Source organism: Lachnospira hominis (ex Liu et al. 2021) (assembly GCF_014287955.1).
Taxonomy (GTDB): domain Bacteria; phylum Bacillota; class Clostridia; order Lachnospirales; family Lachnospiraceae; genus Lachnospira; species Lachnospira hominis.
Genome location: NZ_JACOPD010000002.1, coordinates 173015 through 230685, shown reverse-complemented (window position 1 = coordinate 230685; position 57671 = coordinate 173015). Strand labels below are relative to the sequence as shown.

The 57671-nt window shown below is 34.8% G+C and carries 59 protein-coding genes and 1 riboswitch (2 of these 60 running past the window's edge); of the genes, 46 read left to right on the top strand and 13 right to left on the bottom strand.

Annotated features, from left to right (window positions below; all coding sequences use genetic code 11):
- The 3 genes in view from H8S01_RS03660 to H8S01_RS03650 are tightly spaced (each overlapping or abutting the next) and all read left to right on the top strand, a layout consistent with a single transcriptional unit that may run on beyond the window.
- On the top strand, positions 1 to 69 hold the final stretch of the coding sequence (locus H8S01_RS03660; RefSeq protein ID WP_207723017.1) for a lysophospholipid acyltransferase family protein. It extends 708 nt beyond the left edge of the window; 69 of the gene's 777 nt are visible here — the last part of the coding sequence; its start codon lies beyond the left edge, outside the window; it ends in the stop codon at positions 67 to 69.
- The gene (locus H8S01_RS03655) at positions 69 to 917 is read left to right on the top strand and encodes a glycosyltransferase (RefSeq protein WP_186836210.1); all 849 of its coding nucleotides are present in this window, start codon (positions 69 to 71) and stop codon (positions 915 to 917) included. Before H8S01_RS03660 ends, H8S01_RS03655 begins: the two co-directional genes overlap by 1 nt.
- Positions 910 to 2745 (top strand): glycosyltransferase, encoded by a 1836-nt coding sequence (locus tag H8S01_RS03650; protein WP_021865435.1) that lies wholly within the window; start codon positions 910 to 912, stop codon positions 2743 to 2745. The genes H8S01_RS03655 and H8S01_RS03650 overlap by 8 nt, the downstream gene beginning before the upstream one ends.
- Before the next feature lie 54 nt (positions 2746 to 2799).
- Here H8S01_RS03650 and H8S01_RS03645 read toward each other — a convergent pair whose 3' ends face one another.
- Positions 2800 to 3225, bottom strand: coding sequence for an aspartate carbamoyltransferase regulatory subunit (locus H8S01_RS03645; protein ID WP_021865434.1), 426 nt, complete (start codon positions 3223 to 3225; stop codon positions 2800 to 2802).
- A gap of 79 nt (positions 3226 to 3304) precedes the next feature.
- A complete protein-coding gene (gene pyrB / locus H8S01_RS03640; protein WP_186836209.1) occupies positions 3305 to 4219 on the bottom strand; it encodes an aspartate carbamoyltransferase in 915 nt (304 codons plus the stop codon).
- A gap of 124 nt (positions 4220 to 4343) precedes the next feature.
- On the opposite strand from pyrB, the gene trpS reads away from it, so the two are divergent.
- From trpS to H8S01_RS14210, 31 genes are all read left to right on the top strand, one after another.
- A complete protein-coding gene (gene trpS, locus H8S01_RS03635) occupies positions 4344 to 5480 on the top strand; it encodes a tryptophan--tRNA ligase (RefSeq protein WP_243204191.1) in 1137 nt (378 codons plus the stop codon).
- Positions 5481 to 5691: 211 nt separating this feature from the next.
- Entirely contained in the window at positions 5692 to 6399 is a 708-nt protein-coding gene (locus tag H8S01_RS03630; protein WP_186836208.1) for a LytR/AlgR family response regulator transcription factor, read from the top strand.
- Positions 6381 to 7616 carry a sensor histidine kinase gene (locus tag H8S01_RS03625; protein ID WP_186836207.1) on the top strand — a complete coding sequence of 412 codons (1236 nt, stop codon included), beginning with the start codon at positions 6381 to 6383 and terminating at the stop codon, positions 7614 to 7616. The genes H8S01_RS03630 and H8S01_RS03625 overlap by 19 nt, the downstream gene beginning before the upstream one ends.
- A gap of 149 nt (positions 7617 to 7765) precedes the next feature.
- Positions 7766 to 8278 (top strand): hypothetical protein, encoded by a 513-nt coding sequence (locus tag H8S01_RS03620; protein WP_186836206.1) that lies wholly within the window; start codon positions 7766 to 7768, stop codon positions 8276 to 8278.
- A 29-nt stretch (positions 8279 to 8307) separates the two neighbouring features.
- Positions 8308 to 9117, top strand: coding sequence for a hypothetical protein (locus H8S01_RS03615; protein ID WP_186836205.1), 810 nt, complete (start codon positions 8308 to 8310; stop codon positions 9115 to 9117).
- 30 nt (positions 9118 to 9147) lie between these two features.
- Positions 9148 to 9999 (top strand): hypothetical protein, encoded by an 852-nt coding sequence (locus tag H8S01_RS03610; RefSeq protein WP_186836204.1) that lies wholly within the window; start codon positions 9148 to 9150, stop codon positions 9997 to 9999.
- Positions 10000 to 10593 carry a hypothetical protein gene (locus H8S01_RS03605; protein ID WP_186836203.1) on the top strand — a complete coding sequence of 198 codons (594 nt, stop codon included), beginning with the start codon at positions 10000 to 10002 and terminating at the stop codon, positions 10591 to 10593.
- A gap of 16 nt (positions 10594 to 10609) precedes the next feature.
- Positions 10610 to 11269 carry an ATP-binding cassette domain-containing protein gene (locus tag H8S01_RS03600; RefSeq protein WP_186836202.1) on the top strand — a complete coding sequence of 220 codons (660 nt, stop codon included), beginning with the start codon at positions 10610 to 10612 and terminating at the stop codon, positions 11267 to 11269.
- Positions 11238 to 12032 (top strand): hypothetical protein, encoded by a 795-nt coding sequence (locus tag H8S01_RS03595; protein ID WP_186836201.1) that lies wholly within the window; start codon positions 11238 to 11240, stop codon positions 12030 to 12032. Before H8S01_RS03600 ends, H8S01_RS03595 begins: the two co-directional genes overlap by 32 nt.
- 58 nt (positions 12033 to 12090) lie before the next feature.
- Positions 12091 to 12957 (top strand): aldose 1-epimerase family protein, encoded by an 867-nt coding sequence (locus tag H8S01_RS03590; RefSeq protein WP_186836200.1) that lies wholly within the window; start codon positions 12091 to 12093, stop codon positions 12955 to 12957.
- A gap of 275 nt (positions 12958 to 13232) precedes the next feature.
- Entirely contained in the window at positions 13233 to 13607 is a 375-nt protein-coding gene (locus H8S01_RS03585; RefSeq protein WP_021866434.1) for a GntR family transcriptional regulator, read from the top strand.
- A 2-nt stretch (positions 13608 to 13609) separates the two neighbouring features.
- Positions 13610 to 14518, top strand: a complete 909-nt coding sequence (locus H8S01_RS03580) for an ABC transporter ATP-binding protein (RefSeq protein ID WP_021866435.1) — start codon at positions 13610 to 13612, stop codon at positions 14516 to 14518.
- Positions 14518 to 16617 (top strand): hypothetical protein, encoded by a 2100-nt coding sequence (locus H8S01_RS03575; protein ID WP_186836199.1) that lies wholly within the window; start codon positions 14518 to 14520, stop codon positions 16615 to 16617. The genes H8S01_RS03580 and H8S01_RS03575 overlap by 1 nt, the downstream gene beginning before the upstream one ends.
- Positions 16618 to 16712: 95 nt before the next feature.
- Positions 16713 to 18125 carry a spore germination protein gene (locus H8S01_RS03570; RefSeq protein ID WP_186836198.1) on the top strand — a complete coding sequence of 471 codons (1413 nt, stop codon included), beginning with the start codon at positions 16713 to 16715 and terminating at the stop codon, positions 18123 to 18125.
- Between the two features lie 144 nt (positions 18126 to 18269).
- Positions 18270 to 20027 (top strand): molecular chaperone DnaK, encoded by a 1758-nt coding sequence (gene dnaK, locus H8S01_RS03565; RefSeq protein WP_186836197.1) that lies wholly within the window; start codon positions 18270 to 18272, stop codon positions 20025 to 20027.
- Between the two features lie 36 nt (positions 20028 to 20063).
- Entirely contained in the window at positions 20064 to 21164 is a 1101-nt protein-coding gene (aroC, locus tag H8S01_RS03560; protein WP_186836196.1) for a chorismate synthase, read from the top strand.
- Between the two features lie 11 nt (positions 21165 to 21175).
- On the top strand, positions 21176 to 22321 hold the full coding sequence (tgt, locus tag H8S01_RS03555; protein ID WP_186836195.1) for a tRNA guanosine(34) transglycosylase Tgt: 1146 nt from the start codon (positions 21176 to 21178) through the stop codon (positions 22319 to 22321).
- Between the two features lie 70 nt (positions 22322 to 22391).
- Complete coding sequence (yajC, locus tag H8S01_RS03550) at positions 22392 to 22676, top strand: preprotein translocase subunit YajC (RefSeq protein WP_021866441.1); 285 nt, start codon at positions 22392 to 22394, stop codon at positions 22674 to 22676.
- Between the two features lie 150 nt (positions 22677 to 22826).
- Positions 22827 to 23046, top strand: a riboswitch (cobalamin riboswitch).
- Between the two features lie 152 nt (positions 23047 to 23198).
- The gene (locus H8S01_RS03545; protein ID WP_021866442.1) at positions 23199 to 24377 is read left to right on the top strand and encodes an ABC transporter substrate-binding protein; all 1179 of its coding nucleotides are present in this window, start codon (positions 23199 to 23201) and stop codon (positions 24375 to 24377) included.
- Positions 24378 to 24393: 16 nt separating this feature from the next.
- On the top strand, positions 24394 to 25410 hold the full coding sequence (locus H8S01_RS03540) for a FecCD family ABC transporter permease (RefSeq protein ID WP_186836193.1): 1017 nt from the start codon (positions 24394 to 24396) through the stop codon (positions 25408 to 25410).
- On the top strand, positions 25410 to 26564 hold the full coding sequence (locus H8S01_RS03535; protein WP_186836192.1) for an ABC transporter ATP-binding protein: 1155 nt from the start codon (positions 25410 to 25412) through the stop codon (positions 26562 to 26564). Before H8S01_RS03540 ends, H8S01_RS03535 begins: the two co-directional genes overlap by 1 nt.
- A 13-nt stretch (positions 26565 to 26577) precedes the next feature.
- Positions 26578 to 27207, top strand: a complete 630-nt coding sequence (locus H8S01_RS03530; RefSeq protein ID WP_186836340.1) for a precorrin-8X methylmutase — start codon at positions 26578 to 26580, stop codon at positions 27205 to 27207.
- On the top strand, positions 27208 to 28332 hold the full coding sequence (gene cbiD / locus H8S01_RS03525) for a cobalt-precorrin-5B (C(1))-methyltransferase CbiD (protein WP_186836191.1): 1125 nt from the start codon (positions 27208 to 27210) through the stop codon (positions 28330 to 28332). It abuts the gene before it with no gap.
- 16 nt (positions 28333 to 28348) lie between these two features.
- The gene (gene cobM / locus H8S01_RS03520; RefSeq protein ID WP_021866447.1) at positions 28349 to 29095 is read left to right on the top strand and encodes a precorrin-4 C(11)-methyltransferase; all 747 of its coding nucleotides are present in this window, start codon (positions 28349 to 28351) and stop codon (positions 29093 to 29095) included.
- On the top strand, positions 29092 to 30150 hold the full coding sequence (locus H8S01_RS03515) for a cobalt-precorrin 5A hydrolase (protein WP_186836190.1): 1059 nt from the start codon (positions 29092 to 29094) through the stop codon (positions 30148 to 30150). The genes cobM and H8S01_RS03515 overlap by 4 nt, the downstream gene beginning before the upstream one ends.
- A 1-nt stretch (position 30151) precedes the next feature.
- Complete coding sequence (cobJ, locus tag H8S01_RS14270) at positions 30152 to 31678, top strand: precorrin-3B C(17)-methyltransferase (protein ID WP_330605481.1); 1527 nt, start codon at positions 30152 to 30154, stop codon at positions 31676 to 31678.
- 17 nt (positions 31679 to 31695) lie between these two features.
- The gene (gene cbiE, locus H8S01_RS03505; protein ID WP_186836188.1) at positions 31696 to 32877 is read left to right on the top strand and encodes a precorrin-6y C5,15-methyltransferase (decarboxylating) subunit CbiE; all 1182 of its coding nucleotides are present in this window, start codon (positions 31696 to 31698) and stop codon (positions 32875 to 32877) included.
- A 27-nt stretch (positions 32878 to 32904) separates the two neighbouring features.
- Positions 32905 to 35280 (top strand): cobyrinate a,c-diamide synthase, encoded by a 2376-nt coding sequence (locus H8S01_RS03500; protein ID WP_186836187.1) that lies wholly within the window; start codon positions 32905 to 32907, stop codon positions 35278 to 35280.
- Positions 35268 to 35801, top strand: coding sequence for a bifunctional adenosylcobinamide kinase/adenosylcobinamide-phosphate guanylyltransferase (locus tag H8S01_RS03495; RefSeq protein ID WP_021866452.1), 534 nt, complete (start codon positions 35268 to 35270; stop codon positions 35799 to 35801). The genes H8S01_RS03500 and H8S01_RS03495 overlap by 13 nt, the downstream gene beginning before the upstream one ends.
- Positions 35788 to 36210 carry a hypothetical protein gene (locus H8S01_RS03490; protein WP_186836186.1) on the top strand — a complete coding sequence of 141 codons (423 nt, stop codon included), beginning with the start codon at positions 35788 to 35790 and terminating at the stop codon, positions 36208 to 36210. The genes H8S01_RS03495 and H8S01_RS03490 overlap by 14 nt, the downstream gene beginning before the upstream one ends.
- Before the next feature lie 28 nt (positions 36211 to 36238).
- Positions 36239 to 36361: a hypothetical protein gene (locus tag H8S01_RS14210; RefSeq protein ID WP_279287863.1), complete on the top strand. Its 123-nt coding sequence runs from the start codon at positions 36239 to 36241 to the stop codon at positions 36359 to 36361.
- Positions 36362 to 36433: 72 nt separating this feature from the next.
- On the opposite strand, the gene H8S01_RS03485 is transcribed toward H8S01_RS14210, so the two are convergent.
- The 5 genes from H8S01_RS03485 to sigG all read right to left on the bottom strand — a co-directional run bounded on the left by H8S01_RS03485 (position 36434) and on the right by sigG (position 40793).
- A complete protein-coding gene (locus H8S01_RS03485; protein WP_186836185.1) occupies positions 36434 to 37471 on the bottom strand; it encodes a sensor histidine kinase in 1038 nt (345 codons plus the stop codon).
- Between the two features lie 304 nt (positions 37472 to 37775).
- Entirely contained in the window at positions 37776 to 38495 is a 720-nt protein-coding gene (locus H8S01_RS03480) for a LytR/AlgR family response regulator transcription factor (RefSeq protein WP_021865959.1), read from the bottom strand.
- An 83-nt stretch (positions 38496 to 38578) separates the two neighbouring features.
- Positions 38579 to 39628: a lactonase family protein gene (locus tag H8S01_RS03475; RefSeq protein WP_186836184.1), complete on the bottom strand. Its 1050-nt coding sequence runs from the start codon at positions 39626 to 39628 to the stop codon at positions 38579 to 38581.
- 70 nt (positions 39629 to 39698) lie between these two features.
- Positions 39699 to 39956, bottom strand: a complete 258-nt coding sequence (locus tag H8S01_RS03470; RefSeq protein WP_021865957.1) for a PRC-barrel domain-containing protein — start codon at positions 39954 to 39956, stop codon at positions 39699 to 39701.
- 60 nt (positions 39957 to 40016) lie between these two features.
- On the bottom strand, positions 40017 to 40793 hold the full coding sequence (gene sigG, locus H8S01_RS03465) for an RNA polymerase sporulation sigma factor SigG (protein WP_186836183.1): 777 nt from the start codon (positions 40791 to 40793) through the stop codon (positions 40017 to 40019).
- 184 nt (positions 40794 to 40977) lie between these two features.
- Here sigG and nrdR point away from each other — a divergent pair, with 184 nt between their 5' ends.
- The 12 genes from nrdR to H8S01_RS03405 all read left to right on the top strand — a co-directional run bounded on the left by nrdR (position 40978) and on the right by H8S01_RS03405 (position 52327).
- Positions 40978 to 41424: a transcriptional regulator NrdR gene (gene nrdR / locus H8S01_RS03460; protein WP_021865955.1), complete on the top strand. Its 447-nt coding sequence runs from the start codon at positions 40978 to 40980 to the stop codon at positions 41422 to 41424.
- Positions 41425 to 41452: 28 nt separating this feature from the next.
- Positions 41453 to 41986 (top strand): YqeG family HAD IIIA-type phosphatase, encoded by a 534-nt coding sequence (locus tag H8S01_RS03455; RefSeq protein ID WP_186836182.1) that lies wholly within the window; start codon positions 41453 to 41455, stop codon positions 41984 to 41986.
- A gap of 15 nt (positions 41987 to 42001) precedes the next feature.
- On the top strand, positions 42002 to 42874 hold the full coding sequence (gene aroE, locus H8S01_RS03450) for a shikimate dehydrogenase (RefSeq protein WP_021865953.1): 873 nt from the start codon (positions 42002 to 42004) through the stop codon (positions 42872 to 42874).
- On the top strand, positions 42867 to 43394 hold the full coding sequence (locus H8S01_RS03445; protein WP_021865952.1) for a shikimate kinase: 528 nt from the start codon (positions 42867 to 42869) through the stop codon (positions 43392 to 43394). Before aroE ends, H8S01_RS03445 begins: the two co-directional genes overlap by 8 nt.
- Before the next feature lie 44 nt (positions 43395 to 43438).
- A complete protein-coding gene (gene aroQ / locus H8S01_RS03440; protein ID WP_021865951.1) occupies positions 43439 to 43876 on the top strand; it encodes a type II 3-dehydroquinate dehydratase in 438 nt (145 codons plus the stop codon).
- Between the two features lie 131 nt (positions 43877 to 44007).
- Positions 44008 to 44565 (top strand): elongation factor P, encoded by a 558-nt coding sequence (gene efp / locus H8S01_RS03435; protein ID WP_021865950.1) that lies wholly within the window; start codon positions 44008 to 44010, stop codon positions 44563 to 44565.
- 184 nt (positions 44566 to 44749) lie between these two features.
- Positions 44750 to 45568: a DeoR/GlpR family DNA-binding transcription regulator gene (locus H8S01_RS03430; protein ID WP_330605479.1), complete on the top strand. Its 819-nt coding sequence runs from the start codon at positions 44750 to 44752 to the stop codon at positions 45566 to 45568.
- Complete coding sequence (gene pfkB, locus H8S01_RS03425; RefSeq protein WP_021865948.1) at positions 45565 to 46467, top strand: 1-phosphofructokinase; 903 nt, start codon at positions 45565 to 45567, stop codon at positions 46465 to 46467. Before H8S01_RS03430 ends, pfkB begins: the two co-directional genes overlap by 4 nt.
- A gap of 66 nt (positions 46468 to 46533) precedes the next feature.
- The gene (locus H8S01_RS03420; protein ID WP_186836181.1) at positions 46534 to 48483 is read left to right on the top strand and encodes a PTS fructose transporter subunit IIABC; all 1950 of its coding nucleotides are present in this window, start codon (positions 46534 to 46536) and stop codon (positions 48481 to 48483) included.
- 35 nt (positions 48484 to 48518) lie between these two features.
- On the top strand, positions 48519 to 48782 hold the full coding sequence (locus H8S01_RS03415; RefSeq protein ID WP_186836180.1) for an HPr family phosphocarrier protein: 264 nt from the start codon (positions 48519 to 48521) through the stop codon (positions 48780 to 48782).
- 76 nt (positions 48783 to 48858) lie between these two features.
- On the top strand, positions 48859 to 50562 hold the full coding sequence (gene ptsP / locus H8S01_RS03410; RefSeq protein WP_021865945.1) for a phosphoenolpyruvate--protein phosphotransferase: 1704 nt from the start codon (positions 48859 to 48861) through the stop codon (positions 50560 to 50562).
- Between the two features lie 58 nt (positions 50563 to 50620).
- Positions 50621 to 52327, top strand: a complete 1707-nt coding sequence (locus H8S01_RS03405; RefSeq protein ID WP_186836179.1) for a diguanylate cyclase domain-containing protein — start codon at positions 50621 to 50623, stop codon at positions 52325 to 52327.
- Positions 52328 to 52402: 75 nt separating this feature from the next.
- Here H8S01_RS03405 and H8S01_RS03400 read toward each other — a convergent pair whose 3' ends face one another.
- From H8S01_RS03400 to H8S01_RS03375, 6 genes are all read right to left on the bottom strand, one after another.
- The gene (locus H8S01_RS03400) at positions 52403 to 52717 is read right to left on the bottom strand and encodes a DUF1540 domain-containing protein (RefSeq protein WP_021865943.1); all 315 of its coding nucleotides are present in this window, start codon (positions 52715 to 52717) and stop codon (positions 52403 to 52405) included.
- A 117-nt stretch (positions 52718 to 52834) separates the two neighbouring features.
- Entirely contained in the window at positions 52835 to 53575 is a 741-nt protein-coding gene (lepB, locus tag H8S01_RS03395; RefSeq protein ID WP_021865942.1) for a signal peptidase I, read from the bottom strand.
- A gap of 88 nt (positions 53576 to 53663) precedes the next feature.
- A complete protein-coding gene (gene htpG, locus H8S01_RS03390; protein WP_021865941.1) occupies positions 53664 to 55658 on the bottom strand; it encodes a molecular chaperone HtpG in 1995 nt (664 codons plus the stop codon).
- Positions 55659 to 55870: 212 nt separating this feature from the next.
- Complete coding sequence (locus tag H8S01_RS03385; protein WP_021865940.1) at positions 55871 to 56365, bottom strand: DUF5721 family protein; 495 nt, start codon at positions 56363 to 56365, stop codon at positions 55871 to 55873.
- A 76-nt stretch (positions 56366 to 56441) separates the two neighbouring features.
- Positions 56442 to 57230 carry an ABC transporter permease gene (locus H8S01_RS03380; protein WP_021865939.1) on the bottom strand — a complete coding sequence of 263 codons (789 nt, stop codon included), beginning with the start codon at positions 57228 to 57230 and terminating at the stop codon, positions 56442 to 56444.
- Positions 57227 to 57671, bottom strand: partial view of an ABC transporter ATP-binding protein gene (locus H8S01_RS03375; protein WP_021865938.1) — the 3' portion only. 323 nt of this gene lie beyond the right edge of the window; 445 of the gene's 768 nt are visible here — the last part of the coding sequence; its start codon lies beyond the right edge, outside the window; it ends in the stop codon at positions 57227 to 57229. Before H8S01_RS03375 ends, H8S01_RS03380 begins: the two co-directional genes overlap by 4 nt.

Sequence of the window (57671 nt, the reverse complement as noted above, 5' to 3'; positions counted from 1 at the left end):
GCAATGACTGCAAGAAGCAAAAATAATAATGTTGAGATAATAAAGTATATCAGATTGGAGAACGAATAATGATTAATGTATTATTCGCCGGTAATGATGGGGTTTTTGATGGTATACTTACATGTATGCTTTCAATATTTTTAAGAACTACAACGAAAGAGCCATTTACATTTTACATATTTACAATGGATGTAAGCCATATAAAGAGCAGCTATATTGCAATTTCGGAGGAAAAGACAGAATATCTTGATTCGATTGCCAAAAGCTACAACAAAGATAGCAAAGTGGTACGTATGGATGTAATAGAAAATTATAACAGAGTATTTGCGAATTGCCCGAATGAGCTTACATATTGTTCTCCGTACACACTTTTAAGACTTCTCGCTGACGAGATGGACGAGATACCTGATAAATTATTATATCTTGATGCAGATATTTTATTTAACAGGGACATAACACTTTTGTATAATCATGATATAAGTGATTACGAGTATGCTGCAGCAAGAGACCACTATGGAAAATATCTGATTAATCCTAATTATATTAATGCAGGTGTGCTTTTGCTTAATATGAAAAAAATAAGGCAGACAGGACTTTTTTCAAAAGCAAGAAAGCTTCTTTCAGAAAAAAAACTGTTATTTGCTGACCAGTCTGCTATCTATAGGAGTACAACAAAAAAGCTTATGCTTCCTCAGAAGTTTAATGACCAGAAGTTTTTACATAAGCATACTGTTGTAAGGCATTTTTCAAAGAGATTGTTTTATACACCGTATCCTCATACAGAAAATATTAAACAATGGCAGATTAGTAAAGTTTATCGAATATTTAGATATGATGCATTTGATGACATATTCTTTGAGTATATATTTTTAAAAAAGAAATTTGAAAGGGATATAAAAGGTAATACAAATGAATAGCAACATAATACCGATTTTCTTTGCATGCGATAATGGATTTGTAAAGTACACTATGGTTTCATTAAAGTCTCTTATGATGAATGCAGACAGAGACAGACAGTACAATATCCATATTCTGAATACAGGAATAGATGATGACAAGAAACAGGTCGTACTTGATATGGCAGATGATGTATTTCATATATATTTCAATGATGTAACAGAATATTTAAAAGAACTCGAAAAAAGACTTCCTTTAAGAGATTATTATTCATATACAACATATTACAGATTATTTCTTGCAGAAATGTTTCCGGAATATGAAAAAGCATTGTATATTGACAGTGATACAGTAGTGCTTGGAGATATATCAGAACTTTTTGATTATGATATAGGTGATAATTACGTCGGAGCTTCATGTGATCCGGTTGTTTCCCAGGCTGATATATTCGGTAATTATGCTGAACAGGTTCTTGATATTGACAGAAATCATTATTTTAATGCCGGAGTTCTTGTACTCAATATAAATCAGTTCAGAGAGCAGGATATACTCGGACAGTTTGTTGAACTGCTTCATGCATATACATTTGTTGTTGCACAGGACCAGGATTATCTTAATATTATCTGTAAAAATCATGTTTATTGGATAGATCCTAAGTGGAATAGTGAGACATTTGGTAAGCTTGCATGTGATGAGGAAGATATTTGCCTTATTCACTATAATCTTGCAGCTAAGCCATGGCATTATGAGGATTGCAAGCTGGCTAAGTATTTCTGGCAGTATGCAAAAGAGACAACTGTATATGATGAAATAAAAGATGTTCTTAATAACTTTACAAGAGAAGATGAGGAACAGGATAAGAAATACGGTGAAAATCTTTATAAACTTGCACATGATGAGATTCATAACGAGAATAATTATAAAAATATCTGCGATAGAAGTCAGATACAGTCCAAGCAGAGAAGAGAAATAGTTGAGAAAATAGAGCAATATGAAAGAGAAGGACGTTTCGATGAAGATGTTGAGGACGATCCACCTTCAAGCGTATTACTTCCGGAAGAGATAGATTATACATCTAATAAATTTTTGAAAAAATTCCGAACAAGATATGCATTTAAGTTTGCAAGATGGTATCTGAATTCTATGATAAGAGAAAAAAAGGTAATAATAAAAGGCTATGAGGGAGTGGAAAATTTTAAAGCTCTTAACAGTGGTGCAGTTATTACATGTAATCATTTTAATGCATATGACAGCTTTGCAATGGAGCTCGTCTATGACAAAGCACAACAACAGTCAAGAAAATTGTATCGTATTATCAAAGAAGGTAATTATACAAGTTTTCCGGGATTTTATGGATTCCTTATGAGAAATTGTAATACTCTTCCATTGAGCAGTAATATGGATACTATGAAGAAATTTATTTCTGCCGTAAATAAACTTCTGTCAGAGGGCAATTTTATACTTATATATCCTGAACAGAGCATGTGGTGGAATTATAGGAAACCTAAGCCTTTAAAGACCGGTGCATATAAGTTTGCAGCAAGGAATAATGTTCCTGTACTGCCGGTATTTATGACTATGCAGGACAGTGATATAATAGATTCAGACGGTTTTCCTGTTCAGGAATATACAATTCATGTTGCATCGCCTATATATCCTGATGCTTCAAAGTCGGAGCATGAAAATGCTATGATTATGATGAAAGAAAATTATCGTGTATGGAAAGACATATATGAAAAAGTATATGGTGAAAAACTCACATATACATGTGGTATGAATTTTGAAAATTCAGAATTTTATAAAGAATTTTTTAATGATAATGAAGAATTATCAGAACAGGTTGGTTAATAAAAAGCTCCGTCCGGTTGGTTATATGCCGGGCGGAGCTTTTTTGTATTAAAATTATCTTGAATATTTTTCTTCACAATATTTGCAGCGGTAAACCTGTTTTTCTTCGTCAGTAAGAATGAAAACATGGTCTAATTCCTGTTCGATAGAAGTAATACATCTAGGATTTTTACACTTAATTACATTAGTAATCTGTGTCGGAAGAGAAAGAGCTTTCTTTTCAACAATCTGACCATCCTTAATTATGTTTACTGTGATATTGTGGTCGATAAAGCCTAATACATCGAGGTCTACAAGATCAAGACCACCTTCAATTTTAATGATGTCTTTTTTGCCCATTTTGTTGCTGCGTGCATTTTTGATGATGGCAACACAGCAGTCGAGTTTGTCAAGTCCAAGATTATTATAAATCATCATAGATTTGCCGGCTTCTATATGGTCAAGCACGAAACCTTCATTTAACTGTCCTACGTTTAACATAAAATCCTCCTTGTTTTTCCGAAGGAAAAATCCGAGCTCCTGTGAGGAGAGGATTTGTCCTCCTTGTTTTTCCTTTTTGTTATTTATTGAGACCGAGTAAAGTAAGTATAAGAGCCATTCTTACATATACGCCATACTGAACCTGCTTGAAGTATGCGGCACGAGGGTCGTCATCAACCTCTACAGAAATTTCATTTACACGAGGAAGTGGGTGGAGCACATACATATCTTCTTTTGCAAGAGCCATTTTTTCCTTATTAAGTATGTAGAAATTTTTCATTCTAAGATATTCATCCTCATTGAAGAAACGCTCACGCTGGACTCTTGTCATATAAAGAATATCAAGTTGAGGCATTACATCTTCAAGTTTTTCAACTTCTTCATATTCAACATTATTTTCTTTTAAAGTATCAATTATGTAGTCAGGTACACGAAGTTCTTTAGGTGAAATGAGTATGAACTTTACATTTTTGTATCTGATAAGTGAATTGATAAGTGAGTGAACAGTACGTCCAAATTTTAAGTCTCCACAAAGACCAATTGTAAAATTGTCAAGTGAGCCTCGAAGCTCACGTATTGTCATAAGGTCTGTAAGAGTCTGTGTTGGATGCTGATGACCACCATCACCGGCATTGATTACAGGAATACGTGATTTCTGGGCAGCTACCATTGGTGCACCCTCTTTTGGATGACGCATGGCACAGATATCTGCATAACATGAAATTACACGGATTGTGTCAGAGACACTTTCACCTTTTGATGCTGAACTTGAGTTGGCAGAAGAAAAACCAAGAACAGAACCGCCTAAATTCAACATAGCGGCCTCAAAACTGAGTCTGGTTCTGGTACTTGGTTCATAAAAAAGTGTTGCTAACTTTTTGCCATCACATGCGTGGCTGTATTTTTGTGGATTATTTGATATATCTCTTGCTAAATCAAGTAATTCATTAAGCTCTTCCACACTAAAGTCAAGTGGGTTAAGTAGATGCTTCATAGTATGCCTCCTAATTTTTTTTCTGTATGCTATTCTACATGTATTTGCAAGATTTATCAATTGTTATTTTGAAATAATTGTGTTAAAATATATTTAATACGAACATTAAGAAGGGAGAGACGTTATGTCTAACAGCAGTTCTATGGGCAATGATAAAAAAAATAATAATCCTAAGATAATACTTACAGGTGACAGACCAACAGGAAGACTTCATCTTGGTCACTATGTAGGTTCTTTAAAAAGAAGAGTAGAGTTACAGAATTCAGGTGAATTCGATAAAATATTTATTATGATAGCGGATGCACAGGCACTTACAGACAATGCTGATAATCCGGAAAAAGTAAGACAAAACATAATTGAAGTCGCACTTGATTATCTTTCATGTGGGCTTGATCCTTCAAAGACTAATATTTTTATCCAGTCACAGATTCCACAGCTTACAGAGCTTACATTTTATTATATGAATCTTGTTACTGTATCAAGACTCCAGCGAAATCCTACAGTTAAGAGTGAAATTCAGCTTCGTAATTTTGAGGCAAGTATACCTGTTGGATTCTTTACATATCCTATCAGCCAGACTGCAGATATCACTGCATTCAAGGCAACAACAGTACCTGTTGGTGAAGATCAGGAACCAATGCTCGAACAGGCAAGAGAGATTGTAAGAAAGTTTAATTCTATATATGGTGAAACACTTGTTGAGCCGGATATTCTTCTTCCTGATAATAAGGCTTGTCTCAGACTTCCGGGTACAGATGGAAAAGCTAAGATGAGCAAGTCTCTTGGCAATTGCATATATCTTTCAGATACACCTGAAGAAGTAAAACGTAAAGTTATGAGCATGTATACAGACCCAGACCATATCAGAGTTGAAGACCCAGGTAAGATTGAAGGTAACTGTGTATTTACTTATCTTGATGCTTTCAGTTCAGAAGAAGATTTCAAGGAATTCCTTCCTGATTATAATAATCTCGATGAGTTAAAAGACCACTACCGCAGGGGTGGACTTGGAGATGTAAAAGTTAAGAAGTTCTTAAATAATGTACTTCAGAAGCAGCTTGAACCAATCCGTAATAAACGTCATGAATATGAGAAAGATATTCCGGGTGTATATGAGATATTAAGAAAAGGTACAGAAGCAGCATATGAAGTTGCACAGCAGACGCTTAATGAAGTAAAAGCATCGATGAAGATAAATTATTTTGATGATGCACAGCTTATCAAAGTTCAGTCAGAAAAATATTCCGGTATTGAAGATTAATTAATAGAAACATACATTTTTGAATTTACCAATTGTGGCAGGGTTCAGAAATGTATGTTTTTTTATTGATTATATACATTACATGCAATTGCATACATTTTATAAAAAATCAGACCCTTGAGTGCAATATTTTTTGTTGTTAAGATAAAATAAAATATTTTGAAGTTTTAGGACTGAAATATCCTGAATTCGTAGGAGTTTGGTAACGAAAATGTTAAGAATTGGTATATGTGATGATGAAGAACTGATTACAAAAAGACTGATGAGAATTTTATATTCATTAGAGAAAAATCAAAGTGAAAATTATGATATTGAAGTTTATACGGATAGCGTAAAATTATCAGAGAAATTATCGGCGGGGAAAAGATATGATTTGATTTTTCTTGATATTATGATGCCGGTAAAGTCCGGCGTCGAAGTTGGTAAAATTATAAGAAATGATTTGAAAGATAATATCACACAGATTGTTTTTATATCATCTGAAAATAAATATGCAATGGATTTGTTTGAAATAAGGCCTATGAATTTTCTGATAAAACCATTTGATGAAAATGACATAGAAAAAATTATGAAAACAGCAGCAGAACTAATAAATACGAATAAACATATTCTTATACTTGAAGCCAGAAAGGAACTGCTACGAATTCCGGTGAGTGAAATCCGATATATTGAAAGCAGCGGAAGATATATTATTGTTCATGACAGTGGTGGCGAATATAAATTAAAAGGAAAATTAAATGATATATATGAGCGTGTAAAAGGATTTGGATTTTTATTTATTCATAAATCATATATTGTAAATAATCTTTATATAAGAAAATATTCATACGATAATGTCGAGCTTGATGATAATGTAATTTTGCCGGTCAGCAGGCAGAGAAGGGAAGAAATAAAAAAATCATGCAGTATAGGATTGTAATTAATTTGGCAGTATGTGCCTTCAGCTGTTTTGTTGCAAATGATCTGGCGACAGATATATATGGAGAAAGATGTAAGAGGGTGCTTCTTAATATATTGACAAATGCGGTATATGTATTTCTTCTTATGGACATGATGTTATTTCCATATGCAATGATATTGTTTCCTGTTATAGTATTTTTTGGATTTATGGCATTGTCGGTAAATTATAATGTTGATAAAAAGAAAATGTTTGGTACAAATTGTGCTGTGCTTGTAGCACTTGTTGTCTTGTATACATTTACATATATGTTTATGAAAGGCTGTGATGATGGATATGAAACGTATATAATGTTTACAGCCATAGAGTATATAGTATTTAAAGCGTATCTCAAAATGAAAGAAACAACAGTAACATTTACCGGAATTCTCATAATAATAATACCGGTACTGTATTTTTCATTTACAATTTACATGTTAAATAATGCATCATTTAATGATAAAGAAAAGCTTGTAATGTTTTTTGTAATTGTTGTAATTAATATTCTGATGATAGTATTTTATAATGAATTTATAAAACAATATAAGATAGCTTTAAATAAAAAGGCAATGGTTGAGCAATATAATTCAATTAAAAATCAGGTCAGCACAATGGCGGAGACGAACGAAAAAATGAGAAGAATACGCCATGACATGAGGAATCACATGATTGTCATGGAGCAGATGCTTGATGATAAAAATTATGACAGATTAAAATTATATATGCAAAAGCTGGCAGACATTGCACATGAAAATGAGCAGAAAATTGATACAGGAAACATAGAACTCGATGCGATTTTAAATAATAAAATTAATGAAGCCCAAGATAGTAATATAAAAACAGAAACAGATATTACAATTCCAGCAGGGATTATTAAGGATGGATATGATATTGCGGTTATACTTGGCAATATTCTGGATAACGCAATCAGGGCATCACTTGAATGTGATGAAAAAGAAAGAAGTATTAATATAAATATAAAATATAATCGCGGAGTTATGTCAATATTGGTTATGAACGCATATGCCAATAATATTAATGTAACAAAAAACGTATTGCCTGTCACAACAAAAGATGATTCGTTTGAACATGGAATAGGACTGGCAAATGTAAGAAATACGGTTGAGAAATATCATGGTGAACTGATTATTAAAACAGAAAATAAGAAGTTTATTGCAGATATTATTTTGTATATATAAAGCAGTACATGATTAATCAGCGTGATATATTACATGCTAATTTTGACCACTAGACTGCTGTTTTTGACACTTTTGAAAAAATCCTCTTTTTTTATGATATGGTAATACCCGTAATCCGGATACAAAATTCTAATTAAGGAGGAAAACAGATGAGTTTGAAAAACTCAAAAATGACAAAAAGTACGAAAGAAAAGCGTAGTACAAAAGAAAAGTCTGGTGTGAAAAAAACACTCAGAACAGCAGTGATTTTATGTGCGGCAGTTGCAGCCGGAGTCAGTGCTGGGTCTTCAGGTAATATTGCGAAAGCAAATGGCGAGGATTATGAGGACTTTCTTTTTACGCATGGATGGGAAGGGATTGACTTTGATACATCACTTTGCTATTCAAAGGATAATGAATCTAATATGTTGGCTTATTGTATTAATACTAACTATCCGTTATGTATATCAGCAATTGGAAGTAACAGTGCTAACAGGAACAGTGATGACTGGACACTTTGCTCTAATTACAGCTGGAGGCATGTGATGAATTCTGGAGATACGTATTCTATATTGAATACTGTAAAACAGAAGGGATTTGCAAATGCAGGTCTTTTAGGTGAGTCTTATGAGGAGGATTATACACAATTTACAGTTATATTTAGAACTGATGCAGAGGAGTAATGTAACATTAATGGGGGATAGGTGAAAAGATGAACGGAAAAAATAATAGCCACATTAAAGAATTCAAGATGTTTGTTTTATTGGTTGTTCTGATTACTACATTTATATATTTATTATTTTGTAACAAATATATAAGTGTTTATTATGATGATAGACAAAATAATCGGGTTGTTGCTGCCAAAACCCAATACGAAAAAATAAAGCAACCCAATTATGATAAACTTGAATTTATAAGTAAGGAACAATTTTTTAAATACCAAATAGCTACTTTAAACAATAAGATTAATTATTATGAGTCAGTAAGCTGTTTATTGGCTGAAGAAATTAGAGTTGATAGTGCACAAATTGAACTTGTATGTGATATGATTCATAAAAACAATGATGAGGAAATATCGGGATTAGTGAATGTTATAGCTCATATTGTGTTGAAAAATAATGGTAAGTCAGGACTATGTAATGTGAAACCCAAATTAAGGATATTGATGCGTGAAGGAATTTATAATGATAAATTAAATGATAAATTCAAACTAATAGACATGAAATTTGATACAGATATAGAAGGATATACTTTGCCAGAAATTGATAATAGTAGTAATAATCTTAATTCTGATATGGGTTATGTAAGAACCGATGATTGGAAATCGTTTGCTTTTCGCGTATACATCGAATCTAATAGCGAGATATCATACACCTGTGTGTTCAGAACGCCTAAAGAGTATGCAGATGATGAGAACCTCGTTATTGGAAACGATGATTCACATGCCAGCAGGAGATGGGATGGCGAAAAAGAAGTAACATATGATAATGGAGGGTACAGAATATACATTAACAGACAATAAAAATGTCTGAGAATAAATGAGGAGAAAAAAGTGAAAGAAATATTCAAGATAGAGTGCATGAGGGCATTTAGAAATAAAAAATTTCTGCTCATGGCATTGGCAGGATGTCTTATTGCATTACTAGACCTGGTAGGAACTTCGTGGCTTGGAGGTGCAATAGACCTGGCACAGTGTGCGGAGAAAATTGAGCCGGGGTACACGAATGTATTTGAGTCAAATGCAGTTGTGACATCTTTGTACTTTTGGATGCCAAATCATGGAGATGTCAGCAAGTATTATTATGTTTATAAAGTTCTGATACCTGTAATGGCGGCAATACCATATGGTTCATCATATGTCGAGGATAAGAGGAGCGGATTGATTAATCAGCTGATTTTAAGATGTAAAAATAAAAAAGATTATTATATTACGAAATTTATAGTTACATTTATAAATGGAGGAACGATTGCGGCAATACCGATTGTGGCGAGCCTTATTATAAGCATGTGTGTTGCACCATGGGGTATTCCTGTGTATTCGGTATCATTTTATTCAGTTGGAAAAAGAGCAGTGTTTGCAGAACTTTTTTACAAACATCCGGAATTGTACGTGATAATTTACATAATATATGTATTTATATTATTTGGACTGCTTAATTGTCTGTGTCTGACAGTTGGATTCTTTGAAGAAAATAAATATGCAGTGATACTTGTACCATTTTTAGTATATTATGGCAGCAGCTTTATTATGAAATATTTATTTGGCTCAACGGCATCCTTGATGACAACATCAGGAATGATGCTGTTGTATAAAGACATTGCTGTATATGTGGCAGTTCAGATATTTATAGTGTTTGTGGTGGATTTACTGTTTTTTATGAAAATAAAAAAGGATGTAATTTAGATGAAGATAAGAAAAATAATTGTGTACTTATGCGTGTTTGCTGCGGCTGCATCCATTTTTACAAGAATAATATATGTTAATAAAGTATATCCGTCAGTAAAAATACATAATTACAATATTGGTGATACGGTTAATACAGATGAATATCAGATATGTTTGGATTCAGTAAAAGTTTATGAAAAAGCAGAGTGGGAAAATTATATAGACAGCACACAAATCGGCCGTGAACGTGATTCGTACAAGGCGGATGATAAAGATGCTGCATTAAAAATGAGATATAATCCGGATGAAGATTATAAGGTCATAGAGACAGAATTGTTGGTGAAAAATATTTCAGGTGAAAGAAAAACAGCGGTAATGGGGCAGTTGTGCAGTGTTAATGGAATTATGCAGAAAATGATGATGAATTATTATTATACAAGGCGTTTACAGCCGGAGGGAAAGATTGATTCAATAGTAAGGACGATAGAGGCTGGCGAAACACAGAAATGGAAATGTTATTATGTAGTTAATAACACAGATGAAGAATTATTTTTTGAATATATAAAAGTAGGGCAAATAAACAGAATAAGTCTGAATCTGCATAAATCCTGAAAGGAGTGGTGATTTAATGCAGATTGAAATATCGAATTATACAAAAAAGATAAAAAAGAATATTTTATTATATAATATAAATATAAAAATGGAAAGCGGTAAAATATATGGGATGTGCGGAAGAAACGGAAGCGGTAAGACAATGCTTATGAGAGCAATAAGCGGACTTATAAATCCGGATGAAGGATATGTTAAAATTGGTGAAAAAATAATTGGAAAAGATATATCATTTCCTGAAAGCATAGGGCTGCTTCTTGAATATCCGGGATTTGTAAGAAAGTACAGTGGTTTTAAAAATCTCAAAATGATTGCTTCGCTTAAAGGCATTGCCGGTGATAACCAGATAAAAAATACTATGATAAAAACAGGACTTAACCCGGAAAATAAAAAATCATTTGGAAGCTATTCTCTTGGCATGAAACAGAAGCTTGGAATAGCATGTGCAATAATGGAAAATCCTGAATTGATTATTCTTGATGAACCTGTAAATGCATTGGATGAATTCAGCATAAAAAATATAGCCGGTATTATAGAAGAACAGAAAAATAACGGTGCGTTAATAATTGTATCAGCACACAGTAAAGAACTGCTTTTGTCATTTTGTGATGAAATATTTTATATGGATGATGGACGGATAATAAAAAATGAAAAAATACAACAAACTGATAATATATAATTTAAAATGCAGTTTTAGAAATAATATTTTTATATATTTATTATTTGTAGTTCTTATTTTATTATCGTGCATTTATCTGAAAAATGGCGTAATGCATGGAAAAAGCGTTGGGGCAGGAGATTATTATTTTAATATTATAAAAGGCGTAGAAAAAATAGACAGCAATAATAAACTAAAAGAAATCCCTTTTATATATCTTGGTTTTGCAATATTTATTTCATATATTACAGGACAGATTCTTGAAAATGAATGTAATAAAATATTCATCATATATGCAGGAACAAGAAAAAAGTGGATTTTATCTAAAATAACAGCAATATTTATCAATATTGTTTTTATGTATATGACAGCTGCAATTATATGTTTTATGTCTGGAAAACGTAAAATTACTTTCAACAGTGAATTATTTGAAAAGTATTTTGGAACAGATTATTTTATTCAGAATAATGAGAATAAATTTTTGTATATATTAGTGTTTTTTGCCGCACCAATAATAGCTTCATTTGCAATAAGCATGGTTCAGACCTTGTTTTCGCTTGCTGTTAAAAATGTGGCAGGTTTTATTATATCAATGATTATATATATAATTTCAATTTTTGATATAAATATATTTTTGCCTGGAAACGGATGTATGGCTCAAAGAAGCAGTCTTTTTATGGAAAATGGCTTGTCAGTGTCCCAGGTAATAATTATAGATATTATAATAATTGTTATTACTTTGATTATCCAGTTGAAAATAATCAGTGTAAAGGATATATTATAGTTATTAAAAATTATAGTTTACATTTTTGCGTTGCGAAAACTGGCAGATGGGAGTAAATATGCAATATATAATTGAAAATAATGATTTTAAAGTAACAGTAGATTCAAAAGGATGTGAAGTTGTATCAGTATTGAAAAAGTCAGATGATACGGAGTATATATGGTGTGGAGATGCTTCAGCATGGAAACGTCATACGCCGGTATTATTTCCGGTTGTCGGCAGATATAAAAACGACTGCACAATATATGACGGCAAAGAGTATCATATGACTCAGCATGGATTTGCAAGAGATTCAGAATTTGAAGTTGTTGAAAAATCCGAAAATGCGATTACAATGAAACTTACATACAGTCAGGAGACGCTTAAAAAGTATCCTTTTAAGTTTAATCTTTATATCAGACATATAATTGAAGATGATATTTTGTCTACGGAATGGCATGTTGAAAATGCAGATGATAAGGATATGTATTTTAGCATAGGCGGACATCCGGCATTTGTATGCGGTGAAAATGCCTGTGGTGCAAAGCTTGTATTTAGGACAGATAAAGATATTCTGGAATACAGCCTTTTATCAAATGATGGTCTTCTTGAAGATAAATGCTATGTGATGAAGCTTGAAAATAAGGCAGTTACTATAACACAGGACTTTTTTGACAAGGATGCTTATATAGTAGAAAACAGCACAATAAAAAGAGTAAGCCTTGTAAAAGACGATAAAACTATTGTGACAGTTGAATTTGATACGCCCGTGTTCGGTCTATGGTCACCGGTCGGAAAAGGAGTTCCTTTTGTATGTATAGAACCATGGAATGGAAGAACGGACAGAGCTGACTTTGATGGTGATTTGACTAAAAGAGAGTGGAGCAATAAACTGGCACCGGGCAAAGAATTTGTTTCGGGATATAAGGTACGGTTTGGCAGATAGGAAAGATATAATAAATTTTATAATAATAACAAAAGCAGCATCTGAGGTATTAAAAACACCTTGGGTGCTGTTTTTTAGCGGAACAATAAAATTCTGAACCCCGCATAAAATCAGGCATTGCGTTATGTAGCAAAAAATATTTATGATTTTGCTTGACATAAATCATATAAGGGGTTATATTAATTATAACAACTGTACTAATTCATATAGTACAGTTGTTACAGGACGAAAAACATTGCAATGAAAAAATAGAAATGAAAGGATTAGGTGTTTAGATGTTTGTTGTAGACGTCATGTCGCGAGTGCCGGTATATGAACAGATAATCAAACAGGTGGAAGAACAAGTGCTTACAGGTATTTTGAAGGAGGGCGATAAATTACCTTCAGTAAGGTCGTTATCTGTAAAACTCTCTATCAATCCCAATACAATCCAGAAGGCTTATACAGAACTTGACAGAAGACAGCTTATAATAACTGTTCCGGGTAAGGGTTCATTTATATCAGAAAAAGCTATTGAGGTTGTAGGAGCGAATTCAAGAGAGAAGATGACAGAACTTAATAAGATTATCAGGGAACTGGCATTGGCCGGAGTTACAAAAGAAGAAATAATTAATAATATTGAAGAAGTGTTTAATAATACGGAGGTATGACAATGATTAATGCAGAGGCTATTCACAAGTCTTTTGAGGACTTTACTGCACTGGATAATGTTACATGCAATATCAGTGACGGCTGCATATATGGCATGGTTGGTTCAAATGGTGCGGGAAAATCTACATTTTTAAGAGTGTTATCCGGAGTTTACAAACCAGATAAAGGATACGCATTTATAGACGGACTTAATGTATATGAAAATCCAAAAGCAAAGCAGAAAATCGTATTTGTTGCTGATGATTTATATTTTCTGCCGGGTGCAACGCTGAATAAAATGGCAAAGCTGTATGCATCGGCATATGACAGATTTGATTGGGCAAGATTTAAAGAACTGACAAAATTATTCGGACTTGACCCGAAAAAATCAATTTCTAATTTTTCAAAAGGAATGAAGAGACAGGCAGCGATTATATTGGCACTGTCAACAAGAACAAAATATATGTTTTTTGATGAGACATTTGACGGACTTGACCCTGTAATGAGAAATCTTGTGAAAAAACTTATATGCAATGATGTTGCAGAACTGAATTCAACTGTTATAGTTACCTCACATTCTTTAAGAGAACTCGAGGATATATGTGACCATCTGGCACTTCTCCATAAGGGCGGAATGGTGCTTGACAGCGATGTGCTTGAATTAAAAACATCACAGTTTAAAGTTCAGGTGGCATTCAGGGAAAACTTTGATAAGAGCAGATTTGAACAGTTTAATATCACACGTTACAGACAGGAAGGTTCAGTTGCCAATATGATAATTAATGGAGACAGAGAAGAGACAGTTGCATTGTTCAAAGCAATGAATCCGCTGGTTCTTGATGTCCTTCCGCTTACACTTGAAGAAGTATTTACTTATGAGATGGAATCTCTTGGCTATGAATTTGAGAGTGCATTGGAGGTTGAAAAATAATGAATAATAAAAAGATTTTCAGTGTAAAAATGTTCTGGCAGTCATTTTTGCAGTTAAAAGTAATAGGTTTTATATCAACGATATTAATGGTGCTTATAACATGCGTGCCAATTTGCATAAGTGCAGTTAATATTAAATCTAATATTGAATATGCAGGCGTTGAAAAGGCATCAAGATATGTTCAGCTTGTTGATGGGAATGATTTTATACCTATACTGATTCTTACATTTGCAATAATAACACCGGTTCTTGTTTTATTTGCGTGGAATTTTCTTAATAAAAGAAATACAAGTGATTTTTATCATTCGCTTGCTTATACAAGGCTGAATCTGTATCTTACTAAAATAGCAGCCTTTGTATTATGGATTCTGATTATGTATGCATCAATATTTTTATCAGCTGCAATTTTATATAATATATTTAAAACATGTTATATTGTAAATTATGGCTCTATACTTAGTGTGTTTTTCTCGGAATTTATATGCTGTCTGTTATGTGCGGCAGCAGCAACACTTGCTTGTTCTATAACAGGAAATATATTCAGTAATATATGTCTTACTGGACTTATATTGTTTTTTCCAAGATTTATAATATTGATGGTTCAGGTGACAGTTGTATCAATAGTATATTTTGCATCATCAGAGCATTTTGTTTCAATTCTTGACAATAGCTATAATATGATTGTTGGTCAGGTGTTCAGTGTGTTTACAGGTTCGTCATTAGATGGTGTAATTAATGTAGCACACTCAAAAATATACACATTTGTTCTTGCACTTATTTATTTTGTTACCGGTTGTCTGCTTTTTATAAGAAGAAAGAGTGAGACGGCAGGAAAACCTACACTGTCTTGGAAACTGCAGTTTGTAATACGTACAGTTATCGGATTTTCAATAAGTATTATTGGTGTGATTTCATTTGTGGGTGCAGTAAGAAATGCAGATATAGAAAAGTCGCAGAGTATATTATATGTAGTTATAACGTTCATTGTGGCTGCGGTTGTTGTTATAGTATATGAGTTGATTGCAAGCAGAAAAACGCACCGTGTGATAAAAGCAATCCCTTCAATAATTACTGCATATGTGCTGGCAGCTGTTTTTGGTGTGATTGTAAATATCGGAATTGGCAGTATGATTAATTATCAGCCGGATGCATCAAAGATTAAGTATATAAAAATAAATACAGGAAATGGTTCATATGTTTATGATAAAGATTATTTTTCAGATGTATTTTCACAGGTAAAAATTGACGACATAGATGCAATTAATTCAATTGTTAATTCAATGAAAGATAATATGGAAATATATAATACTTCTGATGAATATTCAGCAATATTCCAGAATGGCGATTACAGCCCGGTTACTGTATATATTAAGGATGGCATTTGGGGAAGATACAGAACTGTATATGTCAAAGAAAAAGATATACAGACAATTATAAATGGAGCAGTGAAGAATGATGAATTCTGCAAAAAATATAAAAAGCTTCCGCAGTATGAAGAAGCTGTAATAAGCTGGTCAGATAATATGTCCGATGAGGACAGTAAAAAATTATATAATACATTTTTAGATGAAGTGTCAAAAATGTCATTTGAGGACTGGTATCTTACAGTTAATGGAAGGAAAAGAGGTGTATCACTGGCTTATGTTGATATATCATTTTCACTTAATGGAACTAAATATACTTCAGAAGTATTAATCGGAGATAAAATGCCAAACACGCTTCAGGCATACATGAATGCGGTTAATAAGTATGTGGCAGAAAATAAAAAGGATTCTTACGAATCAATGTGTAATTATCTTGATAATATTGAGACAGAGAAAAATAAAGATAATTATACATGCTATATATCAGTCTATGATGTAGAAAATAATACTCAATCACGAATATGGTCAGAAAATATGGACGGCAATAAAATTGTTCCTGATTTGAAAGAAAACCTGAAAAACATTTCACTTGAGAAAAAATTTGATTTGACAAAACCGGTAATTGAAATAATTTTCTATGGAAACAGGTCAGGGGGGTCATTTAGTTATTTCTTCCAGATGGATGGATATGATTCTTTAGATGATTTTAACAATCTGGGTCCAATTGGATTGTAAAATTTCTGCATTAAAATAAATATTAAGGCAATCATATAAATAAAATGCTGCGAATATTTGTGGAGCATTATAAATATTGAAAGGATTGCCTTAATATGAGTGATTTTGTAAAAAATGCAGATGAAAATATAATGAATTTTAAAGACCGGCTGAGATTCCCGGCTAATTTTGACATGCTAGACAGAGAAGTCAGAATAGGCGGAAAGAAGGCCGGTTTTTTCTTTATCGATGGTTTTGTTCAGGAGGATATGGTGGAAAAACTTATGCAGTTTTTTTATTCCTTAAAACCGGAAGATGTCAGTAATATAGATAAATTTCTTGAAAATGGGATGCCATATACAGAAGTTGACAGGGCTGATAAGTATGAGCTGGTTATAACATCTTTTCTTGCAGGAGTTACAGTCCTTTTTGTAGATGGATTTGACGAGGCTGTACTCATAGACTGCAGGACTTATCCGATGAGGTCGGTTGCTGAACCGTGGAAAGACAGAGTTCTAAGAGGTTCAAGAGATGGTTTTGTTGAGACACTTGTATTAAATGCGGCATTGCTTAGAAGAAGAATAAGAGATACAGGATTTTCAATGGAGATGTTTAATGTGGGAACACGCTCACGCTCTGATGTTGCCATATGTTATATAGATGACCTGGTTGATAAAAGTCTTCTTAATAATATTAAGGAAAGAATAAAAAAACTAAATGTAGAATCACTTACCATGAATGTTGAAAGCCTTGCGGAGTGTCTTTTTGAGTATAAATGGATTAATCCGTTTCCAAAGTTTAAATATTCAGAAAGACCGGATACGGCATCTGCTGCGATACTTGACGGAAATATCGTCATAATGGTTGATAATTCACCGGCCGTTATGATAATTCCGACATCAATATTTGATATTGTTGAAGAACCTGATGATTATAATTTTGCACCCATGATAGGAACGTATCTGAGGCTGTCGAGATTTCTTTTTACCATTGTTACAATGATGCTTACGCCGATATGGCTTCTGCTTATTCAGAATCAGGAATTGATTCCGTCATGGCTTTCATTTATAACGGTGTCTGATGAAATAACTGTGCCTGTTATTTTTCAGCTTTTGATTCTTGAACTTGCAGTTGACGGACTGAAGATGGCAGCAGTAAATACACCGTCACTTCTTTCTACACCTTTAAGCATTGTGGCAGGTATTGTTGTCGGGGAGTATGCTGTAAGTTCGGGGTGGTTTAATACGGAATCACTTCTATATATGGCTGTGGTGACTGTCGGAACATACTCACAGGCAAGTTTTGAGATGGGTTATGCAATGAAATTTATAAGAGTTTTTACGCTGTGTCTTACAGCTGTTTTTAATGCTGCCGGTTTTTTTGCAGGAGTGGCTGTCGGAGTATGCTGTATAATTTTTAACAAGACGATTTCAGGAAAAAGTTATATTTATCCGTTATATCCATTTGATGTAAAAAAATTGAAGAGAAGCATTTTCCGTGTCAGGCTGCCGCATGGCAAAAATAATTAATATATAAAATGGTTCGTTCTGAATGTTTATAAAAAATTTAAAAATTTTAGCGGTCTGTTCATTTTAAAGCATATGATTATGTGATATACTCATAAAAGAATAATTCTTTATGGATTATAAAGTATAGAAAGTGACTTGATTAGAATGGGTAAAGTAATCGGAATTGATTTGGGAACAACTAACAGCTGTGTTGCTGTGCTTGAGGCAGATGTGCCTACAGTTATAACAAACAGCGAAGGATACAGGACAACACCTTCAGTTGTTGCATTTTCAAAAGATGGTTCAAGGCTTGTGGGCGATATTGCTAAAAGACAGGCGGCAGCTAATGCAGACAGAACTATTTTTTCCATAAAACGACATATGGGAACAGATTACAGAAAAAAGATAGACGGTAAGAAGTATTCGCCTCAGGAAATTTCTGCGATGATTTTGAGAAAACTAAAAAATGATGCAGAACAGTTTACAGGAGAACAGGTTACAGATGCTGTTATAACTGTTCCTGCATATTTTAATGATGCTGAGAGACAGGCCACAAAGGATGCGGGACGAATAGCAGGACTTAATGTTCTGCGTATAATTAATGAACCTACGGCGGCTGCACTTGCATATGGACTTGATAATGGTCAGCCACAGAAAATTCTTGTATATGACCTTGGAGGCGGAACATTTGATGTCTCGGTTATTGAGATTGGTGACCAGGTTATAGAAGTTCTTGCAACATCCGGAGATAATCATCTTGGCGGAGATGATTTTGATGAGCGAATCGTGAATTTTCTTGTAGAACAGTTTAAGGAGACAGACGGAATCAATCTGACTAAGGATACTGCCGCAATGCAGAGGTTAAGAGAGGAAGCGGAGAAAGCTAAAAAAGAACTTTCTTCCGCCATGAATGCGAATATTAATCTTCCGTTTATTGCAATGACAAAATCTGGTCCACATCATATGGATATTAATATTACAAGAAGCCTGTTTGAGAGCATGACGACAGATCTTATTGACAGAACGGTTACACCTGTTGAGAATGCACTTCATGATGCGGGACTTAAAAAGACTGATATTAATATGGTTCTTCTAGTCGGAGGCTCGACAAGAATTCCGGCTGTTCAGGAGAAAGTCAGAAGAATATGTGGTATAGAGCCTTCAAGAAATCTTAATCCTGATGAGTGTGTTGCAATGGGAGCGGCAGTTCAGGGCGGAAAGCTTGGAGGACAGCTGACTGCCGGAAGTGCGGCATCTGAGATTATTCTTATGGATGTTACACCTCTTTCATTGTCGATAGAGACTGTAGGCGGAATTGCGAGCAGGCTTATAGAGAGAAATACAACAATTCCAACAAGACACAGCCAGATATTTACAACTGCAGGGAACTTCCAGACATCAGTAGATATAAAAGTATTTCAGGGAGAACGCAAGTTTACAAGGGATAACAAGCTTTTGGGCAACTTCAGGCTGTCAGGAATAAAAAAAGCACTTGCAGGAACACCACAGATTGAGGTAACATTTGATATTGATGCGAACGGAATTGTCAATGTATCGGCTAAAGATTTGGGAACAGGGCATGAACAGTCAATAACAATCACATCAAGTTCCAATATGTCAGAAGAAGAAATCGAAAGAGCAAAGTGGGAAGCAGAAGTTTACGGAAGTAAAGATGCCGAAAAACAGGGTATTGTCAATCTGCGTATTGAGGCAGGACAGCTTTTGCAAAATACTGAGTATATGCTTCATGAGCATAGGAAAGACTGGGATAAACAGACTAAAAAACAGGTGAAAGAAGCATGCCAGAGACTTTCAAAAGCTATAGGCAGGTCAACACCTGAAAAGATAGATGAAGTTACGGCATCAAATATCTGTGAAGCTAAGGATTATCTTGAAAATACATTGAGCCGTATGGGCATATAGGATAGGTATAAATATCAGAAACAAAGGGGAAACGTAATGGCAGGTTCAACATTTGGTAACCAATTTAAGATTATGACATGGGGAGAATCCCATGGGGCCGGAGTAGGTGTTGTTATAGATGGGTGTCCGGCAGGAATACCACTTGCAGAAAGTGATATTCAGGTTATGCTTAATAAAAGAAAACCGGGACAGTCAAAATATACTACACCAAGAAAAGAAGACGATGAAGTTGAGATACTTTCGGGTATTTTTGAAGGAAAAACGACAGGAACTCCGATAAGCATGGTTGTACGCAATAAAACACAGCGTTCGGCTGATTATTCAGAGATAGCACGTTTCTACAGACCGGGACATGCTGATTATACATTTGATGAAAAATATGGTTTCAGGGATTATCGTGGAGGCGGCAGAAGCTCAGGACGCGAGACAATAGGAAGAGTTGCGGCAGGGGCTGTTGCAGTCAAGATTCTTGCAACGCTTGGAATAAGCATATGTACATATTCCAAGGAAATAGGCGGTATTGCAGCTTCATATGATAATTTTGACAAAGAACAGATTGAAAAGAATCCATTTAGAATGCCTGATGAAAAAGCAGCTGCACAGGTTGAAGAGTATGCGATGAAGCAGATAGAGCAAGGTGATTCAATTGGTGGAATTATTGAATGTGTGATAGATGGAATGATGCCGGGAATAGGTGAGCCTGTATTTGACAAGCTTGATGCTAAACTTGCACAGGCTGTATTTTCTATAGGTGCAGTTAAAGGTTTTGAGATAGGAAGCGGATTTAATGCGGCAAGGTTGACAGGAACTGAGAATAATGATGCGTTTTATATGAATAATGGCAAAGTTGAGAAAAAGACAAACAATGCCGGTGGAATTCTTGGCGGTATGAGTGATGGTTCACAGATTGTTTTCAGGACAGCAATCAAGCCTACACCATCAATATCATCTGTTCAGGATACAGTTAATAAAGACGGGGAAGATATAAAAGTATCTATAAAGGGAAGACATGATCCTATGATTGTGCCACGTGCTGTAGTTGTTGTTGAATCTATGGCAGCACTTGCACTTGTAGATTTGATTTTTGAAAATATGACATCACGCATAGATAATATTGTGAAATTTTATAAAAAATAGGCAGGATAAAAATGTACAAATTATTAAAAACAGACGGACGTGCCAAGAGGGCTGAGATGCATACTGTGCATGGTGTTATACAGACACCTGTATTTATGAATGTGGGAACAGTTGCAGCAATAAAGGGTGCTGTTTCAACAGCAGACCTTAATGAAATAGGAACACAGGTTGAATTATCAAATACATATCATCTTCATGTAAGACCGGGTGATAAACTGATAAAAGAGCTTGGCGGACTTCATAAGTTTATGAACTGGAATAAGCCTATTCTTACTGATTCGGGTGGATTTCAGGTGTTTTCGCTTGCAAAGTTAAGAAAAATCAAAGAAGAGGGCGTTACATTTAACAGTCATATTGACGGACATAAGATATTCATGGGACCGGAGGAAAGCATGCAGATACAGTCAAACCTTGGGTCTACAATTGCTATGGCATTTGATGAATGTGCTCCGGCAAAAGCAGATAAAAAGTATGTACGGAATTCGGTAGAACGTACAACACGCTGGTTAGAGCGTTGCAAAAAAGAGATGAACAGACTTAATTCACTTCCTGATACAGTAAATCCAAATCAGCTTTTATTCGGAATTAATCAGGGAGCTGTGTATACAGACATAAGAATTGAACATGCAAAGATTATTTCAGAGATGAATCTTGACGGCTATGCAGTCGGTGGACTTGCGGTCGGCGAGACACATGAAGAAATGTACCACGTTCTCGATGAGACAGTGCCTTATCTTCCACAGGATAAGCCTACATATCTTATGGGTGTAGGTACTCCGGCTAATATTCTTGAGGCGGTAGACAGGGGAATTGATTTCTTTGATTGTGTATATCCTTCAAGAAACGGAAGACATGGACATGTGTATACAAAGTTTGGAAAGATAAATCTTTTTAATGCACAGTATGAAAAAGATATGCGTCCTATTGAAGAAGGATGTAACTGTCCTGCCTGCCGTGATTATTCAAGAGCATATATAAGACATCTTTTAAAGGCAAAAGAGATGCTTGGAATGAGACTTTGTGTATTGCATAATCTTTATTTTTACAATCATATGATGGAGGATATCAGAGGTGCTATTGATGAGGGACGTTACAGTAAGTTTAAGGAAGAAAGACTTGATATGTTAAAGACATATGATAATAAAAAATCTTTATAAAAGCTGGACATTGAGCGAAATTTAGTATATAGTATCATTTAGTTAATTTAAAATTCGGAGGAATTTATTTATGCAGATAGTTATTTTATTAGTTTATGTAGTTGCAATTGGTGCGATGATGTATTTCCTGGCTATTAAGCCACAGAAGAAGCAGCAGAAACAGCAGCAGGAACTTATGGATTCAATTGAAAAAGGTGATTATGTTCTCACAACAAGCGGTTTTTACGGTGTTATTATAGATATCACAGATGATGATGTAATCGTTGAATTTGGTAACAATAAGAACTGCAGGATTTCAATGCAGAAGAAAGCTATTGCACAGGTTGAAAAGCCTGCTTCAGTAAAAGAAGATTAATATTTTTTAAGGTGTCTGTTTTAATATGTATCATGGATTATGGGTGCATATCAAAACAGACACCTTTTTTACTTGACAATAGTGCATTTATATAATAATCTTTGAAAGATGATTGAAATAGTCACTGTAAACGGAATATATGAATTAATATAAATGTCATAACTTTTTAATATATTTATAATTCCAGGGAATCAGGTGAGAATCCTGAACAGTTCCGCTGCTGTGAGCAGGGAGTCTGTATTTGATATGCCACTGATGATAAACATATATTATTTGTTATCTTACAGATATGAGATGGATTGGATTCGGGAAGGTGAATACAGGCGTTGATATGCGAGTCAGAAGACCGGTTTACAGGCAGATTTTAATAGTACGCTGCGAGAACAGTGAACTATTTATTTTTGTGCAATAAAATATATTTGGTATACTGGCGGTATATAAAGGTACAAAAGCTGTTTTTACTCTGCAAGCTATCTTCATCAAAATAATAATAAGAGGCACAGGCTTCAAATGGAGGTAAAAATGAAGAAGAAAAGATTACTGGCAATTACACTTGTAATCACACTTTTTGCCAGCATATTTGCATTGGCAGGATGTGGAAAACAAAAAGAAGCATCAAACAACGATGAATACAACGGAAAGCTTGTATTTGACCATTCAATGGATTTAAAGTATGCAGAATTATTTTCTGTAGACTATTATAAGGGTGGTTATAAGATGATAACTATCACAAACCGTGATGAAGATACTGCTATAACGGACAAGCAGTCAAAGATTCTTGTGGTTCCTGATGGAATGAAGACTCCTGAAGATGTATCAAAGGATACTATTGTTTTAAACGGACCTGTTAAAAATATGCTTGTTGCATCCACACCGGTTACATCACTTATGAATGCAAGCGGATGTCTTGATAATATAAGCCTTGTAACATATGATAAATCTTCATGGTATATCGATGATGTTAAAAAAGCATTTGACGATAATAAACTTACATATGTAGGTGATTATAAAGCACCTGATTTTGAGCAGATTGTTGCAGCATCACCTTCAATATGTATTTATTCAACAATGCTTACAAGTGCCCCTGATGTTGCCGAGAAGTTCAAGGAGCTTAATATTAATTTTATACTTGACCAGTCAACATATGAGGAACATCCTCTTGGAAGAGTAGAGTGGGCAAAATGTTATGCAGCACTTTGTGATAAAGAAGATGATGCAGTAAGAATGTATGATGAGCAGGCTGCTTATGTTGATAAGATTTCAAAGACAGAAAAGACAGGAAAATCTGTAGCAGTATTTTATATAACATCAAAGGGTAAGTTATATGTAAGAAATGCGGACGATTATGTTGCACAGATGGTAGAACTTGCCGGTGGAAAGTATATTTTTGATGATTTGAATGTCGGAAAGACAGGAACACAGACAATGGAGATGGAAAGCTTCTATTCTAAGGCTAAAGATGCTGACTACATCATTTATATATGGAGCCTTGGAGGAAAACCATCTACACTTGCTGATTTTACAGGATACAGTTCAGTTCTTTCAGATATGAAGGCTGTTAAGGATGGCAATGTATGGTGCACTACACCTGATTTCTTCCAGATTGCGGATACAATCGGAAGTATGGTAAATGACATCAATAAGATGATGACATCTGACAGCAGTGTAAATGAACTTACATATCTTAAAAAACTTAAATAATTAAAGAGGTTATATAATGAAGAAGGCGTTACGCTGCCAGCTGGTTTATATAATGCTTGTAGTATTATTCATTGTTGCGGTATTTATGAATATTAATACAGGTAATGTACATATTTCATTTGGCAGAATTTTTAAAATTATCTTTTTAAAAGCTGAGGCAGGCACAGCCGGATTCAATATTATATGGAAAATCCGTCTGCCAAGGCTTCTTAGTGCAGCTATACTTGGCGGTGCCCTGGCACTGTCAGGTTTTCTGCTTCAGACATTTTTCAGAAATCCGATTGCGGGTCCATTTGTACTTGGTATATCATCAGGTGCAAAAATGTTTCTTGCAATTACTATGATTTTTCTATTAAGATATATTCCTTCAATGCCTTTATGGGCTCAGGTAGCGGCAGCATTTGCAGGTTCGGTTTTATCATTGCTTTATGTTCTGCTTTTTGCCGGCAAGGTTAAAAATATGTCAACACTTCTTGTAATCGGCATAATGATTAGTTATATATGTTCTGCAATAACAGATTTATGTATAACATTTGCCAATGATTCAGATATAGCAAATCTTACACATTGGGCACTGGGAAGTTTTTCAGCAAGTTCATGGAATACAGTAAAATTATCGGCAGTTATAGTATTTCCGACAGCAATAGTGACATTCCTTTTTGCAAAACCAATCAGTGCTTATCTTCTTGGTGAAGGATATGCAAAGAGCATGGGTATACCGGTTAAATTTTTCAGACTCTGTATAATAACATTGTCAAGCATACTTTCAGCATGTGTAACAGCACTTGCAGGACCGATTTCTTTTGTGGGAATTGCAGTTCCTCATGTTACGCGTATTCTTATGAAAACGTCAAAACCAGTAGTGATAATGCCGGCTATATTTTTAAGCGGTTCGGTATTCTGCATGTTTTGTGATTTGATAGCAAGAACAATATTTTCGCCGTCAGAACTTGCAATAGGTACTGTAACGGCGGTATTTGGTGCACCTGTGGTAATATGGCTTATGATTAGCAGAAAAAACGGTGAGATATAATGGAAGAAGAGAAAGAATTTTATTTTAAAACACAGAATTTATCAGTTGGATACAACAGAAAACCAATTCTTGAAAATATTTCGCTTGGAGTGTATAAGGGGCAGATTCTTACACTTATAGGTCCAAATGGTTCGGGAAAATCAACCATTTTAAAAAATCTTATAAGGGAAATGAGTCCGCTTGGCGGTGTGGTTGTTTTAGAAGGAAAAGATATTAACAATTATTCAAGCAAAAATTTTGCAAAGCAGATGTCGGTAGTTCTCACAGAAAAAGTAAAAACAGAACTTCTAACGTGTCGTGATGTTGTTGCAATGGGACGTTATCCATATACTAATTATTTTGGAAAACTTACGCCTGAGGACGAACGAATTGTCGATGAATCACTTGAGAGCGTGGCGGCTCTTGATATTGCCGAAAAAGATTTTTCACAGATAAGTGACGGACAAAGACAGCGTATAATGCTTGCACGTGCAATATGTCAGAAACCGCAGATTATTGTACTGGACGAACCTACGTCATTTCTTGATATAAGGCATAAGATAGAACTTCTTGATATTTTGCAGAATATGGCTGTTAAAGAAAATGTTACGGTTGTTTTGTCATTACATGAGATAGAACTCGCAAACAGAATATCTGATTGGGTTATGTGTGTAAGGGCTGATGGAAAAATACTGTATGGTACGCCCGATGAAATATTTAAAGATGAAATAATACGTGAACTGTATGATATTAAAAATGGAAGTTATAACTGCCTTTATGGAAGTACCGAACTTGAAAAAAAGACAGGTACTCCAAAGGTGTTTGTCGCTGGTGGCGGTGGATTCGGCGTTTCCGTCTACAGGCGTCTGCAGCATTTTGAGATTCCGTTTTCGGCAGGAATTATTGCACAAAATGACTGTGAATATACGATAGCAGAATCCCTTGCGGTAAAAGTCATAAGCGAAAAGCCATTTGAAATATTTAGCGACAAGTCATTAGAAATGGCAAAAAAATATGTTGATATAGCTGATTATTATATTGATGCAGGCTGCCCGTATGGTATAGTAAATGAGAAAATGAAAGAATTAAGGCAGTATGCATTAAAGAATAACAAAATTATTTTAGATAAACCGGACGATTATAATTTAAGACAGATAGGAGAAAATATTGGATAATAAGTATGAATATATGAATCCAAATGATATTGAAAAACATTCATTTGAAATAATAGAACAAGAGCTTGAAATTGAACTCCCATCTGATATTAAACCGATTGTTAAGAGAGTAATACATACGACCGCAGATTTTTCTTATGCGGAAAATATGTATTTTTCACCTGATGCCATAAAGACGGCGTTGGGTGAAATTAAATCGGGAGTGACATTTGTTACAGATACGAACATGGCACTTTCAGGTATTAATAAAAAAGCATTGAAAGAACTTAACTGTAATGCTGTGTGTTATGTATCAGACGAGGATGTTGCAGTTATGGCGAAAAAAGAGAATATAACAAGGGCAGTATGTGCTGTAAAAAAAGCAGCTATGAATAATAAAAGATGTATTATGGTTGTAGGAAATGCACCTACTGCACTTATTCAGATAGAAAAAATGTACAGGGAAAATGAGTTTAAACCACTTCTTGTAATTGGTGTTCCTGTTGGATTTGTAAATGTTGTGGATTCAAAGGAGGCAATTATTGATAGTGGTATGGAATGTATTATAGCAAGAGGGAGAAAAGGCGGCAGCAATGTTGCCGCATCAATAGTAAATGCACTTTTGTATATGTGTCAGGATGATAACCGGGAGTGGAGAAGATAAATGCTCGAAAAATATGTAAGTAAAGGCAGCAAAAAATTAAGATGCGGTTTTACAACAGGAACATGTGCTGCCGCTGCATCCGCCGGTGCTGCCAGAATGCTTTTGTCAGGAAAAGTCATTGAAAATATTACTGTAATAACTCCCTCAGGAAATTCTGTTACTGTTGGGCTTACAGATATAAAAAAAGAAAATGATTATGTGAGCTGTGCGGTACAAAAGGACAGTGGCGATGATCCTGATGTGACAGATAAAATTCTTGTATATTCAACGGTTTCATATGAAAAGAGTGGAATAACTGTTGATGGAGGAGAAGGTGTCGGACGTGTTACAAAAAAGGGTTTAAAACAGCAGATTGGTGAAGCTGCAATAAATCCTGTACCACGGAAAATGATAGAAGAACAGTTAAAAACGGCTGCGTCTGATTATTCATATGATGGTGGACTTAAAGCTGTAATAAGTGTTCCGATGGGAATACAGATTGCGAAAAAGACATTCAATCCAAGACTTGGAATAGAGGGAGGAATATCAATACTTGGAACGACGGGAATAGTTGAACCTATGAGTGAACAGGCACTTATAGATACAATATCGGTTGAACTTGATGTAAGAAAAGCACAAAATGAAGAATTTATAATTGTCACACCGGGAAATTACGGCCAGGATTTTTTGAGGGATAATCTGGGTATTGCTGTTGATAAATGCGTTAAATGCAGTAATTTTATAGGAGATACAATAGATATGTGCATTGAAAAAGGCTTTAAATCAATGCTTCTTGTCGGACATATCGGCAAACTTTCAAAGCTTGGCTGCACAATATACAATACACATTCAAGATATGCTGATGGAAGAATGGAAGCATTTGCTTTATGTGCAGCATTATGTGGGGCAGAAAGAGAAGTTCTTGAAAATATACTTGGATGTATAACTACTGATGCTGCACTTGAGATTCTAAAAAAAGAAGGTATTTTTGATGAGACAATTAAAATGCTGGAAAAAAGAATTGACAGATCATTAAAACTGCGGGCAAAAGGCAGTATTGAAATCGGAATGATAACATTTTCAGAAGAATACGGCATTTTATGTAAAACGGAAAATGCAGATAATATGCTTGAAAAATTGAAATGATAATAAGGAGAAAAGTATGGTTCATTTTGTTGGAGCAGGTTCAGGAGCCAAAGATTTAATAACGGTGAGAGGAATGAATCTGTTAAAAAACGCTGATGTAATAATATACGCCGGCTCACTTGTAAATCCTGAACTTCTGGAATATGCAGAAGATTCATGTGAAATTTACAACAGTGCATATATGACGCTTGAAGAGATTATTGATGTCATAAAAACAGCAGATAGTGAAAATAAGGATATTGTGCGTCTGCATACAGGCGATTCTTCAATATATGGTGCAATAAGAGAGCAGATTGAACAGTTAAATTCATATGATATTTCATGGGATATCTGTCCCGGAGTCAGCAGTTTTCTTGCTGCTGCTGCAGCAGCAGGATGTGAATACACGGTGCCTGGGATTTCGCAGTCATTGATAATTACAAGAATGGAAGGAAGAACACCGGTTCCTGAAAAAGAAAAGATGAGAGAACTTGCAGGACATAATACATCCATGGCAGTCTTTTTAAGCTCAGGACTTACAAAAGAATTACAGGATGAACTGCTGACCGGCGGATATAGTGAGGATACACCATGTGCCATATGTTATAAGGTAAGCTGGCCTGATGAAAAGATAATAATGACAACAATTAAAAATCTGCATAATGATATGGTATCGAATAGTATTGCGAAAACGGCTCTTATTCTTGTTGGTGATTTTCTAGGCAGAAAATATAATAATTCAAAGCTCTATGATGCTTCATTTACAACGGAGTACCGTAAATGAGAGCGGCGGTAATTGCATATACGGTAAACGGAGCTATACTGGCAGAAAAGTTAAGACATTTAAGTGATGATGAGATTGATATATATGTCAGTGTAAAATCGGCAAAATATATTGATGCAGAAAATATTATAACATTTAAGAGTACGCCGGCCATTATCAGAGATATTTTTTATCAATATGAAGGAATCATATTTATTGGTGCGGCTGCAATAGCGGTACGTTCTATTGCACCTTATATTACAAGTAAATTCAAAGATCCAGCTGTGCTTGTCATGGATGATCATGCAATACATGTTATTTCACTTTTGTCCGGGCATGTGGGAGGCGGGAATGAATGGTGTGTAAAAGTTGCAGGAATGTTAGGTTCGGATGCAGTTATAACAACTGCAACGGATGTCAATAACGCATTTGCTGTAGATGTTTTTGCAGTAAAAAATCACCTTAAAATGATAAATCCATATATGATACGAGACATAAGCACAAGAATTGTAAACGGTGAGCAGCTTGGGATATACATGCAGGCTGAAGAATATGAAAAGGTAATACAGAACGAGTGTAAAAAATGCAGTAAAAATATAAAAATAACAGACTATGAAAATGCTGATATAGTTATATTAAAAAATAAATCAGAAATTAAAGATATGCAGTCAAAAATAATTCTTATACCGCGTAATATTGTTGTCGGAGTTGGCTGCAGAAGAGGAACAGAATACTTAAAGATTAAAAGTTCTGTTATGACAATATTAGAAAAAGCCGGTGTATCTGCGGAAAATGTGAATTGTGTCGCTTCAATTAACAAAAAAGCAGACGAAAAAGGTATAATAGAGCTGGCAGAGGAGTTACAGGCAGATTTCATTACATATACGGCAGATGAGCTTATGGAGGTTGAAGGTGAATTTGAGCCGTCAATGACTGTATATAACCACGTTGGTGCGGATAATGTCTGTGGACGCAGTGCATGCAGGGCAAGTTGTAACGGTGAATGTCTTGTACCTAAGACTGTAGAAAACGGAGTGACAGTTTCTGTATACAGATACAGGGTTTATGGAGGATAAAGTGCTTAATATAGTTGGTTTTGGATGTGGTTCATATGAGAATATGACAATAGAAGCGGTAAGGACGATTGAAAAGTCTGAACTTGTAGTAGGATTTAAGACATATATAGATTTGATGAGAGAATATTTTCCTGATAAAGAGTATTATGAAAATGGCATGATGCAGGAAAGACAGCGTTGTGAATATGCGTTGAATGAGGCTGTGACCAAAGAGGTATCACTTGTCTGCAGTGGTGATTCCGGCGTATATGGCATGGCATGTCTTGCATATGAGCTTGCCGGTGCTATGGATAATTCTCCTGAAATTAAGGTCGTGTCGGGAGTTACAGCGGCAAACAGCGGAGCAGCAATAATAGGTGCTCCATTGTCACATGATTTTTCAGTTATAAGCCTTAGTGATCTTTTGACAAAAAAGAGCGTGATAGAAAAAAGACTGCGTGCAGCAGCAATGTCAGATATGGTAATCTGCCTTTATAATCCATCTAGTAAAAAAAGGGCAGATTATCTTGCATGGGCATGCAGCATATGTCTTGAATATAAAGATGAAGACACAGTATGCGGCGTTGTAAGAAATATAGGAAGAGACATGGAAAGCTCGAAGATTCTTACACTAGGTCAGTTAAAAGAATATAATGCAGATATGTTTACTACAGTATTTATCGGTAATAAATCAACTGTCAGGATGGGTGAAAAAATGGTAACACCGAGGGGATATAATAATAAGTCAGAAAAAAGTATTATTATATTTGCCGGAACAACAGAAGGCAGACACCTTGCAGATTATGCATCCGGGTTAAATATAGACACACATATATTTGTTGCTACAGAATATGGTGAAATGATATTAAAAGACGACAAAAGTTTCGATGGGAATAAGTGCATAATACACACAGGCAGGCTTGATGAGGCAGAAATTAAAGAAGAAATAGAAAAAATAAATCCGATGGCAGTGTTTGACGCGACACATCCATTTGCAGTGCAGGTTACGGAAAATATTAAAAATGCCTGTGAAAAGACTACAACAAAATACATACGTATAAAGAGAGATAAAGAAAATTATAATCTGGTCAATCGTGAAAAAGTAAGAAGTGCGGGCAGTGCCGAAGAAGCAGCAATAATATTAAGTGCCCCATGCTATAAAAATAAAAAAGTTCTGCTTACAACAGGAAGTAAAACGGTAGGTGTTTACAGTCATCTTGAAGGATTTAAAGATAATTATTATTTGAGGATGCTGCCTAATGTGCAGATGCTTGGAGAGGTGCTTAAAAGCGGAATTAAAAATTCTAATGTTATATGCATGCAGGGACCTTTTTCTGAAAATATGAATTATGAAATGATAAAAAATTATGGAATAGAAGTATTGGTTACAAAAAATTCCGGAAATACGGGCGGTACACAGGAAAAAATTAATGCAGCAATGCGTGCAGGGACAGAGGTAATAATAATAGAGGATACAGGCAGTGATGAATGTATCGGTATAGGATTGAGTGAAGCTTTAAAATATATTACAGAAATAGTTGAAAAATAACAGAAAGAAAGATAAAAATGAATGTATATATAATTGGTGTGGGACCCGGAAACGGACGGTATCTGATAAAAGAATCAGAAGAAAAAATTGAGAATGCTGATATAATAATAGGTGCAAAAAGACTTATAAAGCCATATTGTAATAAAAAAACATTTGCAGCAATTACACCTTTCGATATAATTTCAATCATAAAAAGTAATAATCAGTGTGAAAATATAGCGGTGCTTATGTCGGGAGATGCATCGTTTTACAGCGGAACGAAAAAGCTGGTTTTGGAATTAGAAAAAGAAAAAATTAAATATAATATTCTGCCGGGGATTTCAAGCGTATCATATATGTCTGCAAAAACAGGTGTTCCGTTGGATGAGGCTGGATTTTTAAGTCTGCATGGAAGAAAAATGAGCATTATGGGCACAATTCTTTCATCAAGATATACATACATTTTAACACAGTCAGATTGCGGCATAATATGTCAGAGACTCCAAAAAATTGGATTTGGCGGATTTAAAGTATATATAGGTGAGAATCTTTCACTTGAAAATGAAAAGATTACATGTGATTATGCAAAAAATCTTACAGAGTATGAATCATGCGGACTCTGTGTAATGCTGGTTGAAAATAATGAAAAGCTTATTGACGGCATTGCAGGAATTCCCGATGAGAATTTTATTCGTGGAAATGTTCCTATGACGAAAAGAGAAATCCGTGCATCAATTGCTTCACGCATGCATGTTTCAAAAAATGAATGTATATATGATATTGGAGCCGGAACAGGTTCAGTCAGTATAGAGCTTGCACTTGCGGATTATATGGGAACAGTATATGCGATAGAAGAAAATGAAGAGGCGTGTGCTTTAATAAAAGAAAATTCTGATAAATTCGGAACAGATAATATTCAGATTGTAAATGGGCGTGCACAAGAAAAAATAAATGAACTTCCGGCACCGGACAGCGTGTTTATTGGCGGAAGCAAGGGAATGTTAAAAGATATAATTGACCAGCTTATCCGTAAAAATCCATCTGTACATATTGTTATGACTGCTGTTACAATGGAGACATTAAATGAAGCTCTGGAATATCTTGAAATTAATTTCCAAAAAGTGGAAACAGTGTGTATAGCAGTTACGAATGTGGTAAAACGTGGAAGATATCATATGCCGGATGTACAGAATCCTGTATTTATAATAGATGCAAGATGACAGGCAAAATTTCAGGGAGGCATTAAAATGTGTAATGGAAGAATTATGATTGCAGGCACAAACAGCGGATGTGGAAAAACAACAGTTGTATGCGGTTTATTAAAGTGTCTTTTAAACAGAAAAATGAACATTCACGCATTTAAGTGCGGACCTGATTACATAGATACATCATTTCATAAAAAAGTGCTAAAAATTCCAACAGGAAATCTTGATTCATGGTTTTGTAAGCCGGAAGATTTAAGAAAGATAGTTTCAAAAAAAGCGGATAAATGTGATATAGCGGTTATTGAGGGCGTGATGGGCTATTATGACGGGATGGGATTTACGCAGAGGGCAAGTGCATATGAAATTGCTGACATAACATCTACACCTGTAATACTTATAATAAATTGTAAGGGCATGTCATCATCGCTTGAAGCTGTCCTTTCAGGATTTGTTAATATGAAGCAAAACAGCCATATAAAAGGTGTCATATTTAACAGATTATCTGAGAAACTTTACAGATATGCAAAAGAATGTGCATTAAAACTTGGAGTACAGCCATTAGGATATATTCCGTCAGATTCGTCACTTCATATTGAAAGCAGGCATCTTGGGCTTGTAGGTGCAGATGAAATAAAAGGTTTTGATGAAAAACTTGATCATCTGGCAGATGTAATGGAAAAGACGATTGATATTGATGCAGTGATGAAACTTGCAAAAACAGCGGAAAAATTAGAATACGAAGCTGAAAAAGATGTGGGAACTGACAGTAAATCTTGTGTGAATATTGCAATTGCAAAAGATGAAGCATTTTGTTTTCTGTATGATGACAATATTGCTTTTCTGGAAGAAAATGGATGCAAGATTATGTATTTCAGTCCGATACATGACAGTGAAATACCGTATGATGCAGACGGAGTTATTTTCTGGGGTGGATATCCTGAGAGATATGCAAAAGAATTATCAGAAAATAAGAGTATGATTAAAAGTGTAAAAAAAGTGATAGACAGTGGGATTGCCTGTATTGCGGAATGTGGAGGCTTTTTATATCTTCATTCATATCTTGAAGGAACGGATGGGAAAAAGTATCCTATGGCGGGGATTATAGATGGTGAAGCAGTAAATGGCGGAAAACTGCAAAGATTTGGATATATGGAAGTTACGCCGGTGTCCGATGGTATGGCATGCAGATGCATGCAGCCGTTGAAAACGCATGAATTTCATTATTGGAAAAGCTGTAATCCGGGCAGCGATTTTCAGGTGAAAAAAGTATCTGATGAAAGTATCAGCATGGCAGGATACAACACAGAAAAATTATATGCGGCTTTTATGCACATATATTTTTACGGAAATGAGGAATTTGGAATGAATTTTATAAAAAAATCATGCGAATATGCTGCAAAAAAACATTGGGATAATATAGCAAAGCCTCTTAACGGACTGGGGGATTTTGAAGATATAATAGTAAAAATTGCAGGCATACAGAATACAGAACATGTAGATATAAGTAAAAAAGCATTAGTCATAATGTGTGCTGATAATGGAATTGTAGAGGAAAATGTAAGTCAGAGCGGACAGGATGTAACAGCGATAGTGGCTGCCAATATGGCATCACGCAAATCAAGTGTATGTCTTATGGCCGGTTATACCGGTGCACAGGTTATACCTGTAGATATAGGAATTGCATGTGAAACCATTCCGTCAGGTAAAAAAATTGATGATATGGATGGAATTTTACATAAAAAGATAAGCCATGGTACAAAAAATTTTCTGAAAGAACATGCTATGACAGATAAACAGTGTATTAAGGCAATAGAAACAGGAAAAGAAATTGTAAAAATGTGCAGTGAAAAAGGAATAAATATTATTGCTACGGGCGAAATGGGAATTGGAAATACAACTACAAGTGCAGCACTTGCAGCAATTCTTCTTGATGAAAAGCCGGAAAATGTAACAGGTTATGGTGCAGGACTTACGAATGAAGGGCTTAAAAATAAAACTGAAACAGTAAGAAAAGCGTGTGAAATGTATAGTGGATATAAAGATGATACACTTAAACTTTTATCATGTATTGGTGGATTGGATATTGCAGGGCTTGCTGGTGTATTTATCGGCGGAGCTGAGTATGGAATTCCGGTTGTCATTGACGGACTGATATCGGGAATAGCAGCACTTACTGCGGAATATATGTCACCTGGAACAAAAAAATATATGATTGCATCACATGCAGGAAAAGAGCCTGCTTTAAAAAAGATTCTTACACATCTTGAATTAAAGCCTGTGATAGATGCGAATCTTGCATTGGGAGAAGGTTCTGGGGCAGTTATGGTTTTTCCTCTGCTTGATATGTCAATGAGTGTGTACAATGAGAGCAATACATTTGAAAATATAGATATGGAGGCATATGAGTGTTTGCATTAATTTTCGGAGGAAGCGGAAGCGGTAAATCTGAATATGCGGAAAAGCTTTCATGTGAGCTTGCACAAAAAAATGAAAAATATTATATTGCAACTATGATTCCATACGGAGAAGAAGGAAAAAAAAGAGTTGAAAGGCATAAGAAGCTGCGTGAAGGCAAAGATTTTTATACAATTGAGCAGACGATGCATATATCAGGGGCGTTGGAAAAAATAAAAAATCCACGTAACTCAACAGTTCTTATTGAGTGTATGTCAAATCTTGTCGCAAACGAAATGTTTGAGCCGGGAGGAAATACTCAATCAATTATTAAAGAATGCATGACAATCCGTGATAAATGTAGTAATATAATAATAGTAACCAATGATATTTTTTCTGATGGATGCATATATGATGAATCTACCAGAGAATATATCAGACAATTAGCATATATCAACAGGCAGCTTGCACAAGATGCGGATATTGTAGAAGAAGTTGTATATTCTGTGCCTGTAAGGTTGAAAACAATATATGAAATCATTTAAAACAAATAAAAAATTAATATATATTTTTCTTGTTCTGTCAATAATTCTTTCAGGAATGTATTTTGGAACGGATAATGAAGAATTCAGATGCAATAAGTCCGGTGGAACTTCTGCATCTTATGTATATCAGGTGATTGATGATACATATGGAGGTAACGAAATATGTATGGGAGAGATTTTAGGATTAAAAGATATTAATGTCTTTCAGACAAAAGATATAATTTCATACAGATATAATCTGAAGATTAATTTTTCTTTTGCCCTGATTTTACTTGAATTTATTATTATGATTTTTTTCAGTATGAATTATTATTATATACATGAAAAAAATCAATACATACGCAGAAAAATTATTATTACATATATTCATAATCAGGATGGAGAAAAAAGCTGTGCTGTCATAAGTTAGGAATTAATTTATGACAGGAGGGGTGAATATGGTAATGAACATTATTGCAGCTGTGCTTACTTTATTTGCAGTTGCAGGTTCAATATTTGCATATAAGCTTGAAAAAAGCGATTATAAAAATGCAGATTCTGATAAAAATGCAGAAAAGTAATAAGATATAAAAATATAAAAGGCGGGTCTGCTGATTTTTTAGAAAAATCAGTAAGCCTGCCTTTCTGGCTGTTTACATCCGGTCTGAAAAACTTATAAGTGTATGGAAAGTTGAATCATTTTCGTCATAATACATATCAATAAAACCATTATATTTATTGACGACACGTTCAATGCTTTTAAGTCCATAGCCATGGCTTATGGTGTCTTTTTTGGATGTTTTTAATTTACCATGCGAATCGAAAGGATTTCCATTACATGAATTTACTACATTTACCATGATAGTAAGTTTGTCAGAAGTATCAGAACATATTTTTAATGTTATATGTCCATCATCTGTTTTACATGCTGCTTCATATGCATTATCAAGAAGATTGCAAAATAAAGAAGTGCAGTCGTCAGGAGATATGAAAGAAACAGTTTTTGAACGTATATCGGTTATAAATGTAATATTTTTGTCTGAACATTTTTTCTGAAAGCGATATGCAATTGCATTTAAAATTTCATTGTCAGATACCATTACAGGTTTGCTGAATTCCTCAGAGTACAGAAGCGTTGAAATATATTTATCAATTTCATTATAATTATGTTCTTTATTTAACTCCTTTATCGACAAAAGATGATTCTTAATATCATGAATCATTATTTTTTGTTTTTCGTCCATTTCAGCGAGCTGTTTATAATATTCTATTGAAAGAGATTCATTTTGAAGCTGCAAATTTAGTTTTTCGTTCTGGATGTATTGTTTTTCTATATAATTATACATATTTATTGCAAGTACATTAAGGCACAAAAGAACCGTTGCACTTATAAGTATAAGTGTAATATATTTTGTTGAAAGTGATATATTGACACATAAAATGCAAAAAGAATTTATAATGAAAACGCTTATTGCACATATTCCGACAGGTGCAAATATTTTTAATGTTGATGTTGTGCCGGGATGTTCCTTTTTTGAAAGAATATAAGAGGCTATATACATAAATATAAGGTATAAGAGCTTACTTATATAATAAATCATAACCTGTACTTTAAATGAATCAATATAGCCAAGAACGTTCTGACCATAATCAGGAACAGCAACCATTACGATAAGTTCTGTTATGCACATAATAAAAGTTGCCAGCAGTGCGTGCAGCATGCTTTTGCCCGGTGTGACTTTATATGCTGTGCATATAATCAGCATTGTCATTACAAAAAACAGTATACAGTTTAATGAAAATATGCGTAAACCTATAAACAATATAGGAATAGTGTAAAATATTATGTAAATTAACAATCTTTTTATAAAATTGTATCTGCGTTCAAAAAGGCCGGAGCAATAAAGCCATAACGTATATCCTTCACATATATATGCAAAAATTGATATTATATATATATTAAATAAATTCATAATAACTACCTGGCCCTATAATTTATCTTATTCTTTCAAGATGTCTTAAATATTGTCTTTTGAATTCAACCCTTTTACGGCGTGCCAAAGGTATAGTCATAAAGCCATTGCTAAGTGAAAGCTCAGTAGGAGAGTAGTTGGTTATATAATTCATGTTAATGATAAAGCTTCTGTGAACCTGATAAAAATTATAACTTTTATTAATTCCGGCTAGTACATTCATCCATTCTGACAGGCTGTTGACTGAGTCAATTTTATCATCTTTTGTGTATACATAAGAATAACGTCCCTCTGCTTCAATACATATAATATCAGATTTTTTAAGTGCAATAGGACCATGTCTGCGTGTGTAAACAATTGCTGTCGCATTAGCCTCGGCATATATTTTTACTGCATCAGCAAGACTGCGGCTGAGACGTTTCTTTTCAACAGGCTTTGTAAGATAGCGGAAAACATGGATTTTCATTGCGTCATCAAGATAATCAAGATGAGATGTCACGATTATTATAAGTACGCTTGGATTGCGTTTAATAAGCTCTGTTGCGGTATTTATTCCGTTGAGTCCCGGCATTTCTATATCCAGAAAAACAATATCCGGTATTAATGGGTCATTTAATAAATCATCACCGCTGGTAAAGCCTTTTACAAGCGGGTCATAAGGTTCCATTGCAAAGTATATTTTTGTATAACTGCGAATTTGTGCAATATCAGCTTCGTTATCATCACATATAAATATGTTCATATATAATATCCTCGTTTGTTTTTTATTTTATGTAAAAAAACGCCATGCCGCAGGTTTTGAAAATCCATGGCATGGCATAAGATTTACTGTAATTTTTTAATTATCATGTTATTTGGTTTTGAAATTTTTAATTCAGGACCATTCATTACTATAAGTCCTTTATCAAAATGAATTGTAAAAATTGTTATTGAGTTGCCCTCATTATTCATTGACATTATGTGTTTGTCATCAGGAAAAATATTTATGTATTTTGGATAATCACCGCTTACCGGAAGTGATGAAATACTGTTAAGCGTACCTGTTTCTTTGTTTACGCTGTAAATAGTAACAGTATTATCACCTGCGTTTGAGCAGATAAGATTATTGCCTGAATTAGAAAGAATAAGACTGGCAGCAGCACTGTTGGTTTTATGTCCTTTTCTGACTGTAAAAATATTCTGTATAAGTTCAAAACGGTTTTTGCCATTGTCTTTGTCATAAGAATATACATTTATATAATTCTTCAATTCACATAAAACATAGGCATATCTGCCGTCTGCACTGAATATCATCTGTCTTGGAGCTGATTCAAGCTGTGAACGTATAATATCATATAATTTGAGTTTTCCAGTGTTGTGATTAAATTCGTAAAGTTTAATCTGGTCAATACCAAGGTCGCATGCACATAAAAGTTCTTCATCAGGTGTAAATACAGACCAGCTTATATGTGGCCTGAAATTGCGGTCAGCAATGCTTCCCATTCCTTTGTGGAATACTTCATCTGTTATTTTGCCGATTCTTCCGTCAGGTTCAAGTGAAAGCACGGTAAGTTTACCATCATGATATCCTGAAACAATTAAAAAACGGTCATCTTTTGAAAGTGTGATGTGACATCCTCGCATTCCGTTAATAGAAACGACATTGAGTTTATTTAAACTGCCATCCGGTTCTATGGAAAATGATGTTACACCCTGGTCACATATTGAATATAAAAAGTTACCGCTGTGTGACAATGTTATGTAAGAAGGATTATCAATTGGAAATTCTGTGCGTTCTGTTATACGTCCCTTTTCAACATCCATATCGTATAAATGGATTCCTTTGCTGCTTTCGTGAGTATAGCTGCCTACATATGCAATATATTTTTCGCTCATATAATATGCCTCGCTTCTGTACATTAATATTTATTTATATTTTAATTCAAAAAGAGATAAAATTCAATAATCATATACATTTATGTGTTATTTTTTCGAGAGAAACTTCAACAAGAACAGCATCGGGACCTATGCCTCTGACACATGGGAATGGAATTATATATTCGATATCTCTTCCAAACAGGCCGCAAAGCCGTCCGGGTCCCGGTACTATGAGTGCTTTTATGCAGCCGCTGCATTCGTCAAAGTCAATATCAATTACACATCCAAGAATTTTGCAGTCACATGTATTTATTACCTGTTTATTGTGCAAATCACATACACGCATGGATAACCGCCTTATGAATATTTGTCAGTATTATTATATTCATAAGGCGGCAGATAGTTGTCAGCCCAGAAAATTACGCATTGATTTTAATGCCATTTTTTCAAGCCGGCTAACCTGTGCCTGTGAAATGCCTATTTCGGCAGCAGTTTCCATCTGTGTTTTACATTCAAAAAAACGCATTGTTATAATTCTTTTTTCGCGTGGGGAGAGTTTTTCAACTGCTTCTTTAAGAGAAATCCGGCTGACCCAGTTTTCTTCGCAGTCCTTTTTGTCACTGACCTGATCGAGCACATAGAGTGTGTCGCCGCCATCATTGTATACAGGCTCGTACAGCGAGACAGGTGTTTGTACTGCCTCAAGTGCAAGTACGATATCTTCTTTTGGCACACCGATTTCGGACGCAATTTCATTAATTGTCGGTTCTTTTTGTCTTAATTTTGTCAGTTTTTCTTTGGTATAGATTGCTTTGTAAGCGGTATCACGCATGGAACGGCTGACACGTATAGAATTGTTATCTCTTAAATATCTTTTTATTTCTCCTAATATCATTGGAACTGCATATGTCGAAAATTGTACATTTTGTGATAAATCAAAATTATCAATAGCTTTAATCATTCCGATACATCCAATCTGGAATAAATCGTCGATGTTTTCATTTGATTGGTTAAAACGCTGTACAATGCTTAATACAAGACGCAGATTGCCTTTGATAAACTGTTCACGGGCGTTTGCATCACCCTGTTTGATTTTCTTTAAAAGTTCCTCTTTTTCCTTTGCTTTTAACAGCGGAAGCTCTGCTGTATTGACACCGCATATTTCTACTTTATACCCAGCCAAGCTGCACCTCCTTTATCAATATAATTGAATTTTCTAAGTAAATGATTGCCGTTAAAAGAAAATTTAATCCTGTAAAGAATATCCATTTTTTTAAAGACTTTTTATTGACCGCAGGCACAATATTATTTATAATAAATTCATTCCTTGGGGAATTTTCAGTTTTGATTTTTTGGAGGTAACTACCTTGAAGTGTCCATATTGCGGAAATGAGAATACAAAAGTTATAGATTCAAGACCGACTGAGGAGGGAGCGATACGCCGCCGCCGCCAGTGTGAGTCATGTGCAAAAAGATTTACTACATATGAGAAAATAGAGATGATGCCGATTATTGTTATCAAAAAGGATGACAACAGAGAGCCTTACGACAGGGAAAAGATTGTTGCGGGAATTGTGCGTTCATGTCATAAAAGACCAGTGTCACTTGCACAGATTAACCAGATGGTTGATGAGATTGAGACACAGATTTTTAATTCTGGTGAAAAAGAGATTCCTACAACAAAGATCGGAATGATTGTAATGGATAAACTTAAAAAACTCGATGAAGTAGCCTATGTAAGATTTGCATCTGTTTATCGTGAATTCAAGGATGTCAATACATTTCTTGAGGAAATTAACAAAATTTTAAAATAATTTATCATGAAAAATTAATGAGGAATATATGTTTAAATGTTTTTATCCCGGCAGATATTATGATTCTGCTTATGATATAGAATATGGTGAATTTTACGAAAAAGGATACCGCGGAATAATATTTGATGTTGACAATACACTTGTAGAACATGGTGCACCTGTCACAAAGAGAGCAAAGGATTTATTTGACAGGCTTCATGAGATAGGATACGAGACGTGTATTATTTCAAATAATAAAGAAGAACGAGTGAAACCTCTGGCAGATGAAGTTAATTCAAAGTATGTAAGCAAGGCAAACAAGCCATCGCCTGTCAATTATATTAAGGCAATGGATATTATGAATTGTGGCAAAGATAATGTGTTTTTTGTCGGAGACCAGATATTTACTGATGTATGGGGAGCCAACAGGGCAGGAATCCTGAGCATGCTTGTGAAGCCTATAGATAAGCATGAGGAGATTCAGATTGTTTTAAAAAGATATCTTGAGAAGATAGTTCTTTTTTTCTATAAAAGATATTGTAAAAAACATGGACAAACAGATGATTATAAAAATAAAAAATAAAAAGGATATGTTAAGATGGATATTAATGGAACAACAAGAGTGTGCGGACTTATAGGTAATCCTGTAGCACATTCAATATCGCCTGTTATTCATAACAGGCTTGCCGGATTAAGAGGAGATAATCTTGTATATGCAACTTTTAAGGTTGAAGCCGGTAATGTGGCGGCAGCAGTTAAAGGTGCATATGCACTTGATATTCTGGGCCTTAATGTTACAGTTCCGCATAAGCAGGCTGTTATAGATGAACTTGTTGACATTGATGAGCTTGCAGCTGCTATCGGGGCTGTGAATACGCTTGTGCGTACTGAAGGTGGATTTAAGGGGTATAACACGGATATTCTCGGACTTGACAGAGAACTTTCAGATGTTGGCATTTCTCTTGAAGACAAGTGTGTTGTTATAATAGGTGCAGGCGGTGCAGCAAGAGCGATTGCTTTTCTTTGTGCAGGAAAGAAGGCATCAGAGATTTATATAATGAACAGAACGCTCGAAAAAGCACAGAATATAGCAGATGCAGTCAATGAATATGCAAAAAAAGATATAGCAAAGGCGGCAGGAATTTCTGAATGTGGCAGCTTTGATAAAAAGGATTACATTGTTATACAGACAACAAGTGTAGGGCTTCATCCGCATGATGATGAGACAGCTGTTACGGCAGATGAGTTTTACGAGAATGCAGCGGCAGGTGTCGATATTATTTATAATCCATATGAGACAATGTTTATGAAACTTATGAAAAAGCATGGCAAGCCGGCTTATAACGGATTAAAAATGCTTCTGTACCAGGGCGTTGCAGCGTATGAACTCTGGAATGACTGTAAGATTTCATCTGATATGGCTGATATAATATATGAGGATATGAAAAAGGAGCTTGGAATCAGTGAGTAAAAGAAACAATATTATCCTGATTGGATTTATGGGGTCAGGAAAGACCACATTCGGAAAATGGATTGCAGCTAATAAGAAAATGGAATTTGTTGATACTGATGAGCTTATAGAAAAAGAAAATGGAATAACAATTTCTGATATTTTTGCGTCAAAGGGTGAAGTATATTTCAGAAATCTTGAGACAGACATGTTAAACAAACTTCTGGAGAGAGATACACAAAATTGTGTTATATCTGTAGGAGGAGGTCTTCCTGTAAAAGAGGAGAACAGAGAGCTTTTATCACAGCTTGGTACAGTTGTATATCTGTGGGCTGATGCAGATGAGCTTGTTAAAAGACTAAGTGGTGATAATACAAGACCGCTTCTTGCAGGTGGTAATCTCAAAGAAAAGATTAATACGCTTATGGATGCAAGAAAAGAGATTTATGACAGTGTTTCTGACATTAAGATTGATACGAAAGATATAGCTTTTAATGATATGTTTAGTCAGATGGAAGAGTTTTTGCAAAAAAATATGTAGATAATGTGGTTGTGATTTATAATTATAGAAAGGTAAATAAAAGAATGAAGAAAATACTTGTTATTAACGGACCTAATATCAATTTCCTCGGAATAAGGGAAAAAGGAATATATGGTTCACAAAATTATGATGCTCTTGTTGATATGATTAATAAAAAAGCAGAAGAGCTTGGTGTGGAAGTTGAAGTATTCCAGAATAATTCACAGGGAGCAATTATTGACAGAATACAGCAGGCATATTTTGAAAATGTTGACGGAATAGTAATTAATCCTGGAGCTTATACACATTACAGCTATGCTATACGTGATGCACTTGCATCAATAGAATCAATTCCAAAGATTGAAGTTCATATCTCTAATGTTCATACAAGAGAAGAATTCCGTCATGTATCTGTTACAGCACCTGTGTGTACAGGTCAGGTTGTAGGACTCGGATTAAACGGATATTTATATGCAATGCAGGCATTATGTGATATGCAGTAAATCTTTATAATTTGGTTCTTAGTGTATAAAATATGTATTTTGTGGCTGTTTGCTAAAAAAATAGTTGCCAAATGCGTAAGATTATTATAAAATATTATAAGTTATTGATAATTTAGGAGGTATACCAAAGAATGGTAAGTGCAGGAGATTTTAAGAACGGTATTACAGTTCAGATGGATAACGGTATCTGGCAGATTATTGAATTCCAGCATGTAAAGCCTGGTAAGGGCGCTGCTTTTGTTAGAACAAAGATGAAGAACATCGTGAGTGGTGGTGTGGTTGAAAAGACTTTCAGACCAACAGAGAAGCTTGAGCTTGCTCACATTGACAGAAAAGAATATCAGTATTTATATTCTGATGGAGATCTTTACAACTTCATGGATACAGAAACATTCGAGCAGATTGCTCTTGCAAAGGAAGATGTAGGCGATGCATTAAAGTTCGTTAAGGAAAACGAAATGGTTAAGTTATGTTCGCATCAGGGCAAGGTATTTGCTATTGAACCACCTCTTTTCGTTGAACTTCAGATTACAGAGTCTGAACCTGGTGTTAAGGGTGATACAGCAACAGGTGCTACAAAGCCTGCTATTCTTGAGACAGGTGCTAAGATTATGGTTCCACTCTTTGTAAATCAGGGAGATACAATCAAAATCGATACACGTACAGGTGAATATCTTTCAAGAGTTTAATTTAATCATTTGGCAGACTAAGTTTTATGCCTGTGCATGATGGATTTGTAATTCATAACATTAATAATATAAAGAGAGAAGCTTGACATTTAATGTCGGTTTCTCTCTTTTTTTGACTTGAATTCTATCAAAATCAATCAAAAAATGAAAAAATATGATTGAATTTGATTAAAAATGATTGACAATGATTAAAAAGAGTGATATTTTAATCATAGATAAAGAAAATGGTTTAAGGGAGTGGTTATTAATGCTGACACAGGAACGATACAGACTGATAACTGAAGCAGTTGAAAAGAATCAGGCTGTGACGGTTGAGCAGCTGGTGAATGAAATAGGTGCATCAGCGGCAACAATAAGAAGAGATCTGACAGCACTGGATGAACTGGGAAAAGTAAAGAGAATCCGTGGAGGTGCAGCAGCAGTTGAACAGGAGTTCCTTACATCTGAAGATGATGTTGATACCAAGTACGAAAAGAATGTAGCAGAGAAGAAAGCTATAGCAGAGTATGCAGCTTCAACAATCCAGAATGATGATTTTATATATATAGATGCAGGAACTACAACAGAGTTTCTTATTGATTATATAGACATAAGTGTGTCGGCCGTATTTGTTACGAATGGAATTGTACATGCAAAAAAACTGATATCTAAAGGATTTAAAACTTATATGGCGGGTGGACTTATAAGAGCAAAGACTGAGGCAGTTGTCGGCAGTGAGGCTGTTGAGAGCATAAAAAAATTCAATTTTACAAAATCTTTTATCGGTGCTAACGGAATACATCCGTTCCATGGATTTACAACAGTTGACACAGATGAAGCAATGTTGAAAAAAGAAGCAGTCAATCACAGTTATGTGAGCTATGTTCTTGCTGACCACACAAAGTTTGGCAAAGTTACAGCTGTAACATTTGCTCCGTTAGAAAAAGCGTGTATTGTAACGGATGGTATTGTTAAAGATAAGTATAAAGAACTTACTCTGATTAAGGAGGTGCATGTTGAATGATTTATACGGTTACACTGAATCCTGCAATTGACTATGCGATGCATGTTGATAATCTTACAGCTGGTCAGGTAAACAGAAGCCATGGTGAATATGTTTTATATGGCGGAAAAGGAATTAATGTTTCGACTGTATTGCATAATCTTGGCGTTGAAAGTATAGCATTAGGTTTCGTTGCGGGATTTACAGGTGAAGAGATTGAAAGTGGCGTAAAAAATCTGGGTGTTCAGACGGATTTTATACATCTTAACAGTGGATTAAGCAGAATAAATGTTAAAGTTAAGGGCACAAAGGAAACGGATATTAATGCGGCAGGTCCCGAAATTTCAAAAGATGAGCTTGAAAAGCTTTTTAAGAAACTGGAGAAAATAAAAGATGGCGATATGCTGATACTTGCAGGGGCGATACCAAAAAGTGTTCCTGAAGATATATATGAGCAGTTTATAGAAAGAATTTCAGGGAAGAATGTTAATGTTGTGGTTGATGCTACAAAAGAACTTTTACTGAATGTATTAAAATACAGACCATTTCTTATTAAACCGAATAACCATGAACTTGCGGAAATGTTTGGCAAGACATCACTTGATGAAGAACAGATGAACTATTATGCAGGTAAATTACAGGATATGGGGGCAAAAAATGTGCTTGTCTCTATGGCAGGTGACGGTGCGGTGCTTTTTACGGAAAACAAAAAGGTATATAAAATAGGCGTTGCAAAGGGACAGGTTGTTAATTCGGTAGGTGCAGGAGATTCGATGGTTGCGGGGTTTGTTGCAAGTTATTTTAAGGACAGGAATTACGAAAAAGCCCTAAAATATGCAACTGCCGCAGGCGGTGCCACAGCTTTTCTGGAAGGGCTTGCCACTAAGGAAAAGACGGAAGAATTGTTAAAACAGTTATAACAGTGAATGACACATATAATAGATGTGTTAAAAATAAAAAAATAAAAAGAAAGGATGGAAGATGACATGAAGATTACAGAATTATTAAATGAATCGGGAATTGAGCTTGGTGTTTCAGTTAAGGACAAATCATCTGCTATTGAGATTTTGGTAAACCTTCATGAAAAAGCAGGAAATCTGTCAGACAAGGCTGAGTATACACAGGCCATAAAAGCAAGAGAGGAGCAGGGGTCAACAGCTGTTGGCGAAGGAATAGCAATTCCTCATGCAAAATGCAGTGCAGTAAAAAGACCAGGACTTGCAGCAATTACAGTACCGGATGGAGTTGATTATGAAGCACTTGACGGACAGCCGTCCAATCTGTTTTTTATGATAGCAGCACCTGAGGACGGTGCGGATGTTCACCTTGAGGTTTTATCACGCCTTATGGTTCTTCTTATGGATGAAGATTTTAAAAATAAGCTTTTGAATGCAAAAAGCAAACAGGAATTTTTGGCTGTGATTGATGAAAAAGAATCAGAAAAATATGGTGATGAAGAATCTTTAGATGAAAAAGAACAAAGAGAAAAGCAGATTAGACAAAATGACAATAATGCAAAGTATCGTGTACTGGCTGTAACTGCATGTCCAACTGGAATCGCCCATACATATATGGCGGCAGAAGCATTGCAGAAAGCTGGAGAAAATATGGGTTACAGCCTGAAAGCCGAGACTAATGGTTCGGGCGGTGTAAAGAATGCACTTACAGCTGAGGAAATAGAAGCGTGCGATGGCATAATTGTTGCAGCTGATAAAAATGTAGAAACAGCAAGATTTGACGGAAAACCGGTATTGTTTACGAAAGTATCGGATGGAATTCATAAACCGGAAGAGTTGATTACCAAAATTGTAGAAAAGAAAGTTCCGGTGTACCATGAGGAGGGTGGACAAAAGGAAAGCCTTTCATCAGGTGAAAAAGAAGGCGTATGGCATGTAATATACAAACATCTTATGAATGGTGTTTCGCATATGCTTCCATTTGTAATTGGCGGCGGAATAATGATTGCACTTGCATTTCTTCTTGATGATTATTCAATTGACCCGTCTAATTTCGGTATGAATACGCCTGCTGCTGCATTTTTCAAGACAACAGGCAATGCAGCTTTTGCATTTATGTTACCGATACTTGCCGCATTTATTGCATCATCAATAGCAGACAGACCCGGACTTGCAGTTGGTTTTGCCGGTGGTGTGCTTGCAATGAACGGAACTAATTTTGTGGATCTTGCACAGGGTAAGACAGTCGGAATTTCAGGAGGATTTCTAGCAGCACTTCTGGCAGGTTTCGTTGCAGGATATGTTGTTCTTCTTCTGGAGAAGATAACCAGAAAGCTTCCAAAGAGTATGGACGGAATAAGACCGATGCTTATATATCCTCTCGGCGGAATTATAATTATAGGACTTGTAATGTGTGCTGTTAATCCTGCTATGGGCTGGATTAATACAGGAATAAGCAATTGGCTTGATGGCATGGGAAATACATCAAAAGTTCTTCTTGGAATAATTGTTGCAGGCATGATGAGCGTTGATATGGGTGGACCGGTAAATAAGGCTGCATATGTATTTGGTACTGCGTCGCTTGCTACAGGTAACTTTGATGTTATGGCAGCTGTAATGATTGGTGGAATGGTACCACCGATAGCTATTGCATTGTCAACAACATTTTTTAAGAATAAATGGAATGATGAAGAAAGAAGAAATGGCGTGGTAAACTATATTATGGGATTATGTTTTATATCAGAAGGAGCAATTCCATATGCAGCATCTGATCCATTAAGAGTAATTCCAAGCTGTATTGTTGGTTCGGCAGTTGCAGGTGGTCTGTCAATGGCATTTGGATGTACATTGAGGGCACCTCATGGTGGTGTATTTGTATTTCCGGTTGTTGGCAACTGGCTTATGTATATAGTTGCACTTGCAGTAGGAAGTATAGTTGGAGCATTAATTCTTTCAGCATTAAAGAAAAAAGTAAAGTGAAAATAAAAGCGTAATGAACAGACAGGAGAATTATTATGGTATCAAAAACAGTGGTGATTAAAAATGAACAGGGACTTCATATGCGTCCGGCAGGCGTGCTTGCTAAAGAAGCGGCAAAATATAAAAGTAATATTAGTCTGGTATTTAATGGAAAAAAGATTAATGCCAAGAGTGTTATGAATATTATTGCGGGATGTATGAAATGTGGTTCCCAGATAGAAGTTGAATGTGATGGTGCTGATGAGCAGGAGGCTTGTGAAAGCATTGCCGTATTAATTGAATCGGGACTTGGAGAATAAAGTACGTATAGCTATTGATAAGCCGCCGGTTCATGTTCCGGCGGCTTTGTGGTTTAGGAGTTAAAAGGAGGCAGTTATGTATAAAGGAATTGGTGGGTCTTCGGGCTATGGAATCGGAAAAATTGTTATTATAAAAAATGATATGCCTGTGTACGAGATAAAATCGCCAGAGAATAAAGAAAATGAAATAAAACGGTTTTTACAGGCAGTTGATAAATTTATTGAAAAAACAACAAAAATGGCTGAACATATGAGAAAAACAGCAGGAGAAAAGAATGCAGAAATTATAGAGGGACATATAATAATGCTGTCAGACCCGTTTATGCAGGATGAAATTAAAGATAAGATAAACAGCGGAATGTGTGCAGAAGAAGCTGTTGATAAAGTATGTGAACAGTTTATTGAAATGTTTACAATGACAGATGATGAGCTTACAGTCCAGAGAGCGGCGGATATTAAAGATATCAGGCTTCGTCTGTTAAAAATTCTTACAGGAGACAGAGATATTGATATAAGCGAAGTGCCTAAAGGCAGCATAATTGTTGCAAAAGATTTAACACCTTCAATGACTGCCGGAATTGTAAAGGAAAATGTAGAAGGCATCATAACACAGGCAGGAGGATTTACATCACATTCTGCTATACTTGCAAGAGCTTTGGAAATACCGGGAGTGTTCAGCGTAGATGATATAACCGACAATGCAAGAGATGGGATGGAGGCAGTAATTGACGGAAAAGAAGGATGTGTCATTCTTAATCCGTCAAAAGAAGAGATTACAGAATATACAGCAAAGAAAGAAAAATATCTTAAAGATAAAGAAGAATTAAATAAATACAGAAACAAAGCTACAAAAACAGCTGATTCTATTGAGATAGAACTGTTTGGAAATATAGGGAAACCGGAAGATGCAAAAAATGTCAAAGATAATGACGGTGAAGGCATCGGACTTTTCAGAACAGAATTTTTATTTATGGAAAATACGCAGATTCCATCGGAAGAAGAGCAATTTGAAGCATATAAAAAGACAGCTGTTATGATGGATGGAAAAGAAGTAATAATACGAACGCTTGATGTTGGAGGAGACAAAAATATTCCATATCTTGGAATGGAAAAAGAGGATAATCCATTTCTTGGATTCAGGGCAGTCAGATATTGTCTTGACAGAAAAGAAATGTATAAAATTCAATTAAGAGCATTGATTAGAGCAAGTGTATTTGGTAAAATAAAGATAATGATACCTCTTGTTACGTGTGTAAATGAGCTGAGAGAAGTAAAAGTTTTAGTTGAAGATATCAAAGCTGACCTGGATAGGGAAAATATACCTTATGATAAAAATATAAGTGTCGGTGTTATGATTGAAACTCCAGCGGCAAGTGAAATCGCTGATCTGCTTGCAAAAGAAGCCGATTTTTTCAGTATCGGTACAAACGATCTTACACAGTATACAATGGCTGTTGACCGTGGCAATTCAAAGGTTGCATATTTATATTCTGTATACAATCCTGCAGTTATACGTTCAATTAAAAGAATTATAAGTGCAGCTGCAAATGAGAATATTATAGCGGGAATGTGTGGCGAAGCTGCTGCAGATCCACTTCTTACACCACTTCTTATATCATTTGGATTAAAGGAATTTAGTGTAAATGCATCATCAATTTTAAGGACGCGTGCACAGATTGCAAAATGGACAAAAGCTGAGGCAGATAAAGTTGCAGATGAAGTTATGAAATGTGCTACGCAGGAAGAGGTATATGAGATATTAAAAAGATATCAAAGATAAAATATAAAAATACCGGCAACGCATAAGTACAGGGGCGGTGTCAGAGACAGGAGAGAATATGAAAAGCTTTTTTGGAACTGACAGATTAAAAAGAAGTAGAATTCTAAAAGCAATATTATTTATTATAATAATGATAAGTGCAGTGAGCAGTATGTCATTATTATACAAGAGTGTTTATGCACAGGAAGAAAATCAGCACAAGTATGCTGCAAAAAAGAGAGTCCTTTTTATAAGCTCATATTCATATGCATGGGAAACAGTGCCTGAACAGATTGCCGGTATAAAAGAAGTACTTAATGAAGATGTAGTTATTGATTATAAGTTTATGGATTCAAAAAATCTGACATCATCAGAAAGTGTTGATGATTTTTACAGGCATATGGTTTATTATCTTGGCGAGGTTGAACCATATGATGCAATTATCGTCGGTGATGATGCAGCATTTAATTTTGCTGTAGATAATAAGGATACATTATTTAAAGATATTCCGATATTTTTTGAAGGTGTCAACAATGGTGATAAGGCAGTTGAAGTCTCAGCATCATCACAGATTACAGGTGTCGTTGAAAGTCTTTCATACAAAAATACAATTAAGGCTGTATCAAAGATTATTCCGGATGCCAGAAAGATTGTTGCAATTCTTGATGATACTGTTACCGGTAGGGGTGAGAGAATACAGTATTATAAATATAAAAATATTTATCCGCAATATGAGTTTGATGAAATTAATGCATCAAAACTAAGTCAGCATGATTTGATTGAAAAAATAAAAAGTCTTGATTCGGATACGATTCTTATATATATAATGTGCAGCAGTGATAAAGACGGAAATACATATATAGATTCACAGGGAATAAAGCTTGTATCAGAAAATGCACCTGTTCCTACATTCAGTATTGTGTCTATAGGTATGGGAAAAGGCGTTATCGGTGGTGAGATGGTATCTCAGAAGGAGATGGCAAAAATTGCGGCGTCAATGGTACAGCAGTATTTTAATGGTACAGATGTTTCAAGTATTGAAGTACAGACAGAACCGCCGAGAGTGATTATGTTTGATGAGAATGTTATGAAAAAATATGAAGTTTCATCAAAATTGCTTCCTAAAACTGCAATTATTATCAATCATGAACAGAATTTTTTTGAAAGAAATAGGGATATTATTATCTTTTCTGGAATTATAATAGCAATTCTAATTGTTATATCTGTATGCCTGTTTGCATCTAATATGCATAAAGAGAAGATAAATAAGAATTTAAGTATTTCAACGGAAAAATATGAAAAACTTGCAAATCATGATATGTTGACAGGTCTTCCGAACAGAATGGCATTTAAGGAAGATTTGATAAAGTATTTTGGCGATAATAAGCAATTTAGTGTATTTTTGTTTGATATTGATAAATTTAAGCATATTAATGATACCTACGGACATAATAGCGGAGATATGGTTCTAAGGGAAGTTGCCCGGAGAATACAAAAGATAAATGATAATCTGTTCCGTGTATACAGATTTGCAGGCGATGAATTTACTGTTATCGTTGACAGTCATGATTATAACGTTGTAGGGCAGTATGCACAGCGTATAATTGATTCTTTTAAAGAATCATATGAAGTTGACAATGCGATGATAAATATTCATTCAAGTCTTGGAATTGCAATTGTGCCCGAGAATGGAACAAATGAAGATTCTATTGTATCGGCTGCAGATGAGGCAATGTATTTTATTAAAAAACTTGGTGGAAATAATTATCACTTTTCTGATAAATAATGGGAAGTCCGCTTATGGCGGACTTCCTATTATTTATAGTGCACCTTGCGGTACACGTTTCTCCCATTATTTATACTACTTACACTTAAATGAAGCACAGACAGTTTCTGATGCATCCTGTGCACAGATGCCTGAGATATCGATATGGTCGGCACTACATTTTTTGTCTTCGTTATATACACAATTAGAAGCCTCACATGAGATGCTTAGATTGATTTTAGGAGATTCGCTTGCGTTTTTTGCTGTTTCACTGTCGGCTTCGTAGAAACTACCGCAGCATGTTTCATCACATTTACATGCACTGTTTCCATGAACTTCGATTGATGAAAGGCAGCAGCAATTGTCTTTGTTGTGTGAACATGCGTTTACATTACATCCTAAAGTGGTCATAAAATCCTCCTGTTCTGCGTAAATAATTATTTCCGCGAAAAAAAACATGTCCGGATATTCCGAACATGTTTAATATGTGCAAAAATGTGTAGTTTATTCAAATCAATTAAATGAAAATTAATTAAATAATTTGAAATTAATTTTATGTCTTGACTGGTTGTAATATCTGAATATTACTTTTGCAAGAATTTTCTTTTCTGAAACATAATTACTTGTTTTCCAATATCTTGAATCCAAAGAATCATTACGGTTATCACCCATTACGAAATAGTGACCTTCAGGAACAACAAACACCTGTTCTTCTTCATTATCGTTCATAGGTTCACGTAAATAAGGTTCATCCAGCTCATTACCATTGACATAAACTTTTCCATGAATAATCTGAACGACATCACCTGGTATTCCGATTACACGTTTGACAAAATTTTGTTTTTCATCATCAGGATATTTGAAAATTATTACATCGCCACGTTCAGGTTTGCTGAACAAATAAGATAATCTGAAACCGATAAGCCTGTCACCCTCCATGATGGTATTTTTCATTGAACCTGTAGGTACTTCGGCATTTACAATAATATATTGTGTAAAAATAAATGCTATTATAAATGCAACGGCAATTAGTTTGATTATGCTTAAAGCCTCTTCAACAAAAGGATTGAGCTTTGGTTTTTGTTTATTTAATGATGATTTTTTGTTTGTAGAATGATTTTGTCTATAAATATCGAAATCATCTAATTCCGGATCAAGAACATCATCATCTATATAATCATCATCATTTGTTTCTTCATATGTAATATAGTCATCATCATATAAATCGTCATTAGTATTGTTACTGTGTGTATTGTTATAATCTGACATAATAACCCTCATTTTAAAAAATTTAAAAGAAAGGCACTGAGGCAATATAATCCCAGTGCCTTTCTTTTATATAATACGTTAAAATTACTTATTTAGCAAGCAATTCCATAATTTTATTACTTCTTGCAATAAAATTAGTCATCTGTTCAGGTGTGAGTGGTGCATGACTGAGCATAGCAAGATCATAAAGCTGTTCACACATGAGAGTTGTATTTTCGCCATCTTTATGTTCAGCAATATATTTGACAAGTTCATTATTGGCATTGAGGACAAGTGTCTGGCTGTTGGCACCAAACATAGATGGATCCATGCCATACATATTATACATTTTCATCATATCCTGCATACGTCTGTCCTGTTCAGATAGAGTAATCATTGATGAAATAGATGCATTCTTTAACTTTTCAACTTTGACATTAAGATTATCTTTGCCAAGAGCTTTCTTGAAAGTTTCAGTGAGTGTTTCAGATATTTCTTTCAATTCATCTTCACTTGTTTCTTCCTTGAAGCTGTCTGATAAGTCAGCATCTATTCTTGCAAATTTAACACCTTCGTTTTTAGACTCAAGGTGAGTTATGAATGGCTGATCAATGTTATGTGTAAGGATTACAGCATCAATACCGGCTTCTTTAAACATGTTGATATACTGGCTCTGTTCTGTTTCATCAGTAACATAGAATACAGTATTTTCATGATGTTCTTTATTCTCTTCAAGACATTCCTTGAGTGTGAGATATTTGCCGTCAATGTTCTTAAAGATAATATAATCATTCATTTTTTCTGCAAATTTTTCATCTTTTAAGCAACCGAATTTGATAAATGGATTGATGTCATCCCAATATTTTTCATATGATTCTTTCTGTGTTTTGTACATTCCTGTGAGCTTGTCACCGACTTTTTTAGTAATATACTCAGAAATCTTCTTAACGAAACCATCATTTTGTAATGCACTTCTTGAAACATTAAGAGGAAGGTCAGGGCAGTCAATAACGCCTTTGAGAAGAAGCAGGAATTCAGGTATAACTTCTTTTATGTTATCAGCAACGAATACCTGATTATTATAAAGCTTTATTGTGCCTTCAATAGTTTCATACTCTGTGTTAATCTTTGGAAAATAAAGAATACCTTTTAAATTAAATGGATAATCCATGTTCAGATGAATCCAGAATAAAGGTTCTTTATAATCGTGGAATACATTGCGGTAAAATTCTTTGTAATCTTCATCGCTGCATTCGTTTGGATGTTTTGTCCAAAGTGGATGAATATCATTTAAAGGAACAGGACGTTTTACTATCTTAGCCATTTTTTTGGCAGGAGTTTTTTCGACTGTTTCCTTTGTTCCGTCTTCTTTTTCGACTTCTTCTGTCTCGGCTTCTTTTATAAATGTCTCAATAACAGTATCTTTTTCTGTAACTTCTTCCTCAGGAATTTCCTCTGTCTTTGGTTCTTCATCCTCGTTAGTTAAAAAGATAGGTATAGGCATGAATGAGCAGTATTTTTCAATAACTTCTCTTGCTTTATATTCATTTGCAAATTCATAACTGTCTTCATTAAGGTAAAGCGTGATTTCTGTGCCGACATTCTGCTTGTCAGAATCTTTCATGTCATATTCAGTACCGCCGTCACATTCCCAATGAACTGCTGTTGCATCTTTCTGGAAAGAGAGCGTGTCGATAGTTACTTTGTCAGCAACCATAAATGCAGAGTAGAAACCGAGACCAAAATGACCGATAATCTGGTCTTCGTTAGTCTTGTCCTTGTATTTTTCAAGGAAAGCTTCTGCACCTGAAAATGCTATCTGGTTAATATATTCATTTACTTCATCCTTAGTCATACCAATACCATTATCAATGATTTTGATAGTCTTGTTTTTAGGACTTACTTTAACGTCAAGTTTATATTCAATATCATCAGGGGCTTCATACTCACCAATTAAAGAAAGTTTTTTTAGCTTTGTGATTGCATCACAACCATTAGAAATTAATTCTCTGTAGAAAATATCATGGTCAGAATACATCCATTTTTTAATTATAGGGAAAATATTCTGGCTGTTAATTGATAAATTACCATGTTCGTTTGCCATATTAATCAATCCTCCATTAAATATATTTAAAAGCCTGATAAGCTTTTATGTGCCTGTTAATTCAAAATGAATTTAACATAAATCAATCTAGAATGTAATTTAATACAGGAAATGAACAAAGTCAAGAAGAAATTAGCACTCAAAACAAATGAGTGCTAACAGAAAGGGGCGTAATACGCATAAATACACGGCTGCAGGAGATTATTAAAATTCTATGAAATTTCTTCATAGTTAATGCCGGAGGTTTCAAGGAATACTTTTACATATGAGTCAAAAGCATGCTCAAGTGACTTATCCAGTGTAAATGTTCTGACAGAGGTTCCTGTTACAAGCGTAAGTCCTGAGTCAGAATAGCGTATATTTATAAAAAGTCCGTTGATATCTTCTGGATTAATGTCGGTCTGCCCGGCCAGCTGTGATGTGTCACCTTCTGATAAGAGAAATATTATCTTCAATGATGTAGGAACTTTATTACCTTTAATGAGACCAAAACACACCGGCTTTATCTTAGACCACTGCGAATATGACGGGCTGGCCAGTGAAGCCAGCTCATCATCAGAGAAAAAAGAACGGTTGATTGAACCATTGATATTATAGGTGTTGCCCGTTACTATGGCTGCTTCTGATAGGAGCATATTATCAAATGTGTCTTTTATAAGAAGATGAGACATGAAAGTCTTAGTATCTTTGATAGTTAGTGAAATCATATTAAGTACCCCATTAAAATTTATATAATATATACTAATACGAATAATATAAAAAGTCAATAAAAATTATGAAAGGCTAATATAATTTTTCAACACATTTCTGTATTAAATCAATAATTTTGAAAAGTATCATTGAAATAATGCACAGAATAATTATTGACATTGCAATAGGATCCATATTAAAAATCTGACTGTTGTAAATTATTACATATCCAAGTCCGGCTCTTGCAGCAAGGAATTCACCAATGATTACGCCGACAAGACAGAGACCGATATTGACTTTCATATTACTTACAATTGTGTTTAATGATGCCGGAAGGATAAGCTTTGTAAGAATCTGGAAACGGCTTCCACCGAAAGTTTTCATAAGCTTGATTTTATCAGGGTCTGTATCGGCAAAGCTTGTGTATATATTTAGTATTGTACCAAAAATTGCAACGGATATGGCTGTTACAATAATTGCTTTCGCGTTGTTACCAAGCCAGACAATGAGCATTGGTGCAAGTGCTGATTTAGGAAGACTGTTAAGAACTACAAGGTACGGTTCAAGTATGTCGGATAGTGGCTTGCAAAGCCATAAAAGCAGGGCGGTGCCAATACTGAATACAATTATGAGACCAAAGCTGAAAAAAGTTTCGCCGAGTGTAATAGCAGCATGCTTTAATATGCTTCCGTCAATCAGCATTTTATAAAAACATATGCAGATTCTTGATGGTGAACTGAATATAAAAGCTTCTATCAAGCCGAATCTTGCCGAAATTTCCCACAAAAAGAGGAAAATAACAAAAAGAAAAATCCTCGATAATGTGATAAATAATTTGTATTTTTTTATTTGTTTAAGGTAGGCCTGCTGTTGTGCACTCATTGTACCAGCTCCTTCCATATTGTGTTGAAATAATCAGAAAATCCGGGAGAACTTCTTGCTTTAAAAGGTGTGCGTCCGTCTGTCAGATTATCAAATGTTATATCTATAATTTTATTAATTCGTCCGGGTCTTGCACTTAAAATAATAACCTTGTCACCCATTGCAATTGCTTCGGAAATGTCATGAGTTACAAGGATTGCCGTTTTGTTCTGCTCTTTCAGAATTTTATATATGTCGTCGCTTACTTCAAGTCTGGTCTGATAATCAAGAGCAGAGAATGGTTCATCAAGAAGAAGTATATCAGGTTCAAGTGCGAGTGTTCTTATGAGGGCTACACGCTGTCTCATTCCACCTGAAAGCTGTGAAGGTTTTACATTTTTAAAATTGGCAAGACCATAAGTTTCAAGCATTTTATCAGCAAGTTCCTTTTTTTCCGGTGTG

What these genes read in the sequence shown, in the direction of transcription:
- H8S01_RS03430 (WP_330605479.1), top strand. Translation starts at nt 44,750, where the DNA reads ATGATTAAAAAGAGTGATATTTTAATCATAGATAAAGAAAATGGTTTA.
- H8S01_RS03485 (WP_186836185.1), bottom strand. Translation starts at nt 37,471, where the DNA reads ATGTGCATAACAGAACTTATCGTAATGGTTGCTGTTCCTGATTATGGT.
- H8S01_RS03400 (WP_021865943.1), bottom strand. Translation starts at nt 52,717, where the DNA reads ATGACCACTTTAGGATGTAATGTAAACGCATGTTCACACAACAAAGAC.
- H8S01_RS03630 (WP_186836208.1), top strand. Translation starts at nt 5,692, where the DNA reads ATGTTAAGAATTGGTATATGTGATGATGAAGAACTGATTACAAAAAGA.
- htpG (WP_021865941.1), bottom strand. Translation starts at nt 55,658, where the DNA reads ATGGCAAACGAACATGGTAATTTATCAATTAACAGCCAGAATATTTTC.
- H8S01_RS03595 (WP_186836201.1), top strand. Translation starts at nt 11,238, where the DNA reads ATGAAAAAATACAACAAACTGATAATATATAATTTAAAATGCAGTTTT.
- H8S01_RS03625 (WP_186836207.1), top strand. Translation starts at nt 6,381, where the DNA reads ATGCAGTATAGGATTGTAATTAATTTGGCAGTATGTGCCTTCAGCTGT.
- H8S01_RS03605 (WP_186836203.1), top strand. Translation starts at nt 10,000, where the DNA reads ATGAAGATAAGAAAAATAATTGTGTACTTATGCGTGTTTGCTGCGGCT.
- H8S01_RS03420 (WP_186836181.1), top strand. Translation starts at nt 46,534, where the DNA reads ATGAAGATTACAGAATTATTAAATGAATCGGGAATTGAGCTTGGTGTT.
- tgt (WP_186836195.1), top strand. Translation starts at nt 21,176, where the DNA reads ATGTACAAATTATTAAAAACAGACGGACGTGCCAAGAGGGCTGAGATG.
- H8S01_RS03540 (WP_186836193.1), top strand. Translation starts at nt 24,394, where the DNA reads ATGAAGAAGGCGTTACGCTGCCAGCTGGTTTATATAATGCTTGTAGTA.
- pfkB (WP_021865948.1), top strand. Translation starts at nt 45,565, where the DNA reads ATGATTTATACGGTTACACTGAATCCTGCAATTGACTATGCGATGCAT.
- H8S01_RS03415 (WP_186836180.1), top strand. Translation starts at nt 48,519, where the DNA reads ATGGTATCAAAAACAGTGGTGATTAAAAATGAACAGGGACTTCATATG.
- H8S01_RS03590 (WP_186836200.1), top strand. Translation starts at nt 12,091, where the DNA reads ATGCAATATATAATTGAAAATAATGATTTTAAAGTAACAGTAGATTCA.
- H8S01_RS03535 (WP_186836192.1), top strand. Translation starts at nt 25,410, where the DNA reads ATGGAAGAAGAGAAAGAATTTTATTTTAAAACACAGAATTTATCAGTT.
- H8S01_RS03490 (WP_186836186.1), top strand. Translation starts at nt 35,788, where the DNA reads ATGAAATCATTTAAAACAAATAAAAAATTAATATATATTTTTCTTGTT.
- H8S01_RS03480 (WP_021865959.1), bottom strand. Translation starts at nt 38,495, where the DNA reads ATGAACATATTTATATGTGATGATAACGAAGCTGATATTGCACAAATT.
- H8S01_RS03500 (WP_186836187.1), top strand. Translation starts at nt 32,905, where the DNA reads ATGTGTAATGGAAGAATTATGATTGCAGGCACAAACAGCGGATGTGGA.
- H8S01_RS03545 (WP_021866442.1), top strand. Translation starts at nt 23,199, where the DNA reads ATGAAGAAGAAAAGATTACTGGCAATTACACTTGTAATCACACTTTTT.
- aroE (WP_021865953.1), top strand. Translation starts at nt 42,002, where the DNA reads ATGGATATTAATGGAACAACAAGAGTGTGCGGACTTATAGGTAATCCT.
- H8S01_RS03615 (WP_186836205.1), top strand. Translation starts at nt 8,308, where the DNA reads ATGAACGGAAAAAATAATAGCCACATTAAAGAATTCAAGATGTTTGTT.
- H8S01_RS03530 (WP_186836340.1), top strand. Translation starts at nt 26,578, where the DNA reads ATGAATCCAAATGATATTGAAAAACATTCATTTGAAATAATAGAACAA.
- H8S01_RS03470 (WP_021865957.1), bottom strand. Translation starts at nt 39,956, where the DNA reads ATGCGTGTATGTGATTTGCACAATAAACAGGTAATAAATACATGTGAC.
- H8S01_RS03645 (WP_021865434.1), bottom strand. Translation starts at nt 3,225, where the DNA reads ATGTTAAACGTAGGACAGTTAAATGAAGGTTTCGTGCTTGACCATATA.
- cbiD (WP_186836191.1), top strand. Translation starts at nt 27,208, where the DNA reads ATGCTCGAAAAATATGTAAGTAAAGGCAGCAAAAAATTAAGATGCGGT.
- cobM (WP_021866447.1), top strand. Translation starts at nt 28,349, where the DNA reads ATGGTTCATTTTGTTGGAGCAGGTTCAGGAGCCAAAGATTTAATAACG.
- H8S01_RS03405 (WP_186836179.1), top strand. Translation starts at nt 50,621, where the DNA reads ATGAAAAGCTTTTTTGGAACTGACAGATTAAAAAGAAGTAGAATTCTA.
- aroQ (WP_021865951.1), top strand. Translation starts at nt 43,439, where the DNA reads ATGAAGAAAATACTTGTTATTAACGGACCTAATATCAATTTCCTCGGA.
- H8S01_RS03380 (WP_021865939.1), bottom strand. Translation starts at nt 57,230, where the DNA reads ATGAGTGCACAACAGCAGGCCTACCTTAAACAAATAAAAAAATACAAA.
- H8S01_RS03620 (WP_186836206.1), top strand. Translation starts at nt 7,766, where the DNA reads ATGAGTTTGAAAAACTCAAAAATGACAAAAAGTACGAAAGAAAAGCGT.
- dnaK (WP_186836197.1), top strand. Translation starts at nt 18,270, where the DNA reads ATGGGTAAAGTAATCGGAATTGATTTGGGAACAACTAACAGCTGTGTT.
- H8S01_RS03585 (WP_021866434.1), top strand. Translation starts at nt 13,233, where the DNA reads ATGTTTGTTGTAGACGTCATGTCGCGAGTGCCGGTATATGAACAGATA.
- lepB (WP_021865942.1), bottom strand. Translation starts at nt 53,575, where the DNA reads ATGTCAGATTATAACAATACACACAGTAACAATACTAATGACGATTTA.
- H8S01_RS03570 (WP_186836198.1), top strand. Translation starts at nt 16,713, where the DNA reads ATGAGTGATTTTGTAAAAAATGCAGATGAAAATATAATGAATTTTAAA.
- H8S01_RS03455 (WP_186836182.1), top strand. Translation starts at nt 41,453, where the DNA reads ATGTTTAAATGTTTTTATCCCGGCAGATATTATGATTCTGCTTATGAT.
- H8S01_RS14210 (WP_279287863.1), top strand. Translation starts at nt 36,239, where the DNA reads ATGGTAATGAACATTATTGCAGCTGTGCTTACTTTATTTGCAGTTGCA.
- H8S01_RS03575 (WP_186836199.1), top strand. Translation starts at nt 14,518, where the DNA reads ATGAATAATAAAAAGATTTTCAGTGTAAAAATGTTCTGGCAGTCATTT.
- H8S01_RS03650 (WP_021865435.1), top strand. Translation starts at nt 910, where the DNA reads ATGAATAGCAACATAATACCGATTTTCTTTGCATGCGATAATGGATTT.
- aroC (WP_186836196.1), top strand. Translation starts at nt 20,064, where the DNA reads ATGGCAGGTTCAACATTTGGTAACCAATTTAAGATTATGACATGGGGA.
- H8S01_RS03475 (WP_186836184.1), bottom strand. Translation starts at nt 39,628, where the DNA reads ATGAGCGAAAAATATATTGCATATGTAGGCAGCTATACTCACGAAAGC.
- cbiE (WP_186836188.1), top strand. Translation starts at nt 31,696, where the DNA reads ATGAATGTATATATAATTGGTGTGGGACCCGGAAACGGACGGTATCTG.
- H8S01_RS03385 (WP_021865940.1), bottom strand. Translation starts at nt 56,365, where the DNA reads ATGATTTCACTAACTATCAAAGATACTAAGACTTTCATGTCTCATCTT.
- H8S01_RS03515 (WP_186836190.1), top strand. Translation starts at nt 29,092, where the DNA reads ATGAGAGCGGCGGTAATTGCATATACGGTAAACGGAGCTATACTGGCA.
- H8S01_RS03600 (WP_186836202.1), top strand. Translation starts at nt 10,610, where the DNA reads ATGCAGATTGAAATATCGAATTATACAAAAAAGATAAAAAAGAATATT.
- H8S01_RS03580 (WP_021866435.1), top strand. Translation starts at nt 13,610, where the DNA reads ATGATTAATGCAGAGGCTATTCACAAGTCTTTTGAGGACTTTACTGCA.
- ptsP (WP_021865945.1), top strand. Translation starts at nt 48,859, where the DNA reads ATGTATAAAGGAATTGGTGGGTCTTCGGGCTATGGAATCGGAAAAATT.
- H8S01_RS03655 (WP_186836210.1), top strand. Translation starts at nt 69, where the DNA reads ATGATTAATGTATTATTCGCCGGTAATGATGGGGTTTTTGATGGTATA.
- yajC (WP_021866441.1), top strand. Translation starts at nt 22,392, where the DNA reads ATGCAGATAGTTATTTTATTAGTTTATGTAGTTGCAATTGGTGCGATG.
- trpS (WP_243204191.1), top strand. Translation starts at nt 4,344, where the DNA reads ATGTCTAACAGCAGTTCTATGGGCAATGATAAAAAAAATAATAATCCT.
- efp (WP_021865950.1), top strand. Translation starts at nt 44,008, where the DNA reads ATGGTAAGTGCAGGAGATTTTAAGAACGGTATTACAGTTCAGATGGAT.
- pyrB (WP_186836209.1), bottom strand. Translation starts at nt 4,219, where the DNA reads ATGAAGCATCTACTTAACCCACTTGACTTTAGTGTGGAAGAGCTTAAT.